Origin of the sequence: Simplicispira psychrophila DSM 11588 (assembly GCF_000688255.1) — a bacterium.
GTDB classification, from domain to species: domain Bacteria; phylum Pseudomonadota; class Gammaproteobacteria; order Burkholderiales; family Burkholderiaceae_C; genus Simplicispira; species Simplicispira psychrophila.
In genome coordinates, this window is sequence record NZ_JHYS01000004.1 from 166,524 (window position 1) to 222,938 (window position 56,415).

General features: G+C 61.2%; 52 protein-coding genes and 1 pseudogene (2 of these 53 running past the window's edge). 32 read left to right on the forward strand and 21 right to left on the reverse strand.

Features of this window, described 5'->3' with window-relative positions; translation table 11 throughout:
• The 4 genes from Q390_RS0106160 to asd form a co-directional block, all read right to left on the reverse strand.
• On the reverse strand, positions 1–567 hold the 5' portion of the coding sequence (locus Q390_RS0106160) for a phosphoribosylanthranilate isomerase (RefSeq protein ID WP_027995271.1). Its footprint begins 198 nt before the window's first position; 567 of the gene's 765 nt are visible here — the first part of the coding sequence; its start codon is at positions 565–567; its stop codon lies off the left edge, out of view.
• On the reverse strand, positions 564–1,397 hold the full coding sequence (gene truA, locus Q390_RS0106165) for a tRNA pseudouridine(38-40) synthase TruA (protein WP_027995272.1): 834 nt from the start codon (positions 1,395–1,397) through the stop codon (positions 564–566). The genes Q390_RS0106160 and truA overlap by 4 nt, the downstream gene beginning before the upstream one ends.
• Before the next feature lie 92 nt (positions 1,398–1,489).
• Positions 1,490–4,309, reverse strand: a complete 2,820-nt coding sequence (locus Q390_RS0106170; protein ID WP_027995273.1) for a motility hub landmark protein FimV — start codon at positions 4,307–4,309, stop codon at positions 1,490–1,492.
• Positions 4,310–4,626: 317 nt separating this feature from the next.
• Positions 4,627–5,757, reverse strand: coding sequence for an aspartate-semialdehyde dehydrogenase (gene asd, locus Q390_RS0106175; protein ID WP_027995274.1), 1,131 nt, complete (start codon positions 5,755–5,757; stop codon positions 4,627–4,629).
• 435 nt (positions 5,758–6,192) lie between these two features.
• Here asd and Q390_RS17750 point away from each other — a divergent pair, with 435 nt between their 5' ends.
• Entirely contained in the window at positions 6,193–6,918 is a 726-nt protein-coding gene (locus tag Q390_RS17750; RefSeq protein ID WP_051603080.1) for a DUF1003 domain-containing protein, read from the forward strand.
• Between the two features lie 133 nt (positions 6,919–7,051).
• On the opposite strand, the gene leuB is transcribed toward Q390_RS17750, so the two are convergent.
• The 7 genes from leuB to grpE all read right to left on the reverse strand — a co-directional run bounded on the left by leuB (position 7,052) and on the right by grpE (position 15,471).
• A complete protein-coding gene (leuB, locus tag Q390_RS0106185) occupies positions 7,052–8,122 on the reverse strand; it encodes a 3-isopropylmalate dehydrogenase (RefSeq protein ID WP_027995275.1) in 1,071 nt (356 codons plus the stop codon).
• A gap of 87 nt (positions 8,123–8,209) precedes the next feature.
• On the reverse strand, positions 8,210–8,860 hold the full coding sequence (gene leuD, locus Q390_RS0106190) for a 3-isopropylmalate dehydratase small subunit (protein WP_027995276.1): 651 nt from the start codon (positions 8,858–8,860) through the stop codon (positions 8,210–8,212).
• A gap of 21 nt (positions 8,861–8,881) precedes the next feature.
• Complete coding sequence (leuC, locus tag Q390_RS0106195) at positions 8,882–10,303, reverse strand: 3-isopropylmalate dehydratase large subunit (protein WP_027995277.1); 1,422 nt, start codon at positions 10,301–10,303, stop codon at positions 8,882–8,884.
• A gap of 33 nt (positions 10,304–10,336) precedes the next feature.
• Complete coding sequence (locus tag Q390_RS0106200; RefSeq protein WP_027995278.1) at positions 10,337–11,284, reverse strand: LysR family transcriptional regulator; 948 nt, start codon at positions 11,282–11,284, stop codon at positions 10,337–10,339.
• Positions 11,285–11,627: 343 nt separating this feature from the next.
• Positions 11,628–12,764, reverse strand: a complete 1,137-nt coding sequence (gene dnaJ, locus Q390_RS0106205) for a molecular chaperone DnaJ (RefSeq protein ID WP_027995279.1) — start codon at positions 12,762–12,764, stop codon at positions 11,628–11,630.
• 94 nt (positions 12,765–12,858) lie between these two features.
• Positions 12,859–14,820 (reverse strand): molecular chaperone DnaK, encoded by a 1,962-nt coding sequence (dnaK, locus tag Q390_RS0106210; RefSeq protein ID WP_027995280.1) that lies wholly within the window; start codon positions 14,818–14,820, stop codon positions 12,859–12,861.
• Between the two features lie 96 nt (positions 14,821–14,916).
• Positions 14,917–15,471: a nucleotide exchange factor GrpE gene (grpE, locus tag Q390_RS0106215; protein ID WP_027995281.1), complete on the reverse strand. Its 555-nt coding sequence runs from the start codon at positions 15,469–15,471 to the stop codon at positions 14,917–14,919.
• A gap of 223 nt (positions 15,472–15,694) precedes the next feature.
• Here grpE and rpsF point away from each other — a divergent pair, with 223 nt between their 5' ends.
• The 5 genes from rpsF (at position 15,695) to dnaB (ending at position 18,754) form a co-directional block, all read left to right on the forward strand.
• Entirely contained in the window at positions 15,695–16,144 is a 450-nt protein-coding gene (rpsF, locus tag Q390_RS17755) for a 30S ribosomal protein S6 (protein ID WP_051603081.1), read from the forward strand.
• 21 nt (positions 16,145–16,165) lie between these two features.
• Entirely contained in the window at positions 16,166–16,456 is a 291-nt protein-coding gene (priB, locus tag Q390_RS0106225; RefSeq protein ID WP_027995282.1) for a primosomal replication protein N, read from the forward strand.
• Positions 16,457–16,473: 17 nt separating this feature from the next.
• Entirely contained in the window at positions 16,474–16,755 is a 282-nt protein-coding gene (rpsR, locus tag Q390_RS0106230; RefSeq protein WP_005795932.1) for a 30S ribosomal protein S18, read from the forward strand.
• Between the two features lie 12 nt (positions 16,756–16,767).
• Complete coding sequence (gene rplI / locus Q390_RS0106235) at positions 16,768–17,220, forward strand: 50S ribosomal protein L9 (RefSeq protein ID WP_027995283.1); 453 nt, start codon at positions 16,768–16,770, stop codon at positions 17,218–17,220.
• A 124-nt stretch (positions 17,221–17,344) separates the two neighbouring features.
• Positions 17,345–18,754, forward strand: a complete 1,410-nt coding sequence (gene dnaB / locus Q390_RS0106240) for a replicative DNA helicase (RefSeq protein WP_027995284.1) — start codon at positions 17,345–17,347, stop codon at positions 18,752–18,754.
• A gap of 133 nt (positions 18,755–18,887) precedes the next feature.
• On the opposite strand, the gene Q390_RS0106245 is transcribed toward dnaB, so the two are convergent.
• The 3 genes from Q390_RS0106245 to Q390_RS0106255 all read right to left on the reverse strand — a co-directional run bounded on the left by Q390_RS0106245 (position 18,888) and on the right by Q390_RS0106255 (position 21,865).
• Positions 18,888–20,714 carry a PhoH family protein gene (locus tag Q390_RS0106245; RefSeq protein ID WP_027995285.1) on the reverse strand — a complete coding sequence of 609 codons (1,827 nt, stop codon included), beginning with the start codon at positions 20,712–20,714 and terminating at the stop codon, positions 18,888–18,890.
• Between the two features lie 171 nt (positions 20,715–20,885).
• Positions 20,886–21,371 carry a peroxiredoxin gene (locus Q390_RS0106250; RefSeq protein ID WP_027995286.1) on the reverse strand — a complete coding sequence of 162 codons (486 nt, stop codon included), beginning with the start codon at positions 21,369–21,371 and terminating at the stop codon, positions 20,886–20,888.
• A 113-nt stretch (positions 21,372–21,484) separates the two neighbouring features.
• Positions 21,485–21,865 carry an Mth938-like domain-containing protein gene (locus Q390_RS0106255; protein ID WP_027995287.1) on the reverse strand — a complete coding sequence of 127 codons (381 nt, stop codon included), beginning with the start codon at positions 21,863–21,865 and terminating at the stop codon, positions 21,485–21,487.
• 130 nt (positions 21,866–21,995) lie between these two features.
• Here Q390_RS0106255 and Q390_RS0106260 point away from each other — a divergent pair, with 130 nt between their 5' ends.
• From Q390_RS0106260 to moaD, 7 genes are all read left to right on the forward strand, one after another.
• The gene (locus Q390_RS0106260; protein WP_027995288.1) at positions 21,996–23,225 is read left to right on the forward strand and encodes a pyridoxal phosphate-dependent aminotransferase; all 1,230 of its coding nucleotides are present in this window, start codon (positions 21,996–21,998) and stop codon (positions 23,223–23,225) included.
• A gap of 99 nt (positions 23,226–23,324) precedes the next feature.
• The gene (locus tag Q390_RS0106265) at positions 23,325–24,659 is read left to right on the forward strand and encodes a homoserine dehydrogenase (protein WP_027995289.1); all 1,335 of its coding nucleotides are present in this window, start codon (positions 23,325–23,327) and stop codon (positions 24,657–24,659) included.
• Between the two features lie 24 nt (positions 24,660–24,683).
• The gene (thrC, locus tag Q390_RS0106270; protein ID WP_027995290.1) at positions 24,684–26,111 is read left to right on the forward strand and encodes a threonine synthase; all 1,428 of its coding nucleotides are present in this window, start codon (positions 24,684–24,686) and stop codon (positions 26,109–26,111) included.
• Positions 26,112–26,394: 283 nt separating this feature from the next.
• On the forward strand, positions 26,395–27,195 hold the full coding sequence (locus Q390_RS0106275; protein WP_084153795.1) for an Npun_F0296 family exosortase-dependent surface protein: 801 nt from the start codon (positions 26,395–26,397) through the stop codon (positions 27,193–27,195).
• Between the two features lie 253 nt (positions 27,196–27,448).
• Positions 27,449–28,006, forward strand: a complete 558-nt coding sequence (mobB, locus tag Q390_RS0106280; RefSeq protein ID WP_027995292.1) for a molybdopterin-guanine dinucleotide biosynthesis protein B — start codon at positions 27,449–27,451, stop codon at positions 28,004–28,006.
• Positions 28,003–29,241, forward strand: coding sequence for a molybdopterin molybdotransferase MoeA (locus tag Q390_RS0106285; protein ID WP_425423935.1), 1,239 nt, complete (start codon positions 28,003–28,005; stop codon positions 29,239–29,241). Before mobB ends, Q390_RS0106285 begins: the two co-directional genes overlap by 4 nt.
• Complete coding sequence (moaD, locus tag Q390_RS0106290; protein WP_027995294.1) at positions 29,238–29,492, forward strand: molybdopterin converting factor subunit 1; 255 nt, start codon at positions 29,238–29,240, stop codon at positions 29,490–29,492. Before Q390_RS0106285 ends, moaD begins: the two co-directional genes overlap by 4 nt.
• Before the next feature lie 105 nt (positions 29,493–29,597).
• On the opposite strand, the gene Q390_RS0106295 is transcribed toward moaD, so the two are convergent.
• The gene (locus Q390_RS0106295) at positions 29,598–29,918 is read right to left on the reverse strand and encodes a hypothetical protein (protein ID WP_027995295.1); all 321 of its coding nucleotides are present in this window, start codon (positions 29,916–29,918) and stop codon (positions 29,598–29,600) included.
• Between the two features lie 11 nt (positions 29,919–29,929).
• Positions 29,930–30,184 (reverse strand): hypothetical protein, encoded by a 255-nt coding sequence (locus Q390_RS0106300; protein ID WP_027995296.1) that lies wholly within the window; start codon positions 30,182–30,184, stop codon positions 29,930–29,932.
• An 82-nt stretch (positions 30,185–30,266) separates the two neighbouring features.
• Between Q390_RS0106300 and Q390_RS0106305 the strand changes: the two genes are divergently transcribed.
• The 8 genes from Q390_RS0106305 to Q390_RS0106340 all read left to right on the forward strand — a co-directional run bounded on the left by Q390_RS0106305 (position 30,267) and on the right by Q390_RS0106340 (position 38,483).
• A complete protein-coding gene (locus Q390_RS0106305; protein WP_027995297.1) occupies positions 30,267–30,497 on the forward strand; it encodes a hypothetical protein in 231 nt (76 codons plus the stop codon).
• Positions 30,498–30,508: 11 nt separating this feature from the next.
• Positions 30,509–30,994, forward strand: coding sequence for a molybdenum cofactor biosynthesis protein MoaE (locus Q390_RS0106310; RefSeq protein WP_027995298.1), 486 nt, complete (start codon positions 30,509–30,511; stop codon positions 30,992–30,994).
• Between the two features lie 51 nt (positions 30,995–31,045).
• The gene (gene clpB / locus Q390_RS0106315) at positions 31,046–33,649 is read left to right on the forward strand and encodes an ATP-dependent chaperone ClpB (RefSeq protein WP_027995299.1); all 2,604 of its coding nucleotides are present in this window, start codon (positions 31,046–31,048) and stop codon (positions 33,647–33,649) included.
• 84 nt (positions 33,650–33,733) lie between these two features.
• Positions 33,734–34,087, forward strand: coding sequence for a hypothetical protein (locus Q390_RS0106320; protein WP_425423936.1), 354 nt, complete (start codon positions 33,734–33,736; stop codon positions 34,085–34,087).
• Between the two features lie 24 nt (positions 34,088–34,111).
• Positions 34,112–35,551, forward strand: coding sequence for a coniferyl aldehyde dehydrogenase (locus Q390_RS0106325; RefSeq protein ID WP_027995301.1), 1,440 nt, complete (start codon positions 34,112–34,114; stop codon positions 35,549–35,551).
• A gap of 186 nt (positions 35,552–35,737) precedes the next feature.
• Positions 35,738–36,256: a GNAT family N-acetyltransferase gene (locus Q390_RS0106330; RefSeq protein WP_027995302.1), complete on the forward strand. Its 519-nt coding sequence runs from the start codon at positions 35,738–35,740 to the stop codon at positions 36,254–36,256.
• Positions 36,257–36,270: 14 nt separating this feature from the next.
• Positions 36,271–37,419, forward strand: a complete 1,149-nt coding sequence (locus Q390_RS0106335; protein ID WP_027995303.1) for a methyltransferase — start codon at positions 36,271–36,273, stop codon at positions 37,417–37,419.
• Between the two features lie 113 nt (positions 37,420–37,532).
• Positions 37,533–38,483 carry a tRNA dihydrouridine synthase gene (locus tag Q390_RS0106340; RefSeq protein WP_027995304.1) on the forward strand — a complete coding sequence of 317 codons (951 nt, stop codon included), beginning with the start codon at positions 37,533–37,535 and terminating at the stop codon, positions 38,481–38,483.
• Here the strand turns inward: Q390_RS0106340 and Q390_RS17760 are convergent.
• The 3 genes from Q390_RS17760 to panB form a co-directional block, all read right to left on the reverse strand.
• Positions 38,449–39,090 carry a pseudouridine synthase gene (locus Q390_RS17760; RefSeq protein ID WP_051603083.1) on the reverse strand — a complete coding sequence of 214 codons (642 nt, stop codon included), beginning with the start codon at positions 39,088–39,090 and terminating at the stop codon, positions 38,449–38,451. The two genes, Q390_RS0106340 and Q390_RS17760, sit on opposite strands and share 35 nt — an antisense overlap.
• The gene (gene panC / locus Q390_RS0106350) at positions 39,080–39,922 is read right to left on the reverse strand and encodes a pantoate--beta-alanine ligase (RefSeq protein ID WP_027995305.1); all 843 of its coding nucleotides are present in this window, start codon (positions 39,920–39,922) and stop codon (positions 39,080–39,082) included. Before panC ends, Q390_RS17760 begins: the two co-directional genes overlap by 11 nt.
• A gap of 91 nt (positions 39,923–40,013) precedes the next feature.
• Entirely contained in the window at positions 40,014–40,901 is an 888-nt protein-coding gene (gene panB, locus Q390_RS0106355; protein ID WP_027995306.1) for a 3-methyl-2-oxobutanoate hydroxymethyltransferase, read from the reverse strand.
• 156 nt (positions 40,902–41,057) lie between these two features.
• Between panB and Q390_RS19890 the strand changes: the two genes are divergently transcribed.
• Positions 41,058–41,216: a hypothetical protein gene (locus Q390_RS19890; protein WP_156949846.1), complete on the forward strand. Its 159-nt coding sequence runs from the start codon at positions 41,058–41,060 to the stop codon at positions 41,214–41,216.
• Between the two features lie 133 nt (positions 41,217–41,349).
• Here the strand turns inward: Q390_RS19890 and Q390_RS19395 are convergent, their stop codons facing one another.
• Complete coding sequence (locus Q390_RS19395; protein WP_084153796.1) at positions 41,350–41,682, reverse strand: four-helix bundle copper-binding protein; 333 nt, start codon at positions 41,680–41,682, stop codon at positions 41,350–41,352.
• Positions 41,683–41,947: 265 nt separating this feature from the next.
• Between Q390_RS19395 and nadC the strand changes: the two genes are divergently transcribed.
• The 10 genes and pseudogenes from nadC to Q390_RS0106415 all read left to right on the forward strand — a co-directional run bounded on the left by nadC (position 41,948) and on the right by Q390_RS0106415 (position 55,544).
• Positions 41,948–42,817 (forward strand): carboxylating nicotinate-nucleotide diphosphorylase, encoded by an 870-nt coding sequence (nadC, locus tag Q390_RS0106365; protein ID WP_211250423.1) that lies wholly within the window; start codon positions 41,948–41,950, stop codon positions 42,815–42,817.
• Positions 42,814–43,932 carry a quinolinate synthase NadA gene (gene nadA / locus Q390_RS0106370; RefSeq protein WP_027995308.1) on the forward strand — a complete coding sequence of 373 codons (1,119 nt, stop codon included), beginning with the start codon at positions 42,814–42,816 and terminating at the stop codon, positions 43,930–43,932. The genes nadC and nadA overlap by 4 nt, the downstream gene beginning before the upstream one ends.
• Positions 43,933–44,016: 84 nt before the next feature.
• On the forward strand, positions 44,017–45,438 hold the full coding sequence (locus Q390_RS0106375; RefSeq protein WP_027995309.1) for a tetratricopeptide repeat protein: 1,422 nt from the start codon (positions 44,017–44,019) through the stop codon (positions 45,436–45,438).
• Positions 45,439–45,464: 26 nt separating this feature from the next.
• On the forward strand, positions 45,465–47,249 hold the full coding sequence (locus Q390_RS0106380; protein ID WP_037472320.1) for a chorismate-binding protein: 1,785 nt from the start codon (positions 45,465–45,467) through the stop codon (positions 47,247–47,249).
• A gap of 206 nt (positions 47,250–47,455) precedes the next feature.
• Positions 47,456–50,248 (forward strand): type I restriction endonuclease subunit R, encoded by a 2,793-nt coding sequence (locus tag Q390_RS0106385; RefSeq protein WP_027995311.1) that lies wholly within the window; start codon positions 47,456–47,458, stop codon positions 50,246–50,248.
• Positions 50,245–51,756, forward strand: a complete 1,512-nt coding sequence (locus tag Q390_RS19400; protein WP_037472321.1) for a restriction endonuclease subunit S — start codon at positions 50,245–50,247, stop codon at positions 51,754–51,756. Before Q390_RS0106385 ends, Q390_RS19400 begins: the two co-directional genes overlap by 4 nt.
• Positions 51,753–52,184 (forward strand): annotated as a pseudogene (locus Q390_RS0106400) (DUF1016 N-terminal domain-containing protein); the annotation flags it as partial. The gene Q390_RS19400 and the pseudogene Q390_RS0106400, both read left to right, overlap by 4 nt.
• A gap of 68 nt (positions 52,185–52,252) precedes the next feature.
• Positions 52,253–53,446, forward strand: coding sequence for an AAA family ATPase (locus Q390_RS0106405; RefSeq protein WP_027995315.1), 1,194 nt, complete (start codon positions 52,253–52,255; stop codon positions 53,444–53,446).
• On the forward strand, positions 53,443–54,018 hold the full coding sequence (locus Q390_RS0106410) for a DUF4276 family protein (protein ID WP_027995316.1): 576 nt from the start codon (positions 53,443–53,445) through the stop codon (positions 54,016–54,018). The genes Q390_RS0106405 and Q390_RS0106410 overlap by 4 nt, the downstream gene beginning before the upstream one ends.
• An 11-nt stretch (positions 54,019–54,029) precedes the next feature.
• Positions 54,030–55,544 (forward strand): class I SAM-dependent DNA methyltransferase, encoded by a 1,515-nt coding sequence (locus Q390_RS0106415; RefSeq protein WP_027995317.1) that lies wholly within the window; start codon positions 54,030–54,032, stop codon positions 55,542–55,544.
• Positions 55,545–55,597: 53 nt separating this feature from the next.
• On the opposite strand, the gene Q390_RS0106420 is transcribed toward Q390_RS0106415, so the two are convergent.
• A protein-coding gene (locus Q390_RS0106420) for an acyltransferase (RefSeq protein WP_027995318.1) crosses the window boundary here: on the reverse strand, positions 55,598–56,415 show its 3' portion. It continues 52 nt past the right edge of the window; the window shows 818 of its 870 coding nt (coding positions 53–870); its start codon lies beyond the right edge, outside the window; its stop codon occupies positions 55,598–55,600.

Here is a 56,415-nt window from a genome sequence, read left to right on the forward strand (position 1 = left end):
GGTCACGTTTGCAGGCGTGAGTCCACCACTTAAAACGAGGTGATAGGCGACGCTTGGAGGTAGGAGTGACCAATGGAATGCCTTGCCGCCGCCGCCATAGCCTTCGACATGGGCGTCGAGCAGGATGGCTTGGGCGCGAGAGTAAACATGGGCATATTCTAAGAGGTCAAACTGCGCGCCTGCCGCTCCGAGGGGAATGCGTGCGGCGCACACAAAGGGGCGCGCGCCCTGGCCGCTGGCCTGCCAGCACTGTTCGGGTGTTTCATCACCATGAAATTGCACTGTAGCTCCCGATATACATGCGGTTGCAGCTATGATTTCAGGAGTTGGCGCGTTGACGAACAACAGCACCGGCGTGACAAACGGCGGTAGGCGTGCGGCCAGTTCGGCAGCGCGCTTGACGCTGACGGCACGCGGGCTGGGCGCGTACAGCACTAAGCCGATGGCATCGACGCCCGCCGCCACGGCGGCATCCACATCCTGCTCGCGCGTCAGGCCGCAGATTTTGATGCGGGTGCGGTGCAGGGGAGTCAGTGGTGCGGTGGATGGGGCGGTGGGGCTGTTCATGGCAGCCAATCATACGCAGCGGTGCGCGTCGGCAAACCCCATTGGGCGTCGTACACCGGGCCTTGAAAATACAGCCCGTCGGGCGAAAACGTCGGTGCTGCCACTTTGCGCGAGCGTGCTGCCAGCACCTCGCGCAGCCAGTCCACACTCTGCGTGCCTTGGCCGATCGCCAGCAGGCAGCCCATGATGTTGCGGATCATGTGGTGCAAAAAGGCATTGGCTTCAAACTCAAAGCGCCAGTAGCACGGGCTCCAGCCCTGGCCCGGCTCGGGGTGATCAGCGTTATCGGGGCCACGGCGTGTGATGTCAATGCGGTGCATGGTTTTGATGGGCGACAAGGCCTGGCAGGCTGCCGCCCGGAATGAGCTGAAGTCGTGCTCGCCCAGCAGCAGCGCCGCCGCTGCCCGCATCGCTTCGCCGTCGAGCGGATGGAACACCCAGCCGACGCGCCCGGCATCCACACTGGGGCGCACCGGGGACTGGAGCACCACATAGGCATAACGCCGCGCCGTGGCACTGGCCCGCGCATGAAAAGCTGGCGGCACCGGCTGCGCCCATTGGACGGCAATCGGACTGGGCAAAAAGGCGTTGGTGCCACGCACCCAGGAGGCGGGCGTGCGCTGCACCGGTGTATCGAAGTGCACCACCTGCATCAGGCCGTGGACGCCGGAATCGGTGCGACCGGCGCACAGGATGTTGATGGGCTGGGTGGCAAATTTGGCCAGGGCTGCTTCCAGCTTGTCTTGTACGGTGTTGCCACAGGACTGGCTTTGCCAGCCGTGGTAGGGGCTGCCGTTGTAGCTGACGCCCAGTGCAATTCTGTGTGTCATGGCGTGGCGCTGATGAGGCTGTGCAAAAGGGAGTGGGGGAAGGTGCGACGGCGCCTGACAGGCGCCGTCGTGACCTGTGGCCCCAGGCTGGATCAATCGAGCTCGGACAGCAGGCGTTCGGCCCGCGCCTTGAGTTCGCCCGAAGATTCGGCGATCACTTCTTCGATCAGGGTGCGCGCACCGTCGCTGTCGCCAATCGTGTTGAACTCTTGTGCCAGCGCCAGTTTGGTGGCCAGTGGGTCGTCAGACAATGGCGGTGGCACGGTGTTGTCTGCGACTGGGTTGGCCGTTGCAGCGGATTGCGGCGTGTCCAGATCCAGCGACAGATCGTCAAGGCTGAATTCCATCATGCCGGAATCCGGCAGGGTGAAGGGGTCTTCTGGCGGCGGCACTGCGGCTGCCGCTTTCGGGCTAATGTCAGGCAAGTCGAGATCGGGCATATCGATCGAAAAATCGAGGTCCGTCATGCTGGGCTCGTCCTCGGGCTTAGGCGCGGCCTTCGGTACGGGGGGCGCAGGAGGTGGAGGCGCCGGGGCGTCCCAGGATGGCTCCTGCGGCGCACTGCCAAAGTCCAGTGCAGGTAAATCCAGATCGTAGGCAGGGTCTGCAGTTTCATCAGCATCATCCGCCTGTGCGATTGCGCGGCCGAACACGGGGTCGGTGGTTGCGCCGGCGGCCTTTGCGGCCTCTGCAAAGCTGATCGGCTCGGACGCTGGCGCGTTGCTCAGGGCGTCGTTCAGTGACTCCAGGTCGAGATCCAGACTCAGATCGTCGTAGTCATCGCTATGGTCTTGCTCTGCCAGAGCACGGGCCAATCCGAAGTCGGGTATCGATGCTGCATCGCTGGCGACGCTGGCGGTCGCTGCAAGACCGCCGATTTGGTAGAGGGCGTTGGCGGGATCGATCTCGCGTCCCAGGTCAGAGACGCGTGTCCACTCAGGGCCGCTGCCCTGGGTGCGTTTGTGGACGTCTTGGGCTGTGGCCTCCAGGGCTTTACGGTCTTGGCGTTTGGCGTAAATCTCGGCCAGTTTGACGTACACCGAGATGCGCTCGGGGTTGTGGCGTACGGCTTCTTTCAGAATTTCTTCAGCTTGCAGGTCGCGGCCATAAGCCAGGTAGACGTCGGCTTCTGCCACTGGATCAACGTCGCCGCCAGCGTCCAGCTGGCTGGAGGTGAAAGCCAGTGACGAACCGCCCGTGGTGGTGTCATTGCCAGCGGTGTCCACGCGTTGGCCACCACTGCCGCCAAAGAATGAGTCAGGTTGTACGCGGCTGTCCATGAACGAACTGTCCAGGGGCGCTTTATCGCGGCGCCGTTGCAGCACGCGGTAACCACCGTAACCCAGCAGCAAGGCCAGCAGACCTGCGCCGGCAAACGGCACCATGGGGTCTTCCATCAGCTCGGACAGAAAACTCGGTGCGGGCGCCGGTTCTGGAGCGGGAGTGGCGGGGGGCGGTGCGATCGCCACGACGGCAGGGGGCGCTGCTGCAGGCGTGGCTGGGGCGTCAGCTTCGGCGGCCTCTGGTGTGGCTACCTCGGCAACGGCTGCGGGCTCGGTACTGGCGGGTGCTGGCTTGTCCGCTGGGGCCACGACTGTGGCAGGTGCGGCAGGTGTGGCCGCAGCAGGTGCTGCAGTGGTCGCCGCCACTGGCGGTGTGACGGTCACCGGGGACGGGACCGGCAGGGTGATGCCGGGCGCCGCGGAGCTGCCAGTGTCTGCCGCTTTGGCGCCAGGGGCTGGTGTGGCACCGGCAGGAGCCGAAGCAGTACTCAGCTTGTTCAGTTCCTCGATGTTTTTGGCCAGTTCTTGCGTCCGGGCTGAGGCCTCGTTGGCCTGTTTGCGCTGGGCCAGCAATTCTTCGGTGGATTTCTTGCCTTGCAGGGCGCCCTTGGACAGGGTCAGTTTGTCGGGCGCCGTAGCCGCGGCGCGCTTGTCGTCGGTTTGTGTCTGTACCGAGCCCTTGGCTGAGCGCTCGGCTGCAGCTTGCTGCGTGGCGGGAGCGACGCGGGCCAGTTTGCGGCGGAACTCGTTAAAGTCGCGGCTTTGCAGCGCGATGATCTGGCGTGCTTCTCCGGTGGGCGTGGCGAGGGCGTCGCTCGAACTGGGCATTTGCAAGACTGCGCCAGCCTTGATGCGGTTGACGTTGCCCTGAATGAAGGCATCCGGGTTGCTGCGCATCAGGGCGACGAGCATCTGGTCGAGTGAGACGCTGCCAGGGCGGTGTGCGGTGGCGATGCGCCCTGCCGTGTCGCCCGGCTTGACGGTGACAGCGGCACCCTCGGACGTGCTGGTTGGCAGGCGCGGCGCAGGGGCGGGTGTCGGGCGTGGTGCCCGGCTGGGTGCACTGGCGCGTGGCTCAGGGGGCACGCTGGCGGGCGGGCGGGTGGCGGAAGGTGCACTGGGTGCCGGTGCCGGTGCCGGGGCAGGGCGCGGGGCGGGGGCTGCGCTCGGCGCCGGGGCGGATATTTGTGCCGCTGCCGTCACGGTGGCCGGCGTGCGACGCAGAGAAGGCGGGTCAAACAGCATGGTATAGCTGCGTGTGATGTGGCCCGAGCTCCACCGCGCATCCACTACCAAGTCAACAAACGGATCATTGACCGGGGTGCTGCCGCTCAGGCGCAAGACGCTGCGGCCATCGGGGCGGCGGTGCAGCTTCATCTGTACCTGGTTGGCGATGGATGAGTACTCCATCCCCTGGGCACGAAAGGCCTCGGCAGAGGCGGTGCTGGCCTGCAGCGAATCTGCCTCGGCAGCAGTGATTTGTGGCAGGTCGATCTCGGCACGCAAAGGCTCGCCCAGAGCCGATTGCACCGTGATGGGTCCCAAGGCCAGTGCGGCTGCGTCAGGCGCATACAAACCGACCGACACTGCCGCAGCCATGGCCAGCGCAGAATATTTCCAACAGTGCATGGATGCCATCAATGGGTGAGGGGTTAAGGCTCGATTGAGCAGCCTGTTATTTTTTTTCATTGTCTGTGCCTGCTCCGCCCCGGCTTGAGAAAGTATGTAAAAAGCACCATAGCAGTAATGTTTTGGAGTGACAAGCTCACGCACTGCCTAAGCTTTGGAGGCTTGCGCCACGGCCTGATTGGGGGGTGACAGGTGTTGTCCAAGGACAACGAGCAGTAACCAGGTGTTGCCAGAAAGCACCCGCGCCATGTGCAACGCGCGCAGTCCCTTGCAGGACTGCGCGCGCAGCGCTACCTCAAGTGCAGTGATTGCAGAGTTCAGGCACTCAGCAAAATACGCAACATGCGGCGCAGCGGCTCGGCTGCGCCCCACAGCAGTTGGTCGCCCACCGTGAAAGCGCCGACATATTCTGGCCCCATCGCCAGCTTGCGGATGCGACCGACGGGAATGGTCATGGTGCCGGTGACGGCGACTGGGGTCAGGGCTTGGATAGTGGCTTCGCGCGTGTTAGGTACCACTTTGACCCACTGATTGTCGGCGGCAATCATGGCTTCGATATCGGCCACTGGCACGTCTTTTTTTAGCTTGAAGGTCAGCGCTTGGCTGTGACAGCGCATAGCACCGACGCGCACGCAGAAGCCGTCGACCGGAATGGCACTGGTGCCAAAGCCTTCGCCTTGGCCCAAGATCTTGTTGGTCTCGGCCATGCCCTTCCACTCTTCCTTGGACTGGCCGTTGCCCAGGTCCTTGTCGATCCACGGGATCAGCGAGCCGCCCAAGGGCACGCCAAAATTGGCCGTTTCGGCGGTGCTCAGGCTGCGTTGCTTGGCGATGACCTTGCGGTCGATTTCCAAAATGGCGCTTTTCGGATTGTCCAGCAGGGAGCGCACTTCAGCGTTTAGCGTGCCGTACTGCGTCAGCAGCTCGCGCATATGTTGCGCGCCGCCGCCGCTGGCGGCTTGGTAGGTTTGCGTGCTCATCCACTCGACCAGACCAGCCTTGTAGAGCGCGCCGACGCCAATCAACATACAGCTGACGGTGCAGTTGCCGCCGACCCAGTTTTTGCCGCCCTTGGCCAGTGCGCTTTGGATGACCGGCATGTTCACCGGGTCGAGCACGATGACCGCGTCGTCGTTCATGCGCAGCGTCGATGCCGCGTCGATCCAGTGGCCATTCCAACCAGCTGCGCGCAGCTGGGGGAAAACTTCTGACGTGTAGTCACCGCCCTGGGCGGTGATGATGATGTCGCAGCGCTTCAAAGCGTTGATGTCGAACGCGTCCTGCAACGTGGTTTCATTCTTCGCCATGGTCGGCGCTGTGCCACCGGCGTTGGAGGTGGAGAAAAACAAGGGTTCGATCAGGTCGAAGTCTTTTTCTTCGACCATGCGATCCATCAACACCGAGCCGACCATGCCGCGCCAGCCGACCAAACCTACTAACTTGCTCATTTTTAACGCCTCTTTCAGTTGAATAAACAGTGCCCGACCGGGTCTGCTTGCCTGGCTCGTCTGGCCAGGAGGGGCGCACGACGAACCAGGCTGGATCAGCCCTTAATGGTGGTCGTGGTTGTGGGGGTGCTTGCGCGCGCAACCGCAGCGGCCTGGACGGCTCGGGCGGTGTTCAGCGGGAACGGGCGGACAACAAACATAGCCTGTGATTATAGCGGAAGGGGCTGTATGGCCGCACTACGGCGGATGGCCTGCGTGTTCCCAGCACCTGTGCTGTCGTCGGCTTTGTTTCGATGTGATTTTGCGTGGGTACGGCTTGGCGGGATGCTGCACAGAATGACCGGCGCCTTTGCATATTTACGCCATCCAGAATAAGAATAGGCATGTATGCCGGTTTCACCGCACACCCAGCTGGCATCTCAAGAAAGGCATTGCATGTCTGCTAAAAATGGCTTGACTCGAATGTGCGCCCTGTGCGGAAAGGACTTTCCGGAGCGCAATGTGATCTCTGGCGAGGCCGTGCGCAAGGAAATGTCGGATGAGATTTTGAAGGTCTTGCCCACTTGGTCGTCGGCATCCTACATTTGTCGGCCCGACTTGGCGCGGGTGCGTGGTCGGTATGTGCATGACTTGCTGGAGTCTGAAAGAGGTGAACTCACGTCGCTGGAGCAGGAGGTGGTGCGCAGCTTGCAAGAGCACGAAATTCTTTCTTCCAACATTGACGCCGAGTTTGAGCAGCAATGGTCTTTTGGAGAAAGGGTGGCCGACAAAATTGCTGCATTTGGCGGCAGTTGGGTTTTCTTGATCTTGTTCGGCGTCTTTCTGCTGGTCTGGGTGGCCCTGAATTCGCTGGTTTTGCTCTGGCGTCCCCTTGACCCCTATCCCTTCATTTTTCTCAATCTGATTCTTTCCTGCCTTGCCGCTGTTCAGGCACCCATCATCATGATGAGCCAGAACCGCCAGGAGGCGAAAGACCGTATCCGCTCCGAGCACGATTACCAGATCAATCTGAAAGCAGAACTGGAAATTCGCCACCTGCATGAAAAGATGGACCACCTTCTCTCCCACCAGTGGGAGCGCTTGGTCAAGATACAGGAGCTTCAACTGGAGGTCTTGGCGGATCTGGGGGCCGGAAAGCACCGTGCGCCTCCCGGAGGCTGAATGGCGCGCCAGCCGGTGTGCCGTAGACGCCTGTTTTTCTGGCTTGTCCCACCTCGCAACGCCGCGTATCCAGGCAAAAAAAGGGCGGCTTCAAAGCCGCCCTTTTTTACTGGATCACTGCTTTATCCCGTGTTTATCCCAATGCCTTCACCACCGCGTCGCCCATCTCCACGGTGCTGACCTTGGTCGTGCCGGTGCTGTAGATGTCCGGTGTGCGCAGACCCTGCGCCAGCACCGCTTGCACGGCAGTTTCGATGCGCTGGGCGGCGGTTTCCTGGTTCAGCGAGAAGCGCAGCATCATGGCGGCACTCAGGATGGTGGCCAGGGGATTGGCGATGTTCTGGCCGGCAATGTCTGGCGCGCTGCCGTGGCTGGGTTCGTACAGGCCCTGGTTTTTGCTGTTCAGACTGGCCGACGGCAACATGCCGATCGAGCCGGTCAGCATCGAGGCTTCGTCGCTCAGGATGTCGCCAAACATATTGCCAGTGACGATGACGTCGAATTTCTTCGGTGCTTTCACCAACTGCATCGCGGCGTTGTCGATGTACATGTGGTCCAGCGCCACGTCGGGGTACTGTTTGCCCACATCGATCATCACGTCTTGCCAGAACTGGAAAGTCTCCAGCACATTGGCCTTATCGACACTGGTCACACGCTTGCTGCGTTTTTGCGCCGCTTGGAAGGCGACGTGGGCGATGCGCTCAATCTCGGGGCGGCTGTAGCGCATGGTGTCGAAAGCTTCTTCTGCGCCGGGGAAATGGCCGTCGGTCGCGATACGGCGGCCACGCGGTTGACCGAAGTAGATGTCGCCCGTGAGCTCGCGGATGATCAGGATGTCCAAGCCTGCAATGATTTCGGGCTTGAGGCTGGAGGCATCGACCAGCTCTTTGTAGCAAATGGCCGGACGGAAATTGGCGAACAGGCCCAGGTGTTTGCGCAGGCCCAAAATAGCTTGCTCGGGGCGCAACGAGCGTTCCAGCTTGTCGTATTGCCAGTCGCCCACGGCGCCAAACAGGATGGCGTCGGCGTCTTGCGCCAGCTTGAGCGTCGATTCGGGCAGCGGGTGGCCGTGCGCGGCGTAGGCGACGCCGCCGACCAGCGCGGTTTCCATCTCGAACGGCAGGTCCAAAGCGCCGAGCACTTTGATGGCTTCAGCGACGATTTCGGTACCAATGCCGTCACCCGGCAGAACTGCGATTTTCATGCTTAAAACTCTCTTTTTAATAGCTACTAGCGCACGTGTTTAAAGGGCTAGAAGCTTATTTGACTATAAATTGACTAACTATTGGATTCAGCAGGCCATGCTGTGCGCCAGCCACGGTTTGGTGGCCAAGCGCTGGGCTTCAAACGCGGCGATTTTGTCTTTTTGGCGCAGCGTCAGGCCGATGTCGTCAAAGCCGCCTTGCAGGCAGTATTTGCGAAAGGCTTGCACCTCAAACGGGATTTCTTCGCCCTGCGGACGCACGACCACTTGGCGCTCCAAGTCGATGGTCAGCTGGTAGCCGGGGAAGGCCAGCACGTCGTCAAACAACTGCGCCACCGTGGCTTCGGGCAGCACGATCGGCAGCAGGCCGTTTTTAAAGCAGTTGTTGAAGAAAATGTCGGCAAAGCTGGGCGCAATCACGGCGCGAAAGCCGTATTGATCCAGTGCCCACGGCGCGTGCTCGCGGCTGGAGCCGCAGCCGAAGTTTTTGCGCGCCAGCAGGATGGATGCGCCGGCGTAGCGCGGCTGGTTCAGTACAAAGTCGGGGTTGGGCTGGCGGCTGGCCGGGTCTTGGCCGGGTTCGCCGTGGTCCAGGTAGCGCCACTCGTCAAACAGGTTGACGCCAAAGCCAGTCTTTTTGATGGACTTCAAAAACTGCTTGGGAATGATGGCGTCGGTATCGACGTTCTCGCGGTCCATGGGGGCGACGAGGCCCTGGTGGAGATTGAATTTCTGCATAAAACAAGTCCTTGGATGCGGTCAGGCAAATTGGCGAATATCGACAAAGTGGCCGTGCACGGCGGCAGCAGCGGCCATGGCCGGGCTGACCAGATGCGTGCGTCCACCCGCGCCCTGGCGGCCTTCAAAGTTGCGGTTGGAGGTGCTGGCGCAGCGCTCGCCCGGCTCCAAGCGGTCGGCGTTCATCGCCAGGCACATGCTGCAACCGGGCTCGCGCCACTCAAAGCCCGCGGCGCGGAAGATCACGTCCAGGCCTTCACGCTCGGCTTGCTCTTTCACCAAGCCCGAGCCCGGCACCACCAGCGCCAGCTTGACGTTGCTAGCTACTTTACGGCCCAGCTTTTTGACCACGGCAGCGGCTTCGCGCATGTCTTCGATGCGGCTGTTGGTACACGAGCCGATGAACACTTTGTCGATGGTGATGTCGTTAATCGCCTTGTTCGGCTCCAAGCCCATGTACACCAGTGCGCGCTCGATGGCGCTGCGCTGATTCGCGTCTTTTTCTTTGTCTGGATCGGGCACGCGGGCGTCGATGCCCAGCACCATTTCGGGCGAAGTGCCCCAAGTCACTTGCGGCACGATGGCGGCGGCGTCCAGTTTGACCACGGTGTCAAACGTGGCATCCGCGTCGGAGTGCAGCGTGCTCCAGTACGCCACCGCCTGATCCCATTCCACGCCGGTGGGCGACAGCGGGCGGCCTTTGACGTAGGCAATGGTTTTCTCGTCCACCGCCACCAAACCAGCGCGCGCGCCGGCTTCAATCGCCATGTTGCAGACGGTCATGCGGCCTTCCATGCTCAGGGCGCGGATGGCGCTGCCGCCAAATTCAATGGTGTAGCCGGTGCCGCCCGCCGTACCAATTTTGCCGATGATGGCCAGCACGATGTCTTTGCCGGTGATGCCGGGGGCAACGTGGCCATCGACCTGCACCAGCATATTTTTGGCTTTTTTGGCCAGCAGGGTTTGCGTCGCCATGACGTGCTCGACCTCGCTGGTGCCAATGCCGTGCGCCAGCGCACCAAACGCGCCGTGGGTGCTGGTGTGGCTGTCGCCGCAAACCACCGTCATGCCGGGCAGCGTCGCGCCGCTCTCGGGGCCAATCACGTGGACGATGCCTTGGCGCTGGTGCATGAACGGGAAGAACGCCGCCGGCGTAATTTGCGCCATGTTGTCGTTCAGCGTGGTGATTTGCTCTTTGCTGACCGGGTCGGTGATGCCGTCGTAGCCCTGCTCCCAGCCGGTGGTCGGCGTGTTGTGGTCGGCGGTCGCCACGATGGAGCTGGCACGCCAGACCTTGCGGCCGGCCTGGCGCAGGCCCTCAAAGGCTTGCGGGCTGGTCACTTCGTGCACCAGATGGCGGTCGATGTAGAGGATGGCGGTGCCGTCTTCTTCGGTGTGGACGACGTGTTCGTCCCAAATCTTGTCGTACAGGGTGCGTCCCATGGCGTGCTTTCCTTCAGGTGGGGGAGATTGATTTTAGGTGGTGCTGGTCGGGCTGGGCGTCTCCGCCAAGGGCGTCAGCAGATGCTCGACCAGCAGCCGTGCGGTGACCGGCAGGGCATCAAAGTCGCGTGCGACCAAGCGCAGTTCGCGCTGCGCCCAGGCGTCGTTCAGGGCGATGGCGTGCAGATTGCCGACGCCGCGCATCAGCGCAAAGGCGCGGTCGGGCAACAGTCCCACGCCCAGGCCGTTGTCGATCATGCGGCACATGGCGTCCAGACCGGTGACCTGGATGCGCTGGCGCAGTGGGCGACCGGCAGCCGCTGCAGCGGCGCGCATCGCTAGGCTGATGCTGCTGTGGGCGTGCAGGCCGACGATGTCCCAGTCCAGCACCTCGGCAAAATTAATAGCGGCTTGCGCAGACAGGGCATGGCCTTGCGGCATGACCAGCACCAAACGGTCGTGGCGGTAGGGGCGGCTTTGCAGGGCGGTGCCCACCGGGTTGCTCAAGCTGCAAATGCCCAGGTCGGCGGCGCCTTCTTGCACCGCGTGCAGTACGGCGGGGCTGAGGTGCTCTTGCAGGTCGATTTTGATTTGGCGGTGGGTACGGGCAAAGGCACCCAAATCTTCCGGTAAAAACTGCACGATGGCCGAGATGTTGGCGTGCATCCGCACATGGCCGCGCACGCCGCCGGCGTATTCGCTCAGCTCGCCCTGCATCCGCTCCAGCCCGAACAGCACGGTGCGCGCATGGTGCAGCAGGCTCTCGCCTGCCGGCGTGAGCGTGACGCCCCGGCTGTGGCGGTAGAGCAGGGCCGTTTCCACGGCGGTTTCCAGGTCGGACAGGCGTTTGCTGATGGCCGAAGCGGCAATGAACTCGCGTTCGGCCGCGCGGCCGATGCTGCCCAGCTCGCACACGGCGACAAACAGTTGCAGCGAGGTTAGGTCAATGCGGCGCGCAAAACTGCGCTCGGAGTTTTTCATGGGGGTGTGGGGGCTTCTCTGTTCGAGAAACTGTCTGTATTTTCCCCGCTATTTATGCGTGCAGACATCGTGAAATGCGATGGCCTGTATCGTGTTGGCGCAACTGCGGCTGCCTAGGGAATGGGCTGACTCTCAAAATAATAGCTATCAGCGCTTTATTGCAGTTGCTTTCAATATATTTAATGCTTGAAAGTACCTGTTTATCAGCGCTTGCAGCTCACTTTTTAATAGATGCCACAGCCACCCGTGCCGCTGCAGCGCAAGGGATCGCCTGCATTGACCATAAAAAAACCGCCTGGGCGCGGCAGCGGCAGACGGTTTTTTTGCGGGAGAGGGGGCTGCTTTAGCTGAAGAAGCTCTTCAGTTTGTCAGTCCAGCTTTCGCCGCTGGGTGAATGGCGACCGCCGCCTTTTTTCAGCGACTCTTCCAGTTCGCGCAGCAATTTGCGTTGGTGCTCGGTCAGTTTGACCGGCGTCTCGACCGCGATGTGGCAGTACAGGTCGCCGGGGTAGCTGGCGCGCACGCCTTTGATGCCCTTGCCGCGCAGGCGAAACTGCTTGCCAGCCTGCGTGCCTTCGGGGATGTCGATGGCGGCTTTGCCGGCCAGTGTCGGCACTTCAATCTCGCCCCCCAGCGCGGCGGTGATGAAGCTGACCGGCACCTGGCAGTGCAGATCGTCGCCGTCGCGCTCAAAGATGTCGTGCTTTTTCAGGCGAATTTCAATGTACAGGTCGCCCGGTGGGCCACCGTTGGTGCCGGGCTCGCCATTGCCGGTGCTGCGGATGCGCATGCCATCGTCAATGCCGGACGGAATCTTTACTTCCAGCGTTTTTTGCTTTTTGACCTTGCCCTGGCCGCTGCAACTGGGGCACGGTTCCGGAATGATCTTGCCGGTGCCACGGCAATGCGGGCAGGTTTGCTGCACGCTGAAAAAGCCCTGGCGCATCTGTACCGTGCCCGCACCGGCGCAAGTGGTGCAGGTCTTGGCGCTGGTGCCGACCTTGGCGCCGCTGCCGTGGCAGGTGTCGCAGGCCTCCCACGACGGAATGCGGATCTGTGCATCCTTGCCGCGCGCCGCTTCTTCCAGCGTCACTTCCATAGCGTAGCTCAGGTCGCTGCCGCGGTACACCTGGCGGCCACCTTGGCCGCGCCCGCGCCCGCCCTGGTTGAACATGTCGCCAAAAATATCGCCAAAAGCTTCAGCAAAGCCGCCAAAACCTTCGGTGCCAGGACCGCCGCGCATGTTCGGATCGACGCCGGCGTGCCCGTGCTGGTCGTAGGCCGCACGCTTGGGGGCATCCGACAGCATCTCGTAGGCTTCCTTGCACTCCTTGAACTTGTCCTCAGCGTCTTTGCTGGTGTCGTGCTGGTTGCGGTCCGGGTGGTGCTTCATCGCCAGCTTGCGATAAGCCTTCTTGATTTCTTCCTCGGAGGCATTTTTGGCAACGCCGAGGACTTCGTAATAGTCTCTTTTGGACATGGGTGGGATGGCTATCGGGTGAAAGAGGAACGCCGCGCCGAGCTCCCTGGGAGGGGCTCGGCGCGGCGGCTGAGGTCAGCGCGGGGCGCCAGTCTTAGTCTTTCTTGACTTCCTTGACTTCAGCGTCCACGACGTTGTCGTCGTGCTCGGGGGCGTTGGCACCGCCCGCTTGGCTGGCACCATTTCCAGCAGCAGCGCCGGCGGCAGTACCCGCTTGAGCAGCCTGGGCGGCCTGCTCATTGGCATACATCTTCTCGCCGAGCTTTTGACCGGCAGTCATCAGTGCGGTGGTTTTTTCTTCGATGGCGGCTTTGTCTTCGCTCTTGAGGGCTTCTTCCAGCGCCTTGACGGCCGCTTCGATGCTTGTCTTCTCGCCCGCGTCGAGCTTGTCGCCGTACTCGGTCAGGCCCTTGGTCACGCTGTGCAGGGCGGCTTCGCCCTGGTTGCGCGCTTGCACCAGTTCGAGCTTCTTCTTGTCATCGGCGGCGTTCAGCTCAGCGTCCTTGACCATCTGCTGGATCTCTTCTTCCGAGATGCCCGAGTTGGCCTTGATGGTGATCTTGTTTTCCTTGCCGGTGGCCTTGTCCTTGGCGCCGACGTGCAGGATGCCGTTGGCGTCGATGTCGAACGAGACTTCAATTTGCGGCGTGCCGCGTGCGGACGGCGGGATGCCTTCGAGGTTGAACTCGCCCAGCAGCTTGTTGCCGGCGGCAATCTCGCGCTCGCCTTGGAACACCTTGATGGTCACGGCCGGCTGGTTGTCGTCGGCGGTCGAGAAAGTTTGGGCAAACTTGGTCGGGATGGTCGTGTTCTTGGTGATCATCTTGGTCATCACGCCGCCCAGGGTTTCGATACCCAACGACAGTGGCGTCACGTCCAGCAGCAGCACGTCCTTGCGGTCCCCCGACAGCACTTGGCCCTGAATGGCTGCGCCCACAGCGACGGCTTCGTCGGGGTTGACGTCCTTGCGCGGCTCGCGGCCGAAGAACTCTTTGACCTTCTCTTGCACCTTGGGCATACGGCTCATGCCGCCGACCAGGATCACGTCGTTGACGTCAGACACGCTGATGCCAGCATCCTTGATGGCGATGCGGCAGGGGCCCATGGTGCGCTCGATCAGTTCCTCGACCAAGCTTTCCAGCTTGGAGCGCGTCAGCTTGATCAGCAAGTGCTTAGGGCCGGAGGCGTCGGCCGTGATGTAGGGCAGGTTGATGTCGGTCGCTGCCGAGTTGGACAGCTCGATCTTGGCTTTTTCGGCGGCTTCTTTCAGGCGCTGCAGGGCCAGCACGTCTTTGGACAGGTCGACGCCTTGGTCTTTTTTGAACTCGGCAATGATGAAGTCAATGATGCGCTGGTCGAAGTCTTCGCCGCCCAAGAAGGTGTCGCCGTTGGTGGACAGCACTTCAAACTGCTTTTCGCCATCGACGTCGGCAATTTCAATGATGGAGACGTCAAAGGTGCCGCCGCCCAAGTCGTACACGGCAATCTTGCGGTCGCCCTTTTCGGTCTTGTCCAGGCCAAAGGCCAGTGCCGCAGCGGTAGGCTCGTTGATGATGCGCTTGACATCGAGGCCGGCAATACGGCCAGCGTCTTTGGTGGCCTGGCGTTGGGCATCGTTGAAGTAGGCCGGCACGGTAATCACGGCTTCGGTCACTGGCTCGCCCAGGTAGTCCTCGGCGGTCTTCTTCATCTTGCGCAGCACTTCGGCGCTGATCTGTGGTGGGGCCAATTTTTGGCCGCGCACTTCAATCCACGCATCACCGTTGTCGGCTTTGACGATGGAGTAGGGCATCAGGTCGATGTCCTTTTGCACTTCTTTTTCGTCAAATTTGCGACCAATCAGGCGCTTGGAAGCGTAGATGGTGTTGCGGGGGTTGGTGACGGCTTGGCGCTTGGCTGAGGCACCGACCAGAATTTCGCCGTCTTCTTGGTAGGCAATGATGGACGGCGTGGTGCGCGCACCTTCGCTGTTCTCGATCACGCGCGTGGTGTTGCCTTCCATGATGGAGACGCAGCTGTTGGTCGTGCCCAAGTCGATACCAATGATTTTTCCCATTTTTTTCTCCGCAATGTTTGAGTGAATTCGATGTGTGCTATCTGGTGATTACCGGGCCTGCTTCAAGTCCGGTGCACCAGGTTTTGGCGTTTTGTTTTATTGGGGGCCAGCGACGGTCACCAGAGCCGGGCGCAGCACGCGGTCGGCAATCAGATAACCTTTTTGCAGCACCATCACCACGCTGTTGGCCTCTTGCGCCGCTGGCACCACGCTGATCGCTTGGTGAAAGTGCGGGTCGAACTTGGTGCCGGCGCTGGGGTTAATCGCCAGCAGCTTGTTGCGCTCAAACGCGGCCAGCAATTGGCGCAGTGTGGCGTCCGTGCCTTCGCGCAATTGTTGCGCGGTGGCTTCTGGCATCGCCAAGGCGGCGTCCAGGCTGTCGGCCACGGCTAGCAGGCTTTCGGCAAAACCTTCAATGCTGAATTTGCGGGCTTTGCTGACTTCTTCTTCAGCGCGGCGGCGGGCGTTTTCAGTGTCGGCCTTGGCGCGCAGAAACTGGTCGGCCAGATCAGCGCTTTTGGCCTTGAGCTCGGCCAGCTCGGCATTCAGGCGATCCATTTCGTCGGAGGTATTGGCGGCCATGGCGGCTTCCGTCTCTTCAGGGGAAAAAGGAGCAGATGGGGAGGTGGATGGCTGGTGTTTGTCGGACATGGCGGGTAGTTTGTTATGGAAAGAAACCGTATGCGATGCACACATGGGGTGGTGGGTCGGTATTTCAAGGCAGCACCGATCCGGGGGAGGCAATGACGGCTGCTGGCCGCATATTCTTTGGGGTACTGCAGCGCACCGTAGCCACGGCATACTATAATTGCCGGCTTTGCCTTGCCGCATCACTACAGACGCAGTGGGCGGTTTTCACCCAAAAGGAGTATGCATGCGTCATTACGAAATCATTTTGTTGATCCATCCGGATCAAAGCGAGCAGGTTCCCGCCATGCTTGAGCGCTACAAGGGCATGATCACCGCTGGCGGTGGCAAGGTGCACCGCGTGGAAGACTGGGGCCGCCGTCAACTGGCGTACCTGATCAACAAGTTGGCCAAGGCCCACTACCTGTGCGTCAACATCGAAGCCGACCAGGCCGTGATGGCTGAACTGGAGCACGCCTTCAAGTTCAACGACGCCGTGCTGCGCCACCTCACCGTGTTGAAGAAGACTGCCGACACCGGCCCTTCTTCCATGATGAAGACCGTCGAGCGCGAAGAAGCCCGTAAGGTCAGCCAAGCCGAATACGCAGCCTCCGGTGAGCGCGGTGAGCGCCAAGACCGTGGCGAGCGCCAAGAGCGCGGCGAACGCGCTGAGCGCACGGAACGCACCGAGCGCTAAGCACCCCGGTTTGCCAAGGGAGTGGAGAACCGCGTTGCTTTGACCGCTTGTATCGCCGAGGCCCAGGCCTTGCGATTCACACCTGCCGGATTGCCTGCCATTGAGTTGCGCCTGGAGCACCACTCACAACAGGAAGAGGCCGGTCAGCCACGCGAAGTCAAGGCGGCGATCAAAGCAGTAGCTTTTGGTGCCATGGCTGAGCGATTGGCCCAACAGCCCATCGGCAGCGCCTGGTGCTTCACCGGCTTTTTAGCCACCCCGCGTAACGGCAAACATGCAGTGCTGCACGTTCAGGATATTCAAACAAATTAATTTTCGAGAGGTCCGCAATGGCCACGTTCAAGAAATTCAACAAAGACAAGCGCCCTAAGCGCAATACCCAATCGCTGCTGTTCAAGCGCAAGCGCTTCTGCCGCTTCACCGTCACTGGCGTCGAAGAAATCGACTACAAGGATGTGGACACGCTGCGCGATTTCATCGCTGAAAATGGCAAGATCATCCCCGCGCGCCTGACCGGCACGCGCGCCATCTTCCAGCGCCAGCTGAACACCGCCATCAAGCGCGCACGCTTTTTGGCCCTGGTGCCGTACAGTGACCAGCACAAGATCTAAGGAGCACAACCCATGCAAATCATTCTGCTCGACAAGGTTGTGAACCTCGGTAACCTGGGCGATCTCGTCCGCGTGAAAGACGGTTACGCCCGCAACTTCCTGATTCCTGCTGGCCGCGCACGCCGCGCCACCGAAGCGGCCAAGGCCGAATTCGAAGCCAAGCGCGCTGAGCTCGAAAAAGCCGCAGCTGCCAAGCTGGCAGCTTCCGAAGCCGACGGCGAAAAGCTGGCCGGCAAGGTCTTCAAGCTGACGCAAAAGGCGGGTGTGGACGGCCGTTTGTTTGGTTCGGTCACCAACGGCGACATCGCCGAAGAGCTGAACAAGCAAGGCTTCAAGGTGTTGAAGGGCCAAGTGCGTATGCCCAATGGCCCTATCAAGACTATCGGCGACACCACCATCAGCGTGGCGTTGCACACGGACGTGGCGGTTGAAGTGACTGTTTCGGTGTACGGCGAAACCGTCTGATTGCCTTTTCAGGCTCTCGCACAAAAGCCGCCCTCGGGCGGCTTTTTTCTTTTTGGTGCGGCGACTGCCGCCGACGTTCTTAGCCGGGCTGCTAGGATCAAAAATTGGCCTTTCGAGGAACCCCATGTCTGACGATTTTCTGCCCAGCGACAGCGGCTTTGCCCCCTACGACCGTGACATTGCTCCCCTGCGTGTGCCGCCGCACTCTATTGAGGCCGAATCGAGCGTGCTTGGCGGCCTGCTGCTGGACAACAACGCATGGGACCGCGTCGGCGATCTGCTCGCCGAAGGCGATTTTTACCGCCACGAACACCGCCTGATTTACACCGCCATCGCCAGCCACATCAACGCCAGCAAGCCGGCCGATGTCATCACGGTGTACGAAAAACTGCAAAGCCAGGGGAAGGCCGAAGAAATAGGTGGGCTGGCGTACCTGAATGCGCTAGCGCAATACGTGCCCAGCGCCAGCAATATCCGCCGCTACGCCGAGATCGTCCGTGAGCGCGGCATTCTGCGCAAACTGGTCACCGCCAGCGATGAAATCGCCACCAACGCCTTCAACACCCAAGGCCGGCCAGTAGACAAAATTCTGGACGAAGCCGAGCAAAAAATCTTCCACATTGGTGAAGAAGGCTCGCGCATGAAACAAGGTTTCCAAGCCATGGAAACTTTGGTGGTGGACCTGCTCGACCGCGTGCAAGAAATGGCCGACAACCCCAACGACATCACCGGCGTGCCGACGGGATTTATCGATTTAGACCGCATGACCTCCGGCCTGCAAGCTGGTGACATGGTGGTGCTGGCGGCGCGCCCGTCGATGGGTAAAACGGCCTTCGCCGTGAATATTGCCGAGCACGTCGCGCTGCACGAAGGTTTGCCAGTGGCCATCTTCTCGATGGAAATGGGTGCCGCGCAGTTGGCGGTGCGCGTGGTCGGCTCGATTGCGCGCATTGACCAAGGCCATTTGCGCACCGGCAAGTTGTCGGATGACGAGTGGCCACGTTTGACGGAGGCGATTGAAAAGCTGCGCAATGTCTCGCTGCACATTGATGAAACCCCCGGTCTGACGCCTACCGAGCTGCGCGCCAACGCGCGCCGGCTTGCGCGCCAGTGCGGCAAGTTGGGGCTGATCGTGGTCGATTATTTGCAATTGATGAGCGGATCAGCCAGTTCGCAGGGCGAGAACCGCGCCACCGAACTGGGCGAAATCTCGCGCGGTTTGAAGATGCTGGCGAAAGAGCTGCAATGCCCGGTGATTGCGCTGTCGCAGCTCAACCGCAGCGTTGAAACCCGCACCGACAAGCGCCCGATGATGTCGGATTTGAGGGAGTCTGGTGCGATTGAGCAGGATGCAGACATCATCATGTTCATCTACCGCGATGACTACTACAACAAGGACAGCAAAGAGCCCAACGTCGCCGAGATCATCATCGGCAAGCAGCGCAACGGCCCAACCGGTACAGTGAAACTGTTCTTCCAGAAGTCGCAAACGCGCTTTGAGAGCTTGGCTTTAGGCTCTAGCGATAATTTTTAGTCAAAACAGCCGCTAGTCCTTTAGATATATGCGCTAATAGCTATCAATAGCATAGTAAAAATCGTTCGATAGGGGCGTAAAAAAAGAGCTGCCCATGTGGCAGCTCTTTTTCTTGGTGGGTGGCGTTAGAGGGTTACAGCACTTCGCTGGCAAAGTCCGCCAAACGCGAGCGCTCGCCGCGTGCCAGGGTGATGTGACCGCTGTGTGCCCAGCCCTTGAAGCGGTCTACCGCAAAGGTCAGGCCGGAGGAGCCTTCGGTCAGGTAAGGCGTGTCGATCTGTGCCAGATTGCCCATGCAGATGATCTTGGTGCCGGGGCCAGCGCGAGTGATCAGCGTTTTCATCTGTTTGGGTGTCAGGTTTTGCGCCTCGTCGATGATGACGTACTTGTTCATGAAAGTGCGTCCGCGCATGAAATTCATGCTCTTAATCTTGATGCGGCTGCGGATCAGTTCGTTGGTGGCGGCGCGTCCCCATTCGCCGGCGTTGCCGCCGTCGCCCTTGGCCAAAAACTCGAGGTTGTCGTCCAATGCGCCCATCCACGGGCCCATTTTTTCTTCTTCGGTGCCCGGCAGAAAACCGATGTCCTCGCCGACGCTGACGGTGGCGCGGGTCATGATGATTTCGGTGTAACGGCGCTCGTCCAGCACCTGCGTTAGGCCAGCGGCCAGCGCCATCAGCGTTTTGCCGGTGCCCGCCGTGCCCGCGAGGGTGACGAAGTCGATATCCGGGTCCATCAGCAGGTTGATGGCAAAATTTTGCTCGCGGTTGCGTGTGGTCACGCCCCAGACAGCGTTCTTGGCGTGGCCATAGTCCTTGAGCGTTTTGAGCACCGCCGTTTTATCGCGAATTTCGCTGACGCGCGCGTACAGGCTGGGCTCGCCGGGAGACTCGAAGTAAACGAACTGGTTGATCATCAGTTGCGGCACGATGGGGCCACTGATGCGGTAGTAGGTGTGCGCGCCGCTTTGCCAGCTTTCCATCGATTTGCCGTGGCTGCTCCAGAAATCAGCCGGCAACACCAACATGCCCGCATACAGCAGGTCGTCGTCGGCCAGCACCTTGTCGCTTTGGTAGTCCTCGGCCGGCAGGCCCAGCGCGCGTGCTTTGACACGCATGTTGATGTCTTTGGACACCAGCACCACCTCGCGTGGTGCGTGTTGTTGGCGCAGGGCTTCGACCACACCCAAAATCTGGTTGTCGGCCTTGCCTTGTGGCAGGCTGCTGGGCAGGTGGTAGTCGAGCGCGGTGGTCTGAAAGAACAGGCAGCCGCCGGCGCTGCGCTGGCCGGTGGAGTCGAGTTTCAGGCCCAGGGCGATGTCGGCGCCGCTGGCACCCGCCAGTGCGTCGAGCGAGCGGCTGATCTGACGAGCATTGCGCGCCACTTCGGTCATGCCTTTTTTGTGCGCGTCCAGTTCTTCCAGCACGATCATCGGCAGGTAGATGTCGTGTTCTTCAAAGCGGAACAGGCTGGTCGGGTCATGCAGCAACACGTTGGTGTCGAGTACAAACAGTTTGGCCAGGCCAGTACCGCGTGCTTTGCGGCTGCGCGCTGGAGCGGCAGCTGCAGCGACAGGCGCAGCCTTTACGGGCGCCCGCGCCGGGGCTGTTGGGGCCGTTATTTTGGCGCTGACGGGAGTGGCTGCAGGGCGGGTATCGCGCGCCATCGCGGGTGCTGCGACGGGCGCTGCCACGGATGCTGGTATCGGCGCGGCGCTGCTGCGGCGTGATTTGGCGGCCGGCGTGCGTGCAGCAGGTGCTGCGGCGCTCGTCACTGGCCCGTTTTCGCGTGCTACGGAGCGGGCTGTGGCCTCTGGCGTGGGGATGGAGGCTTTTACTGCCAAAGGCGATAAAGGCGACGCAGTTTCAGCGGGCGCCTTACGTGTCTGGACGGCCGCGACGTTATAGGCTTCAGGCGCGAGCAGGGACGCGCGTCGGGTGGGGGCTGGGGGCAGGGGCATGGTGCAAGGGCCTCAGGCTGATGATCTGGTTGCAGATAGCAAAAAGCCGCCTGGTCACCCAGGCGGCTTGGTTGCAAAAAGAGAGCGGTGCGCGGTTCAGCAGCATGGAACCATTATGCATGTCACCGGTGACACGCTGCGCCGGCGTAGAGCGGGGGGCGAGGGCCGGGTTCAGGCCGCCTTTTTCAGGGCGTTGAGCGACTTGACGGCCTTGAGCACTTCTTCAACGTGGCCGGGCACCTTGAGGCCGCGCCATTCGTGGGTCAGAATGCCTTCTTCGTTGATGAGAAAGGTGCTGCGCTCAATGCCTTTAACCTTTTTGCCGTACATAATTTTGTTTTTCACGACGCCAAACATGTGGCACATTTTCTCTTCGGTATCGGCGACCAGCTCAAACGGCAATTCGAGGTTCTGTTTGAAATCGTCGTGCGATTTCATGTTGTCGCGTGACACACCAAACACGGCGGCGCCGGCTTTCACGAAGTCTTTGTAGTTATCGCGAAATTGCATTGCCTCTGTGGTGCACCCAGGGGTATGATCTTTTGGGTAAAAGTACAAAACCATTACTTGGCCCATGTGGGAAGTATTGGATACTCTGAGCCCACCAGTAGCTACGGCTTCGAATTCGGGGAGGAGTTTGTTGACAACGATCGCCATATAAATTTGGATCCTCTGGGTGAAGTCGTTGAAATTCCGGGGGGAATTGGTTGTTCTTATTCTTCAATCCCGCGGCTGCAACCCGAAATTTTACCCCGAAACCCCCCCTCAAGTCAAAGTGGCGGCGCTTCCAAGACCAGCGCGGCGATCACATGGCGCCCTTCTGCGGCCAAAATATTGTAGGTGCGGCACGCCGCATGGGTGTCCATCGACTCAACCCCAATGCGCTGCGCCATCAGCGGTTGAAGCCATGCCGGTGGGGCAAAACGGGTGCGGGTGCCACTTCCAAAAATCACCAATTCCGCCTCTAGTGGCGCCAGCTGGGCGAAGTGCTCGGGCGTCAAAGCTTCAAAGCGCGCGCAGGGCCAAGCGATGCGTACGCCGCGTGAACTCAAAATCACGCTCTCGGTGATTTTTTCGGTGCCCAGGCTGATCCAGCCTGGGCCGTAGCCAGTAATGCTTTGTGCTTCGGGAAGGTCGGCGTGGATTTTCATGGCGGCTCGCGGGGAATGTGGTGCGCGCAACTCCGGTCTGGAGGGCGCAACTGTGGTCAAATTATAGGTTTCGCCGCGCTACTCCCGTGTGACGGCAACGCTTTGACCCTGGCCCCGGCCCTGACTGCGCATGAAACCCATTCTCAAATCCGCCAAGCTCGCCAACGTCTGTTATGACATCCGTGGTCCCATCATGGATGCGGCCAAGCAGATGGAGGAAGACGGGCACAAAATCATCAAACTCAACATCGGCAATTTGGCGGTGTTTGGGTTTGACGCGCCCGAAGAAGTGCAGCAGGACATGATCCGCAATCTGCCCAATTCGGCCGGTTACTCCGACAGCAAAGGCATTTTTGCCGCGCGCAAAGCGGTGATGCACGAGACGCAAAAGCAGGGCATCAAGGGCGTCACGCTGGACGACATTTATCTGGGCAACGGCGCCAGCGAGTTGATTGTCATTGCCACCAATGCGCTGCTGGACACCGGTGATGAGTTGCTGCTGCCTTCGCCCGACTACCCGCTGTGGACGGCGGCGGCCAGTTTGTCGGGCGGCACGCCGGTGCACTACACCTGTGACGAAGCCAATGGCTGGATGCCCAATTTGGACGACATCCGCGCCAAAATCACGCCGCGCACCAAGGGCATCGTGGTTATCAACCCCAACAACCCGACCGGCGCGCTGTATTCCGACGCGCTGCTCAAGTCCATCGTCGCCATTGCGCGCGAGCACGGTTTGGTGATTTTTGCCGACGAGGTCTACGACAAAGTGTTGTATGACGGCGCGCGCCACACGCCGCTGGCCAGTTTGTCCACCGACGTGTTGACCTTGACCTTTAACTCGCTGTCCAAGGCCTACCGCTCGTGCGGCTATCGCGCCGGCTGGATGGTGGTGTCGGGCGACAAAAAGCCGGCTAAAGACTACATCGAGGGGCTGAACATGCTCTCGAATATGCGCCTGTGCTCCAACGTGCCGGGCCAGTGGGCGATTCAAACCGCTCTCGGCGGGCACCAGAGCATTGACGAGCTGGTCGGCGAAGGTGGTCGGCTGCGCGTGCAGCGCGATTTGGCGCACCAGTTGATTACGCAAATTCCGGGTGTCACCTGCGTCAAGCCGCAAGCGGCGCTGTATATGTTTCCGCGCCTCGACCCCGAGATTTACCCGATTGAGGACGACCAGCAGTTCTTTTTAGAAATGCTGCAAGAAACCAAGGTGATGCTGGTGCAAGGCACCGGTTTTAACTGGCCAGCGCCGGATCACTTTCGCATCGTCTTTTTGCCGCACGAAGCCGATTTGCGCGAAGCGATTCAGCGCGTCGCCGGCTTTCTCGAAAAATACCGCCGCCGCCACGCCAAGGCTTGAAAGCGCTCGGTTAAAGCGGCACGTTAATTCACTCATTTTTTAATAGCTGCTAGCGCACGTAAACAGTGGGCTACAGCCTCTTTTGACTGGTAATTCTGTATGAAATCGATCCAAGTAGGCTTGTTCGGCATTGGCACCGTAGGCAGCGGCGTGTTTAACGTACTGCAACGCAACCAGGAAGAAATTTGCCGCCGCGCAGGCCGTGGGATTGAAATCACCATGGTGGCCGACTTGGACACCGCCCGCGCGCAAAGCTTGGTCGGCCCCGGCGTACAGGTGGTCAGCGACGCGCGCGCCATCATTGCCAACCCGGATATCGACATCGTCGTCGAGCTGATTGGCGGCTACGGCATCGCCAAACAACTGGTGCTGGAAGCCATCGCCGCCGGCAAGCACGTCGTGACGGCCAACAAAGCGCTGCTGGCGGTGCACGGCACCGAGATTTTTGCTGCTGCGTCCGCCAAAGGCGTGATGGTGGCGTTTGAAGCGGCGGTTGCCGGTGGCATCCCCATCATCAAGGCGCTGCGCGAAGGTTTGACTGCCAACCGTATCCAGTGGCTGGCCGGCATCATCAACGGCACCACCAACTTCATCTTGAGCGAGATGCGCGACAAGGGCATCGACTTTGATGTCGCCCTGCAAGACGCTCAACGCTTGGGCTACGCCGAAGCCGACCCGACCTTCGACATCGAAGGCGTGGACGCCGCGCACAAAGCCACGCTGATGTCGGCGATTGCCTTTGGCATTCCGGTGCAGTTCGACAAAGCCTACGTCGAAGGCATCACCAAGCTGGCAGCCGCTGACATCAAATACGCCGAGCAACTGGGCTACCGCATCAAACTGCTGGGCATCAGCAAGCGCACCGACGCGGGTGTTGAGCTGCGCGTTCACCCCTGCCTGATTCCGGCCAAGCGCCTGATTGCCAACGTCGAAGGCGCGATGAACGCTGTCGTGGTCAATGGCGATGCGGTCGGAACCACGCTGTATTACGGCAAAGGTGCTGGCAGTGAGCCGACCGCCAGCGCGGTGATTGCCGATTTGGTCGATATCACCCGCCTGCACACCGCCGACCCGCACCACCGCGTGCCGCATTTGGCCTTCCAGCCGCACACGCTAAACGACGCTATGGGCACGCTGCCAGTGCTGCCAATGAGCGAAGTTGTCACCAGCTACTACCTGCGCCTGCGCGTGGCGGACCAGGCCGGCGTGCTGTCCAAAGTGGCCGGCATTCTGGCCGACGCGGGCATCAGCATCGACGCGCTGCTACAGCGTGAAGCCGACGAAATCGGCGGCGAAGGCTCGACGCAAACCGACCTGATCATCCTGACGCACGACACGCGCGAAGGCACGATGAACGACGCCATCGCGCAAATGCAAGCCCTGCCGACAGTGCTGGCACCCATCACGCGCATCCGCAAAGAAGAGCTGAACTAATCGGGAACAAGGGACTAAAACGCCATGCTGTACCTCTCCACACGCGGCCACGCCGAGCGCAAACACTTCTGCGACATCTTGCTGGCGGGCCTGGCGCCCGACGGCGGCCTGTACCTGCCGGTGTCCTACCCGCAGGTGGACGATGCCATGCTGACCCGGCTGCGCAACGTCTACCACCAGCAGGGTTACGCCGAGCTGGCGTTTGAAATCCTCTCGCTCTACATTGACGACATTCCCGCTGACGACCTGCGCGCGCTGTGCCAAAAAACCTATACCGCCGAAGTGTTTGGCACTGGCGAAATCGTGCCGCTGCGCCACCTTGAAAACGGTTTGTGGCTGGAAGCGCTGTCCAACGGCCCCACGCTGGCGTTCAAAGACATGGCGATGCAGCTGCTGGGCAACTTGTTCGAGTACGAACTGGCGCGCCGCGGCGAAGAGCTGAACATCTTTGGTGCCACCAGCGGCGATACCGGCAGCGCGGCCGAATACGCCATGCGCGGCAAGCAGGGCGTGCGCGTCTTCATGACCAGCCCGCATGGCCGCATGAGCGCGTTTCAGCAGGCGCAAATGTTCAGTCTGCAAGACGAGAACATCCACAACATCGCCATTGAAGGCGTGTTTGACGACTGTCAAGACATCGTCAAAGCGGTTAGCAACGACCACGCGTTCAAGGCGAAATACAAGATTGGCACCGTCAACTCCATCAATTGGGCGCGCCTCTTGGCGCAGGTGGTTTATTACTTTGCCGGCTACGTGCAGGCGACGGAGCGCAACGACCAAAAAGTCAGCTTCACCGTGCCATCGGGCAACTTTGGCAACGTCTGCGCTGGCCACGTGGCGCGCAGCATGGGCTTGCCGATTGACCAATTGGTGGTCGCCACCAACGAAAACGACGTGCTCGATGAGTTCTTTCGCACCGGCGTGTACCGCGTGCGCGGCAGTGCCGATACGCACGAAACCTCCAGCCCGTCGATGGACATCAGCAAGGCCAGCAACTTTGAGCGCTTTGTGTTTGACCTGCTGGGCCGTGACGGCGCGCGCGTACAGGCGCTGTTTGGTGAGGCGTTGGCGCGTGACGGTCAATTCGATTTGAGCGCTGACCCTGCCTTTGCCGAAGCCGCTAAAAAATACGGCTTCGTCAGCGGCAAAAGCACCCACGCCGACCGTTTGGCCACCATCCGCGACACCTTTGAGCGCTTTGGCGTCACCGTGGACACCCACACCGCCGACGGCGTGAAAGTGGCCCGCGAACACCTGCAAGCCGGTCAGCCGATGCTGGTGCTGGAAACCGCACTGCCGATCAAGTTCGCTGAAACCATCGTCGAAGCACTCGGCCACGAGCCTGAGCGCCCGGCCCAATTTGCCGGCATCGAAGCGTTGCCCAAACGCGTGCAGGTGATGGCGTGCGACGTGCAGTTGGTCAAAGACTACATCGCCCGCCATTGCGATTGAGGGTTGCGCGCTGGGTCGCCGACGCGTAGCGCAGCAGGTGCGTATGCCAGGGATCCTGTGCGCGCTTGGGGGCTGTCAAGCGGCGCAAACAATCGGCGCTCCTACGGTCTGCTGCACCTAAATTTTGTCGGAGTTTTTTACAACTTCTGCTTTGTCAACGCTGCAGGTTGCCCACGGAAATCAAAATATCTTTTGAAAACAAGAGGTTATTTATAAAAATTTTTCTTGGCACGTTTTCTGCTAATTGGTTGTCAACTTCGTTTTATCACCCAAGGAGCAAAAAATGACTGATTCCAAAAAACTTCTGTTGGGTCTTGCCCTCTCCAGTGCAGCTCTGCTCAGCCTTCCTGCCCAAGGTATGGCGATTTCCTATGGCGGCCAGATAGCAGGCGATGGTTCGGGGCTGACAAGCTCTTTCATTCCCGCCAGCAATATTACGCTGCCAGGATCGGGCTATTTCGTGGAAACCTTTGACGCTGCTAGCGCAAGTTTGTTAGCAGCGTTGCCGCCCGATGGCGTTTCCATTCAAGCTGGTTGCTCGGTCAACGCCTCTGGGGCACTGAACATCACCACGACAGGCGGCGGTTTTGGCGTGCAGAGTGGCAGTACCTCCAGCGCTGCGGCACCTGCCAATGACACCACCTGTTTTGGCTTTGGCCCTCAGCCTGGAGGCGGGTTGCCGGCGACAGTCAAAGTGGACTACAGCAGCGTTCTGTCGTCAGGTGTCAAGGTGTCCTATCTCGGCTTGTATTACGGCTCCATTGATACGTACAACGATATCCGCATTTACGACGGTGCTACTCTGCTGCGCACCATTACCGGCACCGAAGTACTGGCAGCTTCCAGCGGCATTTCTGGTAACCAGGTAGCCCCTGGATCGAATGTGTATGTGAATTTCGCCTTCGCCCCGGATGAGGCCTTTACTGCTTTTGAGTTTCACACCACCAGCGTGGCGTTTGAAGTGGATAACATCGTGGTCGGTCTGACCAACCGCCGTGATGTACCGGAGCCGGGGTCGCTGGCACTTCTGGGTGCAGGCCTGCTAGGATTTACCGTCATCCGCCGGCGCCAGCGCAAGGGCTGATACAGGTTCTCACCTGTGCACGGCGTGCGCCGTGCAGACAGCAGCGTCGCAACCGCTGTTTTTTCATATGCCAGTCAGCGCCTGCTGACTGGCATTTTTTATGGTGCGTCCAGCTTGGGTGCGTTGTGCCTGGGCTGCCGATAAAATTCGGGCCCATGTCCGTCCTCTTTTCATGCCCCTTGCGCCGCGGCTGCAGCGCATTTCTGGCAAATGCTGACAGCCCTCAACATCAGAGCCATTCCAGGAGGTATGAATGAACGTCGTCGGCTTTGCTGGATTTTCAGGCAGTGGCAAAACCACGCTGGTCGAACAACTCATTCCCGCGCTGAGCCAGCGCGGCCAGCGCGTCTCGGTGGTCAAGCACGCGCACCATAAATTCGATATCGATCACCCCGGCAAAGACACTTGGCGCCACCGCGCTGCCGGTGCTTTCGAGGTGGTAGCGGCCTCTGATCGGCGCCTGGCCCTGATGCGCGAGTTTGAGCAGCCGGTGCAACTGAGCGTGCACCAATTGTTGGCCGAGCTGTACCAGGGAGTGGACTGGGTGTTGGTGGAAGGCTTCAAAGAGTGCGATCTGCCCAAAATTGAAATCTGGCGCGGCCCCGCAGCCAGCTACGCCGTGCGTCCCGCCGGCTATCCGAGTGACCACTTCGTCGTCGCCATCGCCACCGATGCTCCGACCCAACTGCCCGCGCCGACCCAACTGCCGGTGCTGGACTTGAATGCCCCGGCTGCCATCGCCGACTGGCTGCTGTCCCAGGGCGGGCGCTTTGCCTACGATGGGGAATTGCATGGAGAGACCTTGACATGAGCGTCCCGATGGCCCCTCGCAAACCTTTGAAGCCACTCGATCAGGCGCTCGCTGAGCTGCTGGCCCAAGCCACGCCACTGGCCGGCAGCGACAGCGTAGCTACCTTCGATGCCGATGGCCGCGTGCTGGCGCAGGGCGCCGTCTCGCCCTTGCAGGTGCCGCCGCAAGACAGCAGCGCCATGGACGGCTACGCCCTGTGCTGCGCCGACGTGGTGCAGGTCGGGGCGGTGCTGCCGGTGTTGCAGCGCATCCCCGCTGGCAGCGTCGGCACGGCGTTGCAGCCGGGGACGGTGGCGCGGATTTTTACTGGTGCGTCGATTCCTCCCGGTGCTGACACGGTGCTGATGCAGGAAGACTGCACCGCGCTGGACGATGGCAGCGTGCGTATCAACGCTCTGCCGCAATTGCACCAGTGGATTCGTCGCGCGGGTGAAGATATTGCGTTGGGTGCTGAAGTGCTGCGCGCCGGTACGCGCTTAACGCCCGCTGAATTGGGCTTGGCAGCCAGCATTGGTTTGGCACAACTGGCGGTAGCCCACCGCCCGCGCGTGGCGCTGTTTTCGACTGGCGACGAGCTGGTGATGCCCGGCGAAGTCGCGCCGCAAGACATGCCACCCGGCCACATTTACAACAGCAACCGCTTTTTTTTGCGCGCGCTGCTGCTGCGCTTGGGCTGCGAAGTGACGGATTTAGGCATCGTCCCCGACCGACGCGATGCGACCATTGAAGCGCTGCGCAGCGCCAGCAGCGGCCACGACTTGATATTGACCAGCGCTGGCGTGTCAGTCGGCGAAGAAGATCACGTCAAGCCCGCCGTCGAAGCGCTGGGGCGGCTGGACTTGTGGCAAATCGGCATGAAGCCGGGCAAGCCGTTTGCTTATGGTCGGATTGGGTCGGCGCACTTCATGGGCTTGCCGGGCAACCCGGTGGCCAGCCTGATGACGTTTTTGCTGTTGGTGCGGCCCTTCGTGCTGCGCTTGCAGGGCGTGGACAACGTCACGCCCGCCACCACGGCTATGCGCGCCGACTTTGCCTGCGCTAAAGCCGACGCGCGCCGCGAATTTTTGCGCGTGCGGCGCAACGCGACCGGTGGTTTGGATTTGTTCCGCAACCAAAGCTCGGGTGTGCTGACCTCGACCGCCTGGGGCGACGGCGTGGTCGATCACCCCGCCGGCCAGACCATTGCACCGGGCGATACAGTGCGCTTTATGTCGTTTGCGGAATTGCTGTCATGAACAAAATCACCGTGCGTTACTTTGCCTCCATCCGCGAGGCCATCGGCCAGGGCAGCGAGTCGGTGGAAACCGCCGCCGCCACGCTGGGCGCGTTGCGCGATGAATTGATCGCCCGGGGCGATGCGTACGCCAGCAGCCTGGCGCGTGGCAAAGCGGTGCGCATGGCGCTCAATCAGCTGCTGAGTGAGGACGCCGCCGCCCTGACCGATGGGGCGGAAGTGGCGTTTTTCCCACCGGTTACGGGCGGATAAGCAGGCACGCTGCATTCGTAGGTTGAGTACAACCCAACCTAGAATGCAAATTTATGCTTTTTTTGCCTCCAGCCCTTTAAACACGTGCGCTAGCAGCTATTGTTTTTATTCGGACTCAGGCGGCAAATCTGGACATTGCCACGCCAGCAACTCTGCCAATCGGCTGACGATCCACGTCGCTTCGCCCGGTGCCATGCCCGACTCGGGCACGCTCAGGCCGGCATGGATGCGGCGCAGGATTTCAAATTCCGATGGGGCTTGGTTGTGGTACAGCGTTTGCGCTTGCTCGACCAAATGATGGGCGAGGTCTTCGCACAGGCCGTAGCGCTCGCGCACCTCGCTGGGGCTGGCGTGCAGGCGTCCACGTGTGTCGCTGTAAACCGCCATGAAGGACGGTGGGACAAAAATCTGGTTGTTGTCTTCCATACAAATGAGCCTCAATCGGGCGTGAACAGGCGCTCAAACCGCGCCTGGTCCGCGTCCAGTTCAAAAGTCACCAGTTGACCCATCTTCATATCCGACAGCCGGCAGGCGGCAAACAGCGTGGCTTTGCCGGCCAGGTTGAAGTCGGGCAGGTGGATGATGGCGTAGGGGTGCGGCACGAACGATTGCAGCGCAAACACCGTCGGGTGCAGGTTGCGCGGTGAGGGAAACAGTTTGTAGTGCGGGGTGGTGATTGCTAGGGCGGCCATAAAGTGGAATTTGAACGGGGTAAAGTGCAGCCGATGCTAGCGGCACGCCCGCGCTGGCCAACAAAAAACAAGAAAGGCCTTCATGGCACGCGATAAAAATGTATGGGCCGCCAAGGTATTTGGCCTGATCAAAGGTGGTAATGTGGATGGAGCCGTGGCGCAGGTCAAGGTCGCGCCCACGGTGGACGACATCGTCCGCTTGCAAGGCTTGCTGAGTGCGCTGCCCCAGTCAGCGGTACAGCGCCAGTTGGACAAAATCGTTGAAGAACAACGCGAGTTGCTGGCCGCGCCGCGTTTGCACCGTTCGCCGTAAGGAGGCGCGCCATGCTACCGCTGCACATTTCCATCCAGATCGCTGATTTCGATGTTTCTGCCGAGTTGGCCGCCTTGCGTGCCAACGACCTTGGCGTGGGCGCGGTGTGCTGCTTTGTCGGTACGGTGCGTGATCGCAATGGCAGGGACAGCGCGGGAGCCGTGGCGTCGATGGAGCTGGAGCACTACCCCGGCATGACCGAAAAGTCCATCGAGGCCATGGCGGCTGAGGCTTTCCGGCGCTTTGACATTCTGGGTGCGCGCGTCATCCACCGCGTCGGCCTGCTAGCGCCGCCGGACCAGATCGTGCTGGTGGCGGTGACCAGCCCGCACCGGGGCGAGAGTTTTCAGGCCTGTGAATTTTTGATGGATTATTTGAAAACTCAAGCGCCGTTCTGGAAGAAAGAGCAAACCGCGGCGGGTGCCCACTGGGTGGACGCGCGCATCAGCGACGACGCTGCGCTGGCGCGCTGGGGAATACACGCCAGCAACGCTTGAAATCGGGGACGCATTGCCCCAAGTGCAGTGCAATTCAGAGGATCCAGTCACATGCGTCTCGACAAATTCACCACCAAATTTCAAGAAGCCTTGAGCGACGCCCAATCGCTGGCGCTGGGCAATGACCACGCCTACATTGAGCCCGTGCACTTGCTGGTCGCCATGCTGCGCCAGGATGATGGCCCGCGCGCACTGCTGGAGCGTGCTGGCGCCAACGTGCCCGGCCTGCTGACCGCCGCAGAAGCCGCCGTCAAGCGCCTGCCGACCGTCACCGGCCAGGACCAGGTGCAGGGCGGACCCGAACTCGGGCGCGTACTGCAGGCGACCGAAAAGGAAGCCATCAAGCGCGGCGATGAATATGTCGCCAGCGAGTTGTTTTTGCTGGCGCTGATCGACAGCAAGGGTGAGGCTGGTCGCCTGGTGCAGGAGAACGGCCTGAGCCGCAAGAGCCTGGAGACCGCCATTGACGCCGTGCGCGGCGGGCAGCGCATGGACAGCCCCGAGGCTGAAGGTCAGCGCGAGGCTTTGAAGAAATACTGCATGGATTTGACCGAGCGCGCTCGCGCCGGCAAGCTCGACCCGGTGATTGGCCGCGACGACGAAATCCGCCGCGCCATCCAAGTGCTGCAACGGCGCACCAAAAATAACCCGGTGCTGATTGGCGAGCCGGGCGTGGGCAAGACGGCGATTGTCGAAGGACTGGCGCAGCGCATTGTGGCCGGCGAGGTGCCTGATTCGCTCAAAGGTAAGCGCGTGCTGTCGTTGGACATGGCGTCGCTGCTGGCGGGCGCTAAGTTTCGCGGCGAATTTGAGGAGCGCCTGAAAACCGTGCTGAGTGAGCTGGCCAAGGACGAGGGCCAGACCATCGTCTTCATTGACGAGTTGCACACCATGGTCGGTGCTGGTAAGGGTGAAGGTGCGATGGACGCCGGCAATATGCTGAAACCCGCGTTGGCGCGGGGCGAGCTGCACTGCGTCGGTGCCACCACGCTGGACGAGTACCGCAAATACATTGAAAAGGACGCGGCGCTGGAGCGGCGTTTTCAAAAAATCATCGTCGGCGAGCCGACGGTGGAGGCCACCATTGCCATCCTGCGCGGTTTGCAGGAAAAATACGAAAAGCACCACGGCGTGCAAATCACTGACCCGGCCATCGTGGCGGCAGCCGAGCTGAGCCAGCGCTACATCACCGATCGCTTTTTGCCGGACAAGGCGATCGACCTCATCGACGAGGCGGCGGCCAAGATCAAGATCGAAATCGACTCCAAGCCCGAGGTGATGGACAAGCTCGATCGCCGTTTGATCCAGCTGCAGATCGAGCGCGAGGCGGTGCGCCGTGAGAAAGACGATGCCTCGCAAAAACGCCTGGAGCTGATCGAGGAAGAAATCGTCAAGCTGAAAAAAGAAATCTCCGACATGGACGAAATCTGGCAGGCCGAGAAAGCGCAGGCGCTGGGCTCCAAGGACGTGATGGAAGAGATTGACCACATCAACACGCAAATCGAGGAGCTGACGCGCAAGGGCGACTTCAACCGCGTCGCCGAGCTGCAATACGGCAAGCTGCCCGAGCTGAAAAAGCGCCTGAGCCAAGCGCAGGACAGCGAAGCCAACAAAACCTCCGACCACGCACCGCGCCTGCTGCGCACGCAGGTCGGCGCCGAAGAAATCGCCGAGGTGGTGAGCCGCGCTACCGGCATTCCGGTGGCCAAGATGATGCAGGGTGAAAAAGACAAACTGCTGGTGATGGAAGATAAGCTGCACCAGCGCGTGGTCGGCCAGGATGAGGCGATTGCGGCCGTCGCCAACGCCATCCGGCGCTCGCGCTCGGGCCTGTCGGACCCGAATCGCCCCACCGGCAGTTTCCTGTTCCTTGGCCCCACGGGTGTCGGCAAGACCGAGCTGTGCAAGGCGTTGGCCGGCTTCTTGTTTGACAGTGAAGACCACCTGATCCGCATCGACATGAGCGAGTTCATGGAAAAGCACTCGGTGGCGCGGCTGATAGGTGCGCCGCCCGGCTATGTCGGCTACGAAGAAGGCGGTTATCTGACCGAAGCCGTACGCCGCAAGCCCTACAGCGTGCTGCTGCTGGACGAGGTCGAAAAAGCGCACCCGGACGTGTTCAACGTGCTGCTGCAAGTGCTCGACGATGGCCGCCTGACCGATGGCCAGGGCCGTACCGTGGACTTCAAGAACACGGTGATCGTCATGACCAGCAACATTGGCTCGCACCTGATCCAGGCGATGGTCGGACAAGAGGCGGAGGACATCAAGGAGGCGGTGTGGGGGGAACTAAAAAACCATTTCCGTCCCGAATTCTTGAACCGCATCGACGAAACCGTGGTCTTCCATTCGCTCGACGCAAAGCATATCGAGTCCATCGCCCATATCCAGCTGCAGTTGCTGCAGGGACGTCTGGCCAAGATGGATTTGCATTTGCAGGTGTCGCCCGCCGCGCTGGCCGAACTGGCCAAGGTCGGTTTTGACCCGGTGTATGGCGCCCGACCACTGAAGCGGGCTATCCAACAGCGCATTGAGAATCCGCTGTCCAAGCTATTGCTGGAAGGGCGCTTTCCGCCCAAGAGCACGATTGCGGTAGAGGTCAACCCGGTGCTGGAGCCGGGCGTGTTCCACTTCAACAACGTCCCGGCGGTGTGACGTGGCGTGATGAAAATAAGAGCTGACAGCGCTTGTGGAATAAGGGCTGGAGGCTGTTTTGGCTTGTAAAAGCCCAGCAAAGGAATGGTTTTGAATGATTTTGCTGCGGGCCTGACCCGCTGGTTGGTTCGAGCGGTGTTATTCACGGCGGGTGTGGTGCTGTTCCTGAGTCTGCTGGCTGCTGCGTTGCTGTTGGGGCTGGTGTGGGCGCTGCGTGCACTGTGGGCGCGCTTGAGCGGGCGCCCCAACGTGCCGTGGGCCATGCGCTTTGACCCGCGCGACAGTTGGAGCGCCGTCTACCGCACCCAGGCGCGCAAAAAGGCTGGCCATGCGTCCACTGCCGACGATGACAGCAAGCCAGCTCGCCGGATGCACGTGCTGCCGGGTGCCGGCGAGATCGTGGACGTGCAGCCGCACGCCCCCCGCCAGACCTATTGATGCGCCGCTGTGCCGTCCCCGTGCATGACGTCTGCTGAGCTGCGCGCCCTGTTTGATGCCCAGCACGCGGCCAGCCGTCAGCAGGTGGATGTGCCGGTGCTGCTGCGCCGCGAGCGGCTGTTGCGGATGCGCAAGCTGCTGGATGAACACGCGGCCACGCTGTCCGCCGCCGTGGAGGATGACTTTGGCGTGCGCTCGCCGCGCCTGACCGAAGTGGCCGATTTTTTTGTGTTGCGCCATCTGTTGGCGCACACGTTGCGCCACTTGGCGCGGTGGAGCAAGCCGCAGAAGGTGCGCACTCCCCTGCATTTGCAGCCGGCGCAGGCCTGGGTGCAGCGCCAGCCGCTGGGCGTGGTCGGTGTGATTGCGCCCTGGAATTACCCGATTCAGCTGGCGCTGGCGCCGGCCATCACCGCGCTGGCCGCGGGCAACCGCGTGATGATCAAGCCCAGCGAGCTGACGCCCCACACTTCAGCGCAACTGGCCTTGTTGCTGGGGCAGTTTTTTGCGGCTGACGAGGTGTGTGTGGTGCAGGGCGATGCGGTGGTGGCCAGTGCTTTTGCCGCGTTGCCGTTCGACCATTTGGTGTTCACCGGCTCGACGGCGGTGGGGCGCAAGGTGGCGCAGGCGGCGGCGGCCAACCTGACGCCGACGACGCTGGAGCTGGGCGGCAAATCGCCGTGCATTGTCGATGCCGATGCCGACCTGCAGGCGGCGGCACTGAAGATCGCCCATGGCAAATTGTTCAATGGTGGCCAGACCTGCATTGCGCCGGACTATGTGTTGCTACCACGCGGCAGCGAGACCGCCTTTGTGCAGGCCTACCGGACGGCGGTAGCGCAGCTGTTTCCGTACATTACCGGTAATCCTGATTACGCCTCGCTGATCAGTCAGCGCCACCTGGCCCGCTTGCGTCGGATGCTGCAGCAAGCACAAACGCAGGGTGCCCAGGTGCTCAGCATGGACCCGGCGCCGGGCGCTGCGGCGACGCTGGGTGCGGCCACACTGGATGGTGCCACCAGCCGCCAGATGGCGCCCACGCTGGTGCTGGGCGCCACCCTGGACATGGCGCTGATGCAGGAGGAAATTTTTGGCCCCATCCTGCCAGTGCTGACCTATGAGCACCTCGACGATGCCATCGCCCATATCAATGCCGGGCCGCGTCCGCTGGCGCTGTACTGGTTTGGCCACAACGCCGCTGTGCAGCAAGAGGTGCTGGCGCGCACCGTCAGCGGCGGCGTGACGGTGAATGACACACTCATGCACATCGCCCACGACAACCTGCCGTTTGGTGGCGTGGGCGACAGTGGCTGGGGCGCTTACCACGCTGAATCTGGCTTCTTGCGCTTTTGTCACCAGAAAGCCGTCATGGCGCCGTCGCGCTGGGCCATCGGCTGGCTGTTGTATCCGCCCTATGGCGCGCGCTTTGATCGCGTCATGGGGCTGCTGCGGCGCTGGATGTAGCGCCACCGCCAGCGGGGTGGCCCTGGGCCTGCGGATTTGTGACTTTATCGACCAGACTTTCTGGTGCCGCGTGGGGGTGGAATGCCCGATAGAGTCCCTGCATGGCCCTGTCCGCTAGGAGGAAAAATCCATTTGCGGCGACAATGCCGCTCCATTTTGTTTTTTTCCGTTTCCGCTCGATTTTCCATGTCTGATATCCAGGTTCGTCCCGCTACGCTTCGCGATGCCAAAGCCATTGCCCAGATCCATACCCTTTCTGCCCAGAGCGCCTACCAAGGCATCGTGCCGGAAGACCAACTGAAATCCATGTCCGTGGACAAACGCCAGGCCTACTGGCGCGAAGCCATCGAGTACTGCGAGCCGCAAGTGCAGGTCGCCGTCGAGGACGAAAAGATCGTCGGCTTTGTCGGCTACGACCGCTCGCGCGATGAAAAATCACGCCCCACCACCGGAGAAATCTGGGCCATCTACGCCGCGCCCACCCACTGGGACAAGGGCGTGGGCTTGGCGCTGTGGGACGCGGCGCGTGATGGTCTGGCCGAAGAAGGCTGCACCAACGTCACCGCTTGGGTGCCGCTGCGCAACGAGCGCGCTATCCGCTTTCACGAACTCGCTGGCTTCAAGCGCGAAATGACCACCGCCAAAACGGCCGTGGTTGGCAGCGCCAAGATCGAAGAAGTGCGTCTGAAACGTTCCTTAAACTGAAAGAAGCTATCCCCATGATTGAATGGAACGAACAGGGCGAGGTGCGCTCAGCGCGCTGGCGTTCCGAAAGCGGTGCTGCAGCGCCGCGCCGCGTCGAACTGGCCAAAGACACTTTGTCGGCCGACTCGGCCTATCGCTTTGCCTGTGCTGGCACCGCCATGCTGTGGCGCAGCGATTTTCAGAACGCCCGCCTGATGCTGCAAGCCTTGCAGCGCCGCATTGAAGACAAGCCGCCTAAATCGGCTGCCCGCGCTGCCGCCAAAATTGCCGCCTCTACGCCCGAAGAGGTGTTCCATCTGCACCGCCAAGCGCAGTCGCAGCGCGCCCGCTCGCTCGGTACGCTAGTGATTCGGGTGGAGGGCGACTACAGCATCAAGCTGCGCCGTGCGCCGGATTGGAAAGAAGCCCTCACCGAAGCCTGGGGGCCCGCTACCGGCGAGGCGCAGGTGGTGTCGCTGCGCGAGCTGCTCGGCGTGGTCGGCGCGCACGAATGGCGCAAGAAGGGCGTGGAGATTGCTGCGCTGGGCGACGAGCCGAACAACCGCATTCACCCGCATTACGGCGTGTTCTCGCCGGTGCGCGGCGAATACATCGACTTGGTCGCCAAAGCGCCGCTGCCGTCGAAAGAGTTGGCATTTGACATCGGTACCGGCACCGGCGTGCTGGCGGCCGTGCTGGCGCGCCGGGGCGTGCGCCGCATCGTCGCGACAGAAAACGCACCGCGCGCGTTGGCCTGCGCCAAAGACAACCTCAAGCGCCTGGGCGTGGCCGGGCAAGTCGAGCTGCAGGACGTGGACTTGTTCCCCGCCGGTCAGGCGCCGCTGGTGGTGTGTAACCCACCGTGGGTGCCAGCGCGCCCCAGTTCGCCGATTGAACACGCGATCTACGACGAAGGCAGCCAAATGTTGCGCGGCTTTTTGTCGGGCTTGGCAGCGCATCTGGCGCCCAAGGGCGAAGGCTGGCTGGTGTTGTCGGACTTGGCCGAGCACCTGGGTCTGCGCACGCGCGAGCAATTGCTGGCGTGGATCGCTGAAGGCGGCCTGCGCGTCATTGAACGTCACGACGTGCGCCCCGAGCACGCCAAAGCCACCGAAGGCGGCGATGCCCTGGCGACAGCGCGGGCCGCCGAAGTCACCTCGCTGTGGCGTCTGGCGGCTGTTTAAGCGCTAGCAGCTAGCCTACAACGCCTAACGGCCAGACAGCGCAAGTTGTCTGGCTATTTTTTTGATAGCTAGTGCCGCACGTCTTATAAGGGTTTGCGGTCGATTTGACCAAAATGACCCTGCTGCTCGCCCCGATGGAGGGCCTCCTTGATTTTGTGTTGCGCGACGTGCTGACCCGCGTCGGCGGCGTGGATCGCTGCGTGTCTGAATTCATCCGCATCACCGACACGTTGCTGCCGGACCGGGTGTTTTACCGCTACCTGCCCGAGCTGCACCACGGTGGCCGCACGCTGGCCGGCACGCCGGTGCGGGCGCAGCTGCTGGGCTCCGACCCGGTGACCATGGCCGACAACGCGGCGCATCTGGCGGCGCTGGGGCCCGAGGGCATCGATCTGAACTTTGGTTGTCCGGCCAAGGTGGTCAATCGCCACGGCGGCGGTGCGGCGCTGCTGAAGGAGCCGGAGCGCATCGCCACGCTGGTGGCCGCCGTGCGCCGCGCGGTGCCAGCGCATTTACCGGTGTCGGCCAAGATGCGCCTGGGGTTTAACGACACCTCGCTGGCGCTGGAATGCGCGCTGGCGATGCAGGCTGGCGGTGCCTGCGAAATCGTCGTCCACGCCCGCACCAAGCTGGACGGCTACCGCCCGCCGGCGTATTGGGAGCAGATTCCGGCGATTCGCGCCGCCGTGTCGGTGCCGGTAGTGGCGAATGGCGAGATTTGGACGGTGCAAGACGCGCAGCGCTGCCGCGAAGTCTCCGGCTGCGACGCGCTGATGTTGGGGCGTGGCATGGTGGCTGATCCGGGTTTGGCGTGGGCGATTCGCGCTGCGGATGGAGCGCAATCTGTGGCGGTGGAGTGGCCTGATGTATTGCCGCATCTGGCCGATTTCTGGCGCTTGGTCTGCCGCGATTTGGAGCCGCGCCAGCGCGCTGGGCGCTTGAAACAGTGGCTCAATTTGATGCGCCGGCGCTTCCCTGAAGCGGAGTTGGCGTTTCAGCAAGTGCGCACGCTGACCGATGACGATGCGGTCAGCGCTTGGTTGCAGGCGGCGCAGCGGCGTTAATCGGGTTGGCGGGTACATCCACTTCCCGCCACTGCCCCGGTGCCAATTCCCCCAAGCTCCACGGCCCGATGCGGGCGCGCACCAAGCGCAGCGTCGGTAGGCCGACGGCAGCCGTCATGCGGCGCACTTGGCGGTTGCGGCCTTCGGTGATCACCAGTTCTAGCCAGTGTGTCGGAATGTTTTGCCGAAAGCGCACCGGTGGATGGCGCGGCCACAATTCCGGCGGCGGCTCTAGCAAACGGGCTTCGGCGGGCAGCGTTGGGCCATCGTTGAGCAACACGCCGCGCTGCAACTGCTGCAACTGCGCTTCGGTCGGTGTGCCTTCAACCTGTACCCAATAGGTTTTGGCCAGCTTGTGGCGTGGCTCGGCAATGCGCGCTTGCAGCTGGCCGTCGTTGGTCAACAGCAGCAAGCCTTCGCTGTCGCGATCCAAACGTCCCGCCGGATAGACGCCGGGCACCTCGACAAAATCTTTCAGCGTGGCGCGACCGGCCTCGTCGTTGAACTGCGTCAGCACATCAAACGGCTTGTTCAGCAGCAGCAGGCGCGGGGTGGCGGGCGGGGCTTTGGCTACGCGCCGTGCCGGTGGCCGGCGCTCAAATTTCAAGGTTGTCTATCAAGCGCGTGTTGCCCAGCCGTGCCGCGCCCAGCACCACCAGCGCGTCGCCGGCGTTGGGGGTTTGCAGGTCGCTGCGGCGGCGCACGGTCAGGTAGTCCGGCTGCCAGCCGCGCGCCGTCAGGGCTTTCAGGGCGGATTGCTCCAGCGCGGGCAAGTGCTTGGGCAGTTCGTGCGCCAGCGCGGCTTCGCCCAGTTGCCGCAGCGCCAGCGACAGTTGCACCGCCTCGGCGCGTTCGGCTTCGCTCAAATATCCATTGCGCGAACTCAGCGCCAGCCCGTCGTCGGCGCGCTGCGTCGGCCCAGCGACGATGTCGATCGGCAGCGCAAACTGCTGCGCCATGCGCCGCAGCACCATCAGTTGCTGGTAGTCCTTCTGGCCAAACACGGCCGTGCCGGCGCTTTTGCCGGCAAACACGGCGCAAAACAGCTTCATCACCACCGTGCACACGCCGGTAAAAAAGCCGGGGCGAAACTGACCTTCCAGGATGTCGGCCAGCAGCGGGTCGGGCTGCAGCTTGAAGGTTTGCGGCTCGGGATACAGGTCGCTTTCGCGAGGCGCAAACACCACGTCGCAGCCGGCGGCTTCAAGTTGCACGCAGTCGGCCTCCCAGGTGCGCGGGTAGCTGTCAAAGTCCTCGTGCGGCAGAAACTGCAGGCGGTTGACAAAAATGCTGACCACCGTGGCGTCGCCCAACGGCTTGGCCTGGCGCACCAGCGCCAAATGGCCGGCGTGCAGGTTGCCCATCGACGGGACAAACGCCGGGTGGGCAGCAGTCGCCAAAGCGGCGCGCAGTTCGGGAAGGGTGCGAGCGATATGCATACGAAAACCAGGAAAGCAATAAATCAAAAATAATAGCTGCTAGCGCACGTATCTAAAGGGCTAGCGGCCTAAAAAGCTATAAAAGTCCGTTTTACCAAGCGTGCAGCGCGTTGTCCGGGAAGCTGCCGCCCTTGACCGCACGCACATAGGCCTCCATGGCGCCGCGCACGCTGGCGGCGTCGTCCATGAAGTTGTGGACAAATTTGGCCATCTTGCCCAGGTTCATGCCCAGCATGTCGTGCAGCACCAGCACTTGGCCGGCGGTGCCGTTGCCGGCGCCAATACCAATCGTCTGGCAGTGCGTCAGGTCGTTGGTCAACTCGGTCGCCAGCTGCGCCGGCACCATTTCCAGCACCAACATCGCGGCGCCGGCGTCCTGCAGATCGCGCGCTTGGCGGCGCAAGGTTTGCGCGGCTTGGTCGGTTTTGCCTTGGACGCGGTAGCCGCCCAGCGCGTGCACGGTTTGCGGTGTCAGCCCCAAATGGGCGCAGACCGGAATGCCGCGCTCGACCAAAAAGCGCACAGTTTCCGTCGTCCAGCCGCCGCCTTCGAGCTTGACCATGTGCGCGCCGGCCTGCATCAAGGCAGCGGCGCTGCGCAGCGCTTGCTCTTTCGACTCGTGGTAGCTGCCAAATGGCAAATCGGCCACCAGCCACGCGGTGCCCTGCACGCGGTTGAGGCCGCGCGCCACGCTTTCGGTGTGGTAAATCATGGTGTTGAGCGACACGCCGACGGTGCTGGGCAGGCCTTGGCAGACCATGCCAAGCGAGTCGCCAATCAGCAGGCATTCGACGCCGGCGGCATCGGCGACGGCGGCAAACGTGGCGTCATACGCCGTCAGCATGGTGATTTTGTCGCCGGCCTCGCGCATTTGTTGCAGGCGCGGCAGGCTGACCGGGCGGCGCTGGGGCAGGGGGGAGGCGGGCGGCAGGGTACCGTAAGGCGTGGCGTGGGTGGCTGTGTGGGGGGGGGTGATCATGGTGCCCTTTGGCTCAAAGTCCAGGAATGCGCAGTCTAAGTCAGAGATAGCGTGTTGAACAATGCGCTGGCGTCTTACAACGGCATGGGTTGTTTCGTCAGTGCGGCCCGCCTAGCGTTGGCTATGGTGGACGTTCATACTTCATAGGAGCTTTAAATGCCACAAAACACCAAAGACAGCAACGGCGGCAAAAACCATCCCGTCAAAGATACGGGCGCCAAGGACGCCAAACGCTCCGACAAGGGCGCAGCCGACCAAAAATCTGGCTCTCCCACAGGTTCACAGAAAAAAGGCGAGAAAAAAACAACGCCTTAACTGCGCAAGCGAAAAAGCTCCCGACAGGGAGCCAAAAAGCATAAAGGGGTGTCAGCTGCCGGCCCTATTTGAGCGCATGAGATGTTCCGGGCCAGCAGTATCGGCGCACCCACAGGCTAAGACACTAAGATATTCATGCTGCTGCCATCTTGCGGCACTCCTCAGCGCATCTGAAGCAGGCTTGAGCGCATTGCTGACAATGATCCATATTGTGTTTTGCGCATTCGTCGCCACAAGATTGGCATATATCGGCGCACAAAGCGCAGATGGCTTGGCTGTGTTCACTGCCGCGTGACATCGCTGCCGCAGCCAGCGCACAGATTTGAGCGCAATCCATGTCAGTGGCTATGCAATGCGCCATCATTTTCACGTCCGTCTCTTGTAGACAGGAAGCCGCACAGTAGTTACAGGCTACTGCGCACGCATTGCATGCCTCTATGCAAGCGTTAAATTTTTTGGTTTGCATTGAATTCTCCTGAGTTGCGGGCTCATGAAAGTACAAGCCCGCCCTGATGTTCTCTGGATTACTTCACGGCAGGGTGTAGGTTTGAATGCCATCTTTCCGTAATACTGTGAAGTCTCATAGACATTACCTAGCGTTAATGAATAGCTCCCCACCCTATCGGGGAAAAGCGGTGTGATTTTAAAATAATGCAAGTCATAGCTTATGTTGGCTCGCGCGCCATCCCTTTGATTTCTGGGGTGCAGCGAAGCCGGTATGCTTGTCGCCCATGACCTATTTCGCAGAAAAAACCGACAACTCCCTGCTCTCTCAGGTGCTGCTGGACGTGGCGCGTGCGCTGCAAGAAGACCTGGGGGGCGGCGACCTTACCGCCGGCTTGATTGATCCTGCGCGCAGCGTGCGTGCCCGCGTGTTGGCGCGCGAGAGTGCCGTGCTGTGCGGCGCGCCCTGGGCCGAAGCCGCCTTGCGCGCGCTCGACCCCAACGTGCGCCTGACCTGGCATGTGGCCGAAGGCCAGCGCTGCAGCACCGATCAGGTGGTGCTGGAGATCGACGGCAACGCGCGTGCGCTGCTCTCCGCCGAGCGCACCGCGCTGAATTTTTTGCAGCTGCTCAGTGCCGTGGCAACCAAGACGGCGACCTATGTGGAGGCGGTGGCCGGCACAAGCGCGCAGATCGTCGATACGCGCAAAACCCTGCCCGGTCTGCGTCTGGCGCAAAAATATGCCGTGCGCATGGGCGGTGGCACCAACCACCGCATCGGCCTGTTTGACGCGGTGCTGATCAAAGAAAACCACATTGCAGCGGCCGGTGGCGTGGCGGCAGTGCTGCGCGCCACGCAGGCGGTGGCTGCGAAAGCGCAGTTCATCGAGATCGAGGTTGAAACCCTGGCGCAACTGCAAGAGGCGCTGGACGCCGGCGCCAAGATGGTGCTGCTGGACAACATGCCGCTGGCCACGCTGCACGAAGCGGTGCGCCTGAACGCCGGCCGGGCCATTCTCGAAATCTCGGGCGGCGTGACGCTGGACGGTCTGCGCGCCCTTGCAGAAACTGGCGTGGACCGCATCTCTATTGGTGGCCTGACCAAGGATGTCAAGGCCACCGACTTTTCCATGCGCCTGGAGGACTTTGCCGGATGAACACCACCATCGCCATCAAGGAAGTGGAGTATGAGCAGCCGCAGGGCAGCGCCGTGTGCAGCACCAAATACGCCTGGGCGCGTGTGCCGCCGGAACTGACGCAGGCTGATCGCGTCGCCACCAAGGACAAAATCCGCCGCCTGCTGAAAGAAAAAAATGCCGTTATGGTGTCGCACTACTACGTGCACCCGGACTTGCAGGATTTGGCTGAAGAAACCGGCGGCATCGTCAGCGACTCGCTGGAGATGGCGCGCTTTGGCCGCGACCACGCCGCGCAGACGCTGATCGTCTCGGGGGTGCGCTTCATGGGCGAGACGGCCAAAATCCTGTCGCCCGAAAAAACCATTCTGATGCCGGATCTGGATGCGACCTGCTCGCTGGATCTGGGCTGCCCGGTGGACGAGTTTTCTGCTTTTTGCGACCAGCACCCCGACCGCACCGTGGTGGTGTATGCCAACACCAGCGCGGCGGTGAAGGCGCGTGCCGACTGGCTGGTGACGTCCAGCTGCGCGCTCGACATCGTCAGCGCATTGAAGGCCGCTGGGCAAAAAATTCTCTGGGCACCCGACCGCCATTTGGGTGGCTACATCCAGCGCGAAACCGGCGCCGACATGGTGATGTGGAACGGCGCCTGTATCGTCCACGACGAATTCAAGGCGTTTGAGCTGCAAGCGCTGATGCAGGAACACCCCGGCGCCAAAGTGCTGGTGCACCCTGAGTCGCCCGAAGATGTGATCGCGCTGGCCGATGCCGTGGGCTCCACCTCGGCCATCCTCAAGGCGGCGCAGACGATGGATGCGCGCGAATTCATCGTTGCCACCGATGCCGGCATGATGCACAAACTGCGCACGCTGAACCCGGGCAAAGTCTTCCTCGAAGCCCCCACCGCCGGCGACAGCGCTACCTGCAAAAGCTGCGCCAATTGCCCGTGGATGGCGATGAACGGCTTGGCCGGCGTGCTGCAGGTGCTGGAACACGGCAACAATGCTGTCCATGTCGATGCCGCCCTGATCCCGCGCGCACGCCAGCCGATTGACCGTATGCTGGCCTTCACAGCGGCCCTCAAAAGCGGCCAACCTGTCGCCGGCCTGCTGCCGCATCTGGGCGCTGCCTGATTGAAATGCTATAAATTTAATAGCTATAAGCGCTTTATGCATAAGCCCTAGACTCTGTTTTCATTTAAAACTAGAAGCTGCTCCATGACCGCTCGACAAGCCCCCGCCCGCGCCCATTCGCACGCCGCACTGCACCGCTTTGTGCAAGCCCAAACTGCTTCCAAATTGGCCGACAGACTGTGGGCCTGGGCGCAGAACGAACCCGAGCTGATGGCCGATTTGCAACTGTGGGCTGCCAGCGAGGACCCGCTGGCGATGCGCGCGGCTATCACCGAGCTGCTCAAAGACGAACGCCAATGGCTGGAACGTGTACCTGTCAATCGCTACGCCCAGCGCGCCGCTCAAGTGCTGGCGCAGCTATCGCCCTGGCTGCAGCGCGATCCGGCGGTGTTGCTGGACTTGTGCGCGCACGCGCTGCACGCGCTGTATGACGTGGCGGTGCGCGCCGACGACAGCGAGGGCGAGCTGGCCGACATCAGCGAGGCGCTGCTGGCGCTGCTGCTGCAGGCACTGCGCGCTGCGCCGCCCCCAGGCGACTGGCTGGAATGCTGGTGGGCATTGGCCCTGGCCGACCCCTGGGAGATGTGGGACGAAGGCGTGGTGCTGGCGGCGGCTGGAACGGCGGTGCGGGCCTGCTACCACGCCCGCGCCCAGGCCGACTGGCAGGGCTGGAAACAGGTGCACAGCACCTCCGTCCCCAGCGCCACCGACAATGAGCGCAGCCTGTTGCGCTACCGCTACCTGGTCAGCCTGCGCAGCCAAGGCGATGCCCAGGCCGTCACCGCTGCTATGACCGACAGCCTGCAGCAGCCGGCCGAATTTGTCGAGCTGGTGCAGTGGTGCCAGGCCCAGGGCTGGCACGACCAGGCCCTGCACTGGGCCCAGGCCGGCACCGCGCGCTACCCGAATGACAAGCCGTGCGAAAGCCAACTGTTGCAGTGCTACCAGCAGCAGGGCGACCACGCCGCCGCTTTGCCGCTGCTGCGCCGGCGCCTGCAGGCCCAGCCCGCTGCCAGCACCTACAGTGCCGTGCTCGACACCGCAGAGCGCGCCGGCCACGACCGCGCCGCCTACCGGGCCGAACTGTTTGACTGGATCGAGCAGCGCGAAGTCGAAGAAATGGAACGCCAGCGCAAAAGCCCGTTCCGCCAGCGCGACGCCCTGATTGGCCGGCGGGTTAGCGTACAAATCAACTGGCATCTGGCCGAGGGCACTATCGATGCCGCCCTGGCGCTGGCCTTGGCGCCCGGCACCCAGTGCGACATGCACACGCTGCAAGCGCTGGCCCAGCAACTGCCCCCTGCGCAAGACGCTGCCGCTGTCGAGTTGCTGCTGCGCGTCTTCCCCACCGTTATGGCTGTGGCTGCCTCGCCCTACACCGAAGCGCTGGAACTGGTACGCACCATCACCGCCCGCATGGACTCGGTACAAAAAACCGTCTGGCTGGCCACTCTGCGCGCGCAATACAAACCCAAGCGCAATTTCGTTTCTGGGCTGCCGTCGTAAGGCGCCACCTTGCGGCAGCCGTGCCCATGCGTACCACCATCGACTTTGCCGACCCGCACCACCGCACCGCGCCGCGCCTGCGCCACACTTTCACCGCACCGCGCCAGCTGCTGATCGCTACGCAACCGAACCAAGTCCGCGCCGTGTTGGCGGCCGTCCAAGCCGCCGCCGAGCAAGGCGCCTGGTGCGTTGGCGCCCTGAGCTACGAAGCCGCCAGCGCCTTTGACCCTGCATTGCGCACGCATCCTGCTGATGGTCCACTGGCCTGGTTTGCTGTTTACGACGCGCCGCAGCCGTGGGCGGCGTGCGCAGCCGATACGATGCACGCTCCTACGCTGCACTGGCACACGCTGCCTGAGCGCACCGCCTTCGATGCCGCCGTGGCAAACATCCACCACTCCATCGCCGCTGGGGAGTACTACCAAGTCAACTACACCGCGCAGACCGAGGCCAGTGTCCAAGACGGTGGCCCGCACACTGCCAGTGCGTTGTTTGCAGCGCTGCAACGCGCCCAGCCGAGGGGCTATGCAGCGCTGTTGGACATGGGTGATCGCCAAGTGCTGTCGGTTTCGCCCGAGCTATTTTTTGATTGGCATAGCAATCCAGAAAGCGGTAAAAGCGGCAGCATCCTCACCCGTCCGATGAAAGGCACCGCCCCGCGCGGCGCCACGCCCGAGCAGGATGCCGCCCAAGCCGCCGCCCTGCGCGCCAGCCCGAAAGAGCGTGCCGAGAACGTGATGATTGTCGATTTGCTGCGCAACGACCTGTCGCGCATCGCTGAGCCCTTCAGCGTGCGAGTGCCGGTGCTGTTCCACACCCAAGCGCTGCCAGCGGTTTGGCAAATGACCTCGGACGTACAAGCCCGTACCCGTCCCGGCACCACACTGGCCGACGTCTTCGCCGCGCTGTTCCCCTGCGGCTCCATCACCGGCGCGCCCAAAGTGCGCGCCATGCAGGCTATCGCCCAGCTCGAACCCGGCCCACGCGGTATCTACTGTGGCGCCTTGGGCGTGGTGCGTCCAGACCCACAGGCCGGACCCGGCGCCATCCGCGCAACCTTCAACGTGCCGATCCGTACGCTGGTGCTGCACGGCGCGCAAGTACGCTGCGGTATTGGCAGCGGCGTTACTTCAGGCGCCGAGGCCGACGCCGAATGGCGCGAGTGGCAACACAAACGCGCCTTTGCCGTGCGCGCCAGTGCGCCGTTTGACCTGTTGGAAACGCTGGCGCTGCACGACGGGCAATGGCGCCACCGTGTCGATCATTTAGAGCGCTTGCAGCGCGCTGCTACGCACTTCAACTACCCGTTGGATACCGCCACCGTGCAGCACTGCCTGCAAGCATTGGCCGAGGCTCACCCGCACGGCCCGTGGCGTGTGCGCTTGTTGCTGGATGCAGCAGGTCAGCCGCGCGCCGAAGCCTTTGCCTTGCAGCCCACGGCCACTCCGGTACGACTGCAACTGGCGACACGCCCGTTGGTCGAAGCACACAGCGAATTCGTCCGCCACAAAACCAGCCGCCGCGCGCACTACGCCCCGTTCGCACCCACCGCACCCGGCGTATTCGACACCGTGCTGTGGAACGAGGAAGGCGAAATCACCGAAAGCACTTTCGGCAATCTCGCCATGCTGCTGGATGGCCGCTGGGTCACACCGCCGCTGTCGTGCGGCCTGCTGCCCGGTGTGGGCCGCGCGGTGGCGCTGTGCGAAGGCCGGGTGCACGAGGCGGTGGTGCGGCTGCAAGACCTGCCGCGCGTGCAAGGCTGGGCGTTTATCAACAGCCTGCGTGGGTGGTTGGCGGCCGTTTTGTAGGTCGGGTTAGCGCAGCGTAAGCCGACGTTTCTCTCGTGCAAGCTGTCGGGTTACGCCCTACTTCAATACTTCAATACTTCATATCAAATCAGCCTATAGCCCTTTAGATACGTGCGCTAGCAGCTCTTTATTTGATAGTACGTAATGGGCTTGCCGGTACGCCCCGGATAATCCGCAGCAGACTTCACCCCCCAAGGAGACCGCGCATGACACCCGAGGCCAAGGCCCGCCAAGCCATCGACGAGCAACTGACCCAAGCTGGCTGGGTGTTGCAAGACCTGCGGGCGCTCAACTTGGGCGCGGGCTTGGGCGTGGCGGTGCGCGAATACCCCACCGACAGCGGGCCAGCCGATTACGTGCTGTTTGTGGGCCGCGCTGCCGTGGGCGTGATCGAGGCCAAGCGCGACGATGCGGCCACCCATCTGATCGCCACCGAGCGCCAGACCGAGCGCTACGCCAGCGCCACCCTCAAATGGCGCAAAGACCGCACGCCGCTGCCGTTTTTGTTTGAGGCCACCGGCCAAGTTATCCGCTTTACCGATGGCCGCGACCCGGCGCCGCGCTCGCGTGAGCTGTTCCATTTTTTGCGCCCTGACACGCTGGCCGAATGGCTGGCCCAGCCCGCCAAGCCATCCGCTACGCTGCGCGCCCGCCTCAAGAACAACATGCCCGCGCTGCACGCCGAGCGCCTGCGCGACTGCCAGGTCAGCGCCGTCACCGGGCTGGAAAACTCGCTGGCGCTGAACCAGCCGCGCGCTTTGGTGCACATGGCGACCGGCTCGGGCAAGACCTTTACCGCCATCACCAGCATCTACCGCCTGCTGAAATTTGGCGGTGCCAAGCGCATTTTGTTTTTGGTGGACACGCGCAACTTGGGCAAACAGGCGCACCAAGAATTCATGCAGTACTCGCCGCCCGATGACGCGCGCAAGTTCACCGAGCTGTACAACGTGCAGCGCCTCGCCAGCAGCGCCATCGACCCGCACGCGCAGGTGTGCATCAGCACCATCCAGCGCATGTATTCCATCCTGAGCGGCGAGAGCATCGACCCTGCGGCCGAAGACCTGTCCTTGAACGAAGTGCAGCAAAGCGCCAGCCAGACCAAGCTGGTGCGCTACAACGCCGCCATTCCTATCGAGACCTTTGATTTCATCGTCATCGACGAGTGCCACCGCAGCATTTACAACCTGTGGAAGCAGGTGCTGGATTACTTTGATGCCTTCTTGATTGGCCTGACGGCCACGCCCGACCGGCGCACACTGGGGTTTTTTAACGAAAACATCGTGGCCCAATACAGTTACGAGCAATCGGTGGTCGATGGCGTCAACGTTGGCTACAACGTGTTTTTGATCGAGACCGACATCACGCAGCAAGGCGCAGCGCTGCAAGCCAAAGAATGGGTTGACCACCGCGACCGCGCCACGCGCAAAAAGCGCTGGGCCGAGACCGAAGACGACACCGCCTACAGCGGCAAAGAGCTGGACCGCTCGGTGGTCAACCCCAGCCAGATTCGCCAAGTGATTCAGGCGATGAAAACCGCTGTCGCCACACACATCTTTCCCGAGCGCAAAGAGGTGCCGAAAACTCTCATCTTTGCCAAGACCGACAGCCATGCCGACGACATCATCCAGATGGTGCGCGAGGTGTATGGCGAGGGCAACGCCTTCTGCAAAAAGGTCACCTACAAAGCCGAGGACGACCCGGACAGCACGTTGGCGAGTTTTCGCAACGACTACCACCCGCGCATCGCCGTCACCGTGGACATGATTGCCACCGGCACCGACATCAAACCGCTCGAAGTGCTGCTGTTTATGCGCGACGTGCGCAGCCGGGGCTATTACGAGCAAATGAAAGGCCGGGGCGTGCGCAGCTTGGATGCGGATGGGCTCCAGCGGGTCAGCGCCAGCGCCCCCGGTGCCAAAGACCGTTTTGTGCTGATTGACGCGGTCGGCGTAGAAAAATCGCTGAAAACCGAAAGCCGTCCGCTGGAGAAAAAACCCAGCGTGGCGCTGAAAGACCTGCTGCAAGGCGTGGCGCTGGGCCACCGCGACGACGACACCCTGCTCAGTCTGGCCAACCGCTTGGTGCGGCTGAACAAGCAGTTGGACGACAAGGCCAAGGCGCGCATCGAAACCACCGCCGGTGGCAGCAGCGTGGTCGAACTGGCGCAGGGGCTGATGGGCGCTATCGATGCCGATGGCATTGCGCAAACCGCGCTGGCCACGGCGCAGGCGCAGGGCATTACGCGCAGCGAAGACACTCTCACGCCAGACGAACTGCAAGCCGCCCGCAGCGTGCGCGTGGCGGCGGCCTGCGCGCCGTTTGATGCGCCCGAACTGCGCGACGAGTTAGAAAACGCCCGCCGCGAGCGCGAGCAGATCATCGACCACATCAACCTCGACACCGTCACCTTTGCTGGCTACAGCGAACAGGCGGTGCAGCAAGCGCAGCAGGCGATTGACGCTTTTGCCGCCTACATTGCGCAGCACAAAGACGAGATTGCCGCGCTGGGCTTTTTTTACGACCAGCCCTACCAGCGCCGCGCGCTCACCATTGATTTGATTGAAGCGCTGCACCAGCAGTTGGCCAAGCCGCCGCTGATGCTGACCACCGAGCGCCTGTGGAGCGCTTACGCCCGCGTGCAGGGCAGCCAGGTCAAACCGATCAGCACCCAGCGCCAGTTGACCGACATCGTGGCTTTGGTGCGCTACGCCTTGGGGCTGAATGCCGAGCTGGCGCCGTTTTCTGACCAAGTGGACAAGCGCTTTTCCGACTGGATTTGGCGCCACAACAGCCAGCGCGCCAGCGCCTTCACGCCCGAACAAACCGAATGGTTACGCCAAATGAAAAACCACATCGCCGCCAGCGGCAGCATCGGCCGCGCCGACTTTGACTACGCCGAGTTGGCCCATCACGGCGGTTTGCAACGGGTTTGGGCGGTGCTGGGCAAGGAGTTGGATGGATTGATGGCGGAAATGAATGAGGAGTTGGTGGCGTGAATAAATTACCTGATGGATGGAGGCTTACAACTCTCGGAGATCTATTAGTTGCAGTCGTTGGAGGAGGAACGCCACCACGAAATATGCCTGCTTACTTTAATGGAACCATTCCTTGGTTTACTGTTAAAGATATGAAATCTTTGAGGCCATCTGATGCGCAAGAACACATTACAGAGGCTGCAATACTAAACAGTGCAACTAATTTAGTTCCTGCAAATACATTAATTGTTGCGACGAGGATCGCGTTAGGTCGCGCAATACGACCTAAGGTAAAGTGTGCTATTAATCAGGATTTAAAAGCGATTTTTCCTGCCAAAGGTATTGATGTCGAGTTTCTCTTGTATTGGATCGAAGCTCATGCGCGCTATATTCAAAACCTGGGTTCTGGAACTACCGTAAGTGGCATTCGACTTGAAGCATTGCATGGACTGCCCTTATTTCTTCCTCCGCAAACCGAACAAACCCGCATCGTCGCCAAACTCGAAGAGCTGCTCTCCGACCTCGATGCTGGCGTGGCGGAATTGAAAGCGGCGCAAAAGAAGCTCACGCAATACCGCCAATCGCTGCTGAAAGCGGCAGTCGAAGGTGCACTGACGGCAGAGTGGCGCCAGCACAACCCGCCGCAAGAAACCGGCGCGCAACTGCTGGAGCGCATCCTCACCGAGCGCCGCGCCCGCTGGGAAGCCAAGCAACTCGCCAAGTTTGCAAGCCAAGGCAAAGCCCCGCCCAAAGACTGGGAAAGTAAATACCCCGCAGCGGTAGCTCCTGACGTGGCAGGTTTGCCGGAATTGCCGCACGGGTGGGTGTGGAGTTCGATAGGCCAGTGTTTTCATGTCGCTGTAGGAGCGACTCCAAGCCGAAAAGAACCCAGTTACTGGGGCGGTGACATACCTTGGGTAAGTTCTGGTGAAGTGCGGTTTTCACGCATCACTGGAACCAGAGAAATGATTGCAGAGGCAGGACTGAATAATAGTAGTACACATATTAATCCCATCGGTAGTGTGCTTCTTGGAATGATTGGCGAGGGAAAAACACGCGGTCAAGTTGCCATACTTGATGTGGAGGCTGCAAATAATCAAAACTGCGCTGCAATCTGGGTTGCTGAAACTGGGATTGCGTCAGAGTATGTTTATTACTGGCTATGGTCGCAGTATGAGCAAACCCGAAAAGGCAGTAGTGGAAACAATCAGCCTGCATTAAATAAATCCATTGTTGAGCGTATTCCGTTTCCTTTGCCTCCACTGGATGAAGTCAATGTGATTGCTGAGGCCGTTGATAGCGCTTTGGAAAGTACTTCAATGCAAGAGCGCGCGATTGAAATCAGCCTCAAACAATCCACCGCCCAACGCCAAAACATCCTGCGCGCCGCGTTCTCCGGCCAGCTCGTCCCGCAAGACCCCAGCGACGAACCGGCGAGCAGGCTGCTGGAGCGCATTCGCACCGAGCGCGCCGCGCAAGCGTCCGTGCCCAAGGTGCGCAAGGCGCGTGCGGTCAAGGGGGTTGCATGAGCCAAGACAAGAAACCAGAAGCGGGCCTGAATGCCATCCCACCAGCGCCAGAGGCCACGCCCTTGCTGTCGGAACTGCGCCAACTGATTGATGAGGCGCGCCACTCGGCTGTGGTGGCGGTGAATGCCGGCCTGACGCTGTTGTATTGGCGCGTGGGCCAACGCATCCGTGTGGAGGTGCTGGGCGGCGAACGCGCTGGCTATGGAGAAGAAATTGTCTCCACACTGTCGCGACAATTAGCGTGGAGCCATTTTCGAGAGCTTATTTATCTGCAAGACCCGCTGGTCCGCGACTTCTACGCCGAAATGTGCCGCATCGAGCGCTGGAGTGTGCGCACTCTGCGCGAGCGGGTGGGTTCGATGCTGTTTGAGCGCACGGCGCTGTCAAAAAGGCCGGACGAATTGATCAGGCTAGAGTTGGACGCGCTGCACGCCCACCCGCCGCATCACCGAACATCACGACGTTCATTGCGTTCAAAAACTCCCGAGGCCACAACATGAAGATTGAAACCATCCGCCTGCGCAATTTCAAAGCGTTCCGCGAAGTCAACCTGACCGATCTGCCGGGCTTTTTGGTGGTCGTGGGAGCCAATGGCACCGGAAAAACCACGCTGTTCGATGTGTTCGGTTTTTTGCATGACTGTCTGAAAGGCAACGTGCGCTCGGCGCTGGACAAGCGGGGGCGCTTTCGGGAGGTGTTGAGCCGGGGGTGCGATCCTGAGAAGGACGCGATCATGGTCGAGCTCCAGTACCGCATGGAAATCACCGGTAAAGAGCGGCTGGTGACTTACTCAGTCGAAATCGGCGAAGTCAACGGCCAGCCGGTGGTGTTGCGCGAGGTGCTGCGCTACAAGCGTGGCCGCCATGGAAAACCGTTCCATTTCCTCAACTTCGCCCAAGGAGAGGGCTATGCCATCGTCAACGAAGGTGATTTCACCCTGCCCGATGACCAGTTAGAACGTGAAACCCAGAAAGTCTCGCCCGACGCTTTGGCGATCAAAGGGCTGGGTCAGTTCGAGCGCTTCAAGGCTGCCAATGCGTTTCGCCAGCTGATTGAGCACTGGTACGTGTCGGACTTTCACATCAGCGCGGCGCGTGGTCGCAAGGATGCGTCTGGCGATTCGGAGCATCTGAGTGAATCGGGTGACAACCTGCCGTTGGTGGCGCGCAGGCTATACGAGCAATACCCGGCAGTGTTTCAGCGCATTTTGGACACCATGGCCCGGCGTGTACCGGGGGTGTCGGGTGTCGAGCCACTGCTGCTGGACGATGGCTACCTGACCTTGCGTTTCCAAGACGGTTCGTTCAAAACACCGTTTCTGGATCGCTACGTCTCGGACGGCACGATCAAGATGTTTGCCTATCTGGTGCTGCTGCACGACCCCAGCCCTCACCCGCTGTTGTGCGTAGAAGAGCCTGAGAACCAGCTCTACCCCACGCTGATGGGGGCCTTGGCCGAGGAGTTTCGCTCTTATGCACACCGAGGCGGTCAGGTCTTTGTCTCCACCCACTCGCCTGATTTTTTGAACGCCATTGAGTTGGAAGAGGCCTGCTGGCTGGTCAAGCGGGACGGCTACACCGAGGTTCACCGTGCCAAGGACAACCCACAGGTGGCTGCGTACATGGCTGATGGGGATCAGCTAGGTTATCTCTGGAAAGAAGGGTTTTTTGATGGTGCGGATCCGCGATGAAAGAGCTTGTCTTTTTGGTCGAAGGTGAGGCAGAGCGCTGCCTGCTGGACACCTTTTTGCCGCGTGTTTTGCCCGAGGGAGTAGGCCATCGTGTCATTCCGTTTCAGGGCAAGCAAGACATGGAAAAGCGCATGAATATGCGGATCCGGGGCTACCTCAACCCACAGGCGCGCTTCATTGTTCTGCGCGATCAGGACAGCCACACCGACTGCATTGCGCTCAAGCGCTCCCTGCAAGAGCGCTGCGCTGGTACGCAGCGAGAGGCGCATTGTCTGGTGCGAATCGCCTGCACCGAGTTGGAGACGTTTTACTTGGCGGACTTGGCTGCGGTGGGGCAGGGGCTGGGTATCTCAGGACTGGATCGCTACCAGTCACAGCGCAAATTTCGCGATCCGGATCGCCTTGGTAGCCCAAGCCGTGAACTCAGTGCATTGACGAAGAACCGCTACGAGAAGCGCGACGGGTCGGCGCGGATTGGCCAGCACTTGGCGCTAGAAAACACCCGCTCCCCCAGTTTTCACCACTTTGTTGCCGGGATCCGGCGCCTGAGCGCGCAATTGCTGGACGCTTGAATGATTTTTTTATGAACGCTTCCTCCCTCATCCAGAAAGTCTGGAATTTTTGCCACACGCTGCGCGACGACGGTGTCGGCTATGGCGACTATCTCGAGCAGCTGACCTATCTGCTGTTCCTGAAAATGGCGCACGAATACGCACAAGAACCGTACAAGCGCGAGACGCATATCCCCACCAACTACGATTGGGCCACGTTGCGCCGCCAGACCGGCGAGCCGCTGGAGACGCAGTACCTGGCCACGCTGCATCGGCTGGGCCAAGAGCCGGGGATGCTGGGTGCGATTTTTTTCAAGGCGCAAAACAAGATTCAAGACCCGGCCAAACTCAGCCGCTTGGTGCAGTTGATCGATGCAGAAAACTGGGTTGGCATGGACGCCGACACCAAGGGCGATTTGTACGAAGGGCTGCTGCAAAAGAACGCCGAAGACACTAAGAGTGGCGCCGGCCAATACTTCACGCCGCGCGCGCTGATCCAAGCCATGGTGGCCTGTATGCAGCCCGAGCCGCTCAAGACGATTGCCGACCCGGCCTGCGGCACCGGTGGATTTTTTCTGGTGGCCAATGAGTGGCTGAACGGCACTGGCGACTGGCTGCGCCAGCACGCTGATGGGCTGGATTACGCACCGCCCCGGCTAAACGCACGGCAGGCGGCATTTTTGCGCGACGAAACTTTTTATGGCAACGAGATCGTGCCGGGCACGCGCCGCCTGTGCCTGATGAACTTGTTTCTGCACAATATTGGCGAACTGGTCGGTGAGCCAGCGGTGGAGCGTACCGATGCGCTGATTGCCGAGCCTCGGATACGCGTCGATTACGTGCTGGCGAATCCACCGTTTGGCAAGAAAAGCAGCATGACCATCACCAACGCCGAGGGCGAAGAAGACCGCGACGCGCTGACCTATGAGCGCCAAGATTTTTGGGAAACCACCAGCAATAAACAGCTCAATTTTTTGCAGCACATCGTCAGCATGTTGAAGGTGACCGGCAAAGCGGCGGTGGTGTTGCCCGACAACGTGCTGTTTGAAGGCGGCGCGGGCGAGAAGATTCGCAAAAAGCTGCTGGAGACCTGCGACGTCCACACCGTGCTGCGCCTGCCAACGGGTATTTTTTATGCCCAAGGGGTTAAGGCCAACGTGGTGTTTTTTGATGCCCGGCCCAAGGATGGTCGGGTGCAGACGAAGGGCATTTGGTTTTACGACTTGCGTACCAATCAGCGTTTCACACTGAAGACGCGGCCTTTGAAGCTGGACGATTTACGTGATTTCATTGCCTGCTACCACCCGCAAAATCGCCACGAACGGGTCGAGACGGAGCGCTTCAAGTTCTACCCTTATGAAGCGCTGGTGGCGCGGGATAAGGCCAGTCTGGATATTTTTTGGCTCAAGGACGACAGCCTAGACAACCTGCAAGACTTGCCGCCGCCGGATGTGTTGCAGCAAGAAATCATTGAGCACCTGGAGGCGGCATTGGCGGCGTTTCGTGACGTAGCGGCAGGGCTGCCCAAATCGGCAGCATCAATTTGATATAAAAAGCGCCTCAAGCCCTTATGGGGTATGCGCTTTAAGCTATCAAAAAATTAAAAGCCCTTTGTAGTGTGTTCGGCCAGTACCTGTGTGATGGTCTGGTCTTTGTCTTGCCAGATGCCGTTCAGCCAAGTTTGCAGTTGGCTGCGCTGGCGGGCGTTGGTTTGCAGCAGTTCGGGCGGGATCGGGTGCTGTTGCACCTGCACCACCACGTTGCCCAGCCGCCCGCACAGAGCGTCGATGAAGGTGGGCACTTTGCCCGGATAAATGATGGTCACATCGACCAGGCTGGTGAACAGCTCGCCCATGGTGCCCAACGCCATGCCCATGCCACCGGCCTTGGGCAGCAATAGGTGGTGGTACGGTGGCTGCTGCTCGGCGTGTTTGGCCGCAGTGAAGCGCGTGCCTTCGGCAAAGCTCATCACTGAGGTCGGCAGCAGGCGAAACTTTTCGCAGGCCTGGCGCGCGTCGCGCAGGTCTTTGCGGGCACTGCCGCCGCCGCTGCCCCGGCGCATGAACGGAAAGTCCAGCGCCCACCATGCCAGCCCCAGAAAGGGCACGTAGATCAGTTCTTTTTTCAGGAAGAACTTGAGCATCGGGATGCGCCGGTTCAGCACGCGCTGGATGACGACGATGTCCACCCAGCTTTGGTGGTTGCAGGTCACCAAGTACCAGCCGTCAGGGCGCAGGCCCTCCAGGCCGGTGATCTGCCAGGCGCCTGGATTGACGCTGCGCAGCCAGAAGCTGTTGATGTCAATCCAGGTGGCCGAGATGCCGATCAGCACGCGGTCCAGTACACGGCGCACCGGCTTGAACGGCAGTAGCAGTTTGAGCAAAGCAAATGGCACCATCAGCCCGCAAAACAGCAGGG

What these genes read in the sequence shown, in the direction of transcription:
- truA (WP_027995272.1), bottom strand. Translation starts at nt 1,397, where the DNA reads ATGACACACAGAATTGCACTGGGCGTCAGCTACAACGGCAGCCCCTAC.
- Q390_RS0106170 (WP_027995273.1), bottom strand. Translation starts at nt 4,309, where the DNA reads ATGCACTGTTGGAAATATTCTGCGCTGGCCATGGCTGCGGCAGTGTCG.
- asd (WP_027995274.1), bottom strand. Translation starts at nt 5,757, where the DNA reads ATGAGCAAGTTAGTAGGTTTGGTCGGCTGGCGCGGCATGGTCGGCTCG.
- Q390_RS17750 (WP_051603080.1), top strand. Translation starts at nt 6,193, where the DNA reads ATGTCTGCTAAAAATGGCTTGACTCGAATGTGCGCCCTGTGCGGAAAG.
- leuB (WP_027995275.1), bottom strand. Translation starts at nt 8,122, where the DNA reads ATGAAAATCGCAGTTCTGCCGGGTGACGGCATTGGTACCGAAATCGTC.
- leuD (WP_027995276.1), bottom strand. Translation starts at nt 8,860, where the DNA reads ATGCAGAAATTCAATCTCCACCAGGGCCTCGTCGCCCCCATGGACCGC.
- leuC (WP_027995277.1), bottom strand. Translation starts at nt 10,303, where the DNA reads ATGGGACGCACCCTGTACGACAAGATTTGGGACGAACACGTCGTCCAC.
- Q390_RS0106200 (WP_027995278.1), bottom strand. Translation starts at nt 11,284, where the DNA reads ATGAAAAACTCCGAGCGCAGTTTTGCGCGCCGCATTGACCTAACCTCG.
- dnaJ (WP_027995279.1), bottom strand. Translation starts at nt 12,764, where the DNA reads ATGTCCAAAAGAGACTATTACGAAGTCCTCGGCGTTGCCAAAAATGCC.
- dnaK (WP_027995280.1), bottom strand. Translation starts at nt 14,820, where the DNA reads ATGGGAAAAATCATTGGTATCGACTTGGGCACGACCAACAGCTGCGTC.
- grpE (WP_027995281.1), bottom strand. Translation starts at nt 15,471, where the DNA reads ATGTCCGACAAACACCAGCCATCCACCTCCCCATCTGCTCCTTTTTCC.
- rpsF (WP_051603081.1), top strand. Translation starts at nt 15,695, where the DNA reads ATGCGTCATTACGAAATCATTTTGTTGATCCATCCGGATCAAAGCGAG.
- rpsR (WP_005795932.1), top strand. Translation starts at nt 16,474, where the DNA reads ATGGCCACGTTCAAGAAATTCAACAAAGACAAGCGCCCTAAGCGCAAT.
- rplI (WP_027995283.1), top strand. Translation starts at nt 16,768, where the DNA reads ATGCAAATCATTCTGCTCGACAAGGTTGTGAACCTCGGTAACCTGGGC.
- dnaB (WP_027995284.1), top strand. Translation starts at nt 17,345, where the DNA reads ATGTCTGACGATTTTCTGCCCAGCGACAGCGGCTTTGCCCCCTACGAC.
- Q390_RS0106245 (WP_027995285.1), bottom strand. Translation starts at nt 20,714, where the DNA reads ATGCCCCTGCCCCCAGCCCCCACCCGACGCGCGTCCCTGCTCGCGCCT.
- Q390_RS0106250 (WP_027995286.1), bottom strand. Translation starts at nt 21,371, where the DNA reads ATGGCGATCGTTGTCAACAAACTCCTCCCCGAATTCGAAGCCGTAGCT.
- Q390_RS0106255 (WP_027995287.1), bottom strand. Translation starts at nt 21,865, where the DNA reads ATGAAAATCCACGCCGACCTTCCCGAAGCACAAAGCATTACTGGCTAC.
- Q390_RS0106260 (WP_027995288.1), top strand. Translation starts at nt 21,996, where the DNA reads ATGAAACCCATTCTCAAATCCGCCAAGCTCGCCAACGTCTGTTATGAC.
- Q390_RS0106265 (WP_027995289.1), top strand. Translation starts at nt 23,325, where the DNA reads ATGAAATCGATCCAAGTAGGCTTGTTCGGCATTGGCACCGTAGGCAGC.
- thrC (WP_027995290.1), top strand. Translation starts at nt 24,684, where the DNA reads ATGCTGTACCTCTCCACACGCGGCCACGCCGAGCGCAAACACTTCTGC.
- Q390_RS0106275 (WP_084153795.1), top strand. Translation starts at nt 26,395, where the DNA reads ATGACTGATTCCAAAAAACTTCTGTTGGGTCTTGCCCTCTCCAGTGCA.
- mobB (WP_027995292.1), top strand. Translation starts at nt 27,449, where the DNA reads ATGAACGTCGTCGGCTTTGCTGGATTTTCAGGCAGTGGCAAAACCACG.
- Q390_RS0106285 (WP_425423935.1), top strand. Translation starts at nt 28,003, where the DNA reads ATGAGCGTCCCGATGGCCCCTCGCAAACCTTTGAAGCCACTCGATCAG.
- moaD (WP_027995294.1), top strand. Translation starts at nt 29,238, where the DNA reads ATGAACAAAATCACCGTGCGTTACTTTGCCTCCATCCGCGAGGCCATC.
- Q390_RS0106295 (WP_027995295.1), bottom strand. Translation starts at nt 29,918, where the DNA reads ATGGAAGACAACAACCAGATTTTTGTCCCACCGTCCTTCATGGCGGTT.
- Q390_RS0106300 (WP_027995296.1), bottom strand. Translation starts at nt 30,184, where the DNA reads ATGGCCGCCCTAGCAATCACCACCCCGCACTACAAACTGTTTCCCTCA.
- Q390_RS0106305 (WP_027995297.1), top strand. Translation starts at nt 30,267, where the DNA reads ATGGCACGCGATAAAAATGTATGGGCCGCCAAGGTATTTGGCCTGATC.
- Q390_RS0106310 (WP_027995298.1), top strand. Translation starts at nt 30,509, where the DNA reads ATGCTACCGCTGCACATTTCCATCCAGATCGCTGATTTCGATGTTTCT.
- clpB (WP_027995299.1), top strand. Translation starts at nt 31,046, where the DNA reads ATGCGTCTCGACAAATTCACCACCAAATTTCAAGAAGCCTTGAGCGAC.
- Q390_RS0106320 (WP_425423936.1), top strand. Translation starts at nt 33,734, where the DNA reads ATGGTTTTGAATGATTTTGCTGCGGGCCTGACCCGCTGGTTGGTTCGA.
- Q390_RS0106325 (WP_027995301.1), top strand. Translation starts at nt 34,112, where the DNA reads ATGACGTCTGCTGAGCTGCGCGCCCTGTTTGATGCCCAGCACGCGGCC.
- Q390_RS0106330 (WP_027995302.1), top strand. Translation starts at nt 35,738, where the DNA reads ATGTCTGATATCCAGGTTCGTCCCGCTACGCTTCGCGATGCCAAAGCC.
- Q390_RS0106335 (WP_027995303.1), top strand. Translation starts at nt 36,271, where the DNA reads ATGATTGAATGGAACGAACAGGGCGAGGTGCGCTCAGCGCGCTGGCGT.
- Q390_RS0106340 (WP_027995304.1), top strand. Translation starts at nt 37,533, where the DNA reads ATGACCCTGCTGCTCGCCCCGATGGAGGGCCTCCTTGATTTTGTGTTG.
- panC (WP_027995305.1), bottom strand. Translation starts at nt 39,922, where the DNA reads ATGCATATCGCTCGCACCCTTCCCGAACTGCGCGCCGCTTTGGCGACT.
- panB (WP_027995306.1), bottom strand. Translation starts at nt 40,901, where the DNA reads ATGATCACCCCCCCCCACACAGCCACCCACGCCACGCCTTACGGTACC.
- Q390_RS19890 (WP_156949846.1), top strand. Translation starts at nt 41,058, where the DNA reads ATGCCACAAAACACCAAAGACAGCAACGGCGGCAAAAACCATCCCGTC.
- Q390_RS19395 (WP_084153796.1), bottom strand. Translation starts at nt 41,682, where the DNA reads ATGCAAACCAAAAAATTTAACGCTTGCATAGAGGCATGCAATGCGTGC.
- nadC (WP_211250423.1), top strand. Translation starts at nt 41,948, where the DNA reads ATGACCTATTTCGCAGAAAAAACCGACAACTCCCTGCTCTCTCAGGTG.
- nadA (WP_027995308.1), top strand. Translation starts at nt 42,814, where the DNA reads ATGAACACCACCATCGCCATCAAGGAAGTGGAGTATGAGCAGCCGCAG.
- Q390_RS0106375 (WP_027995309.1), top strand. Translation starts at nt 44,017, where the DNA reads ATGACCGCTCGACAAGCCCCCGCCCGCGCCCATTCGCACGCCGCACTG.
- Q390_RS0106380 (WP_037472320.1), top strand. Translation starts at nt 45,465, where the DNA reads ATGCGTACCACCATCGACTTTGCCGACCCGCACCACCGCACCGCGCCG.
- Q390_RS0106385 (WP_027995311.1), top strand. Translation starts at nt 47,456, where the DNA reads ATGACACCCGAGGCCAAGGCCCGCCAAGCCATCGACGAGCAACTGACC.
- Q390_RS0106405 (WP_027995315.1), top strand. Translation starts at nt 52,253, where the DNA reads ATGAAGATTGAAACCATCCGCCTGCGCAATTTCAAAGCGTTCCGCGAA.
- Q390_RS0106410 (WP_027995316.1), top strand. Translation starts at nt 53,443, where the DNA reads ATGAAAGAGCTTGTCTTTTTGGTCGAAGGTGAGGCAGAGCGCTGCCTG.
- Q390_RS0106415 (WP_027995317.1), top strand. Translation starts at nt 54,030, where the DNA reads ATGAACGCTTCCTCCCTCATCCAGAAAGTCTGGAATTTTTGCCACACG.